General features: G+C 64.1%; 43 protein-coding genes (2 of these 43 only partly in view). 17 read left to right on the forward strand and 26 right to left on the reverse strand.

Annotated elements, in window-relative coordinates:
- The 5 genes in view from NFI08_RS04265 to rfbB are tightly spaced (at most 44 nt apart) and all read right to left on the reverse strand, a layout consistent with a single transcriptional unit that may run on beyond the window.
- Positions 1–819 carry the start of a glycosyltransferase family 2 protein gene (locus tag NFI08_RS04265; RefSeq protein WP_349587460.1) on the reverse strand. The gene continues 2,073 nt to the left of window position 1, outside the view, so 819 of the gene's 2,892 nt are visible here — the first part of the coding sequence; the start codon lies at positions 817–819; the stop codon falls past the left edge of the window.
- A 21-nt stretch (positions 820–840) separates the two neighbouring features.
- Positions 841–1,383, reverse strand: a complete 543-nt coding sequence (rfbC, locus tag NFI08_RS04270) for a dTDP-4-dehydrorhamnose 3,5-epimerase (RefSeq protein ID WP_108448713.1) — start codon at positions 1,381–1,383, stop codon at positions 841–843.
- 30 nt (positions 1,384–1,413) lie between these two features.
- Positions 1,414–2,301, reverse strand: a complete 888-nt coding sequence (gene rfbA / locus NFI08_RS04275; protein ID WP_108448613.1) for a glucose-1-phosphate thymidylyltransferase RfbA — start codon at positions 2,299–2,301, stop codon at positions 1,414–1,416.
- 44 nt (positions 2,302–2,345) lie between these two features.
- Positions 2,346–3,227: a dTDP-4-dehydrorhamnose reductase gene (gene rfbD, locus NFI08_RS04280; RefSeq protein WP_108448612.1), complete on the reverse strand. Its 882-nt coding sequence runs from the start codon at positions 3,225–3,227 to the stop codon at positions 2,346–2,348.
- Positions 3,224–4,291, reverse strand: coding sequence for a dTDP-glucose 4,6-dehydratase (gene rfbB / locus NFI08_RS04285; protein WP_108448611.1), 1,068 nt, complete (start codon positions 4,289–4,291; stop codon positions 3,224–3,226). Before rfbB ends, rfbD begins: the two co-directional genes overlap by 4 nt.
- Positions 4,292–4,376: 85 nt before the next feature.
- On the opposite strand from rfbB, the gene NFI08_RS04290 reads away from it, so the two are divergent.
- The gene (locus NFI08_RS04290; RefSeq protein ID WP_162816421.1) at positions 4,377–4,526 is read left to right on the forward strand and encodes a hypothetical protein; all 150 of its coding nucleotides are present in this window, start codon (positions 4,377–4,379) and stop codon (positions 4,524–4,526) included.
- Here NFI08_RS04290 and NFI08_RS04295 read toward each other — a convergent pair.
- The 10 genes from NFI08_RS04295 to fliE all read right to left on the reverse strand — a co-directional run bounded on the left by NFI08_RS04295 (position 4,523) and on the right by fliE (position 18,498).
- Positions 4,523–5,605, reverse strand: a complete 1,083-nt coding sequence (locus NFI08_RS04295; RefSeq protein ID WP_108448610.1) for a KpsE/RkpR family capsule polysaccharide export protein — start codon at positions 5,603–5,605, stop codon at positions 4,523–4,525. The genes NFI08_RS04290 and NFI08_RS04295 overlap by 4 nt on opposite strands.
- A 113-nt stretch (positions 5,606–5,718) precedes the next feature.
- Positions 5,719–6,759, reverse strand: a complete 1,041-nt coding sequence (locus NFI08_RS04300) for an ABC transporter ATP-binding protein (RefSeq protein ID WP_349587466.1) — start codon at positions 6,757–6,759, stop codon at positions 5,719–5,721.
- On the reverse strand, positions 6,756–7,562 hold the full coding sequence (locus NFI08_RS04305) for an ABC transporter permease (RefSeq protein ID WP_108448607.1): 807 nt from the start codon (positions 7,560–7,562) through the stop codon (positions 6,756–6,758). Before NFI08_RS04305 ends, NFI08_RS04300 begins: the two co-directional genes overlap by 4 nt.
- A gap of 11 nt (positions 7,563–7,573) precedes the next feature.
- Positions 7,574–9,304, reverse strand: coding sequence for a polysaccharide biosynthesis/export family protein (locus tag NFI08_RS04310; protein ID WP_485477668.1), 1,731 nt, complete (start codon positions 9,302–9,304; stop codon positions 7,574–7,576).
- 8 nt (positions 9,305–9,312) lie between these two features.
- Entirely contained in the window at positions 9,313–9,792 is a 480-nt protein-coding gene (locus NFI08_RS22850) for an RT0821/Lpp0805 family surface protein (RefSeq protein WP_108448605.1), read from the reverse strand.
- A 44-nt stretch (positions 9,793–9,836) separates the two neighbouring features.
- Positions 9,837–11,750: a sulfate adenylyltransferase subunit CysN gene (cysN, locus tag NFI08_RS04315; protein ID WP_108448604.1), complete on the reverse strand. Its 1,914-nt coding sequence runs from the start codon at positions 11,748–11,750 to the stop codon at positions 9,837–9,839.
- Positions 11,751–11,991: 241 nt separating this feature from the next.
- Positions 11,992–12,906, reverse strand: coding sequence for a sulfate adenylyltransferase subunit CysD (gene cysD / locus NFI08_RS04320; protein WP_108448603.1), 915 nt, complete (start codon positions 12,904–12,906; stop codon positions 11,992–11,994).
- Between the two features lie 1,421 nt (positions 12,907–14,327).
- The gene (locus NFI08_RS04325; RefSeq protein ID WP_349587472.1) at positions 14,328–16,196 is read right to left on the reverse strand and encodes a methyl-accepting chemotaxis protein; all 1,869 of its coding nucleotides are present in this window, start codon (positions 16,194–16,196) and stop codon (positions 14,328–14,330) included.
- 161 nt (positions 16,197–16,357) lie between these two features.
- The gene (locus tag NFI08_RS04330) at positions 16,358–18,037 is read right to left on the reverse strand and encodes a methyl-accepting chemotaxis protein (protein WP_349587475.1); all 1,680 of its coding nucleotides are present in this window, start codon (positions 18,035–18,037) and stop codon (positions 16,358–16,360) included.
- A 125-nt stretch (positions 18,038–18,162) separates the two neighbouring features.
- Positions 18,163–18,498, reverse strand: coding sequence for a flagellar hook-basal body complex protein FliE (gene fliE, locus NFI08_RS04335; protein WP_045992432.1), 336 nt, complete (start codon positions 18,496–18,498; stop codon positions 18,163–18,165).
- 254 nt (positions 18,499–18,752) lie between these two features.
- Here fliE and fliF point away from each other — a divergent pair, with 254 nt between their 5' ends.
- The 16 genes from fliF (at position 18,753) to NFI08_RS04415 (ending at position 34,998) form a co-directional block, all read left to right on the forward strand.
- Positions 18,753–20,477, forward strand: coding sequence for a flagellar basal-body MS-ring/collar protein FliF (gene fliF / locus NFI08_RS04340; protein WP_349587478.1), 1,725 nt, complete (start codon positions 18,753–18,755; stop codon positions 20,475–20,477).
- On the forward strand, positions 20,470–21,474 hold the full coding sequence (fliG, locus tag NFI08_RS04345) for a flagellar motor switch protein FliG (protein ID WP_108132073.1): 1,005 nt from the start codon (positions 20,470–20,472) through the stop codon (positions 21,472–21,474). Before fliF ends, fliG begins: the two co-directional genes overlap by 8 nt.
- 48 nt (positions 21,475–21,522) lie before the next feature.
- Positions 21,523–22,272 carry a flagellar assembly protein FliH gene (gene fliH, locus NFI08_RS04350; protein ID WP_045992435.1) on the forward strand — a complete coding sequence of 250 codons (750 nt, stop codon included), beginning with the start codon at positions 21,523–21,525 and terminating at the stop codon, positions 22,270–22,272.
- A complete protein-coding gene (gene fliI / locus NFI08_RS04355; RefSeq protein WP_045992436.1) occupies positions 22,269–23,666 on the forward strand; it encodes a flagellar protein export ATPase FliI in 1,398 nt (465 codons plus the stop codon). The genes fliH and fliI overlap by 4 nt, the downstream gene beginning before the upstream one ends.
- Positions 23,663–24,115: a flagellar export protein FliJ gene (gene fliJ / locus NFI08_RS04360; RefSeq protein ID WP_108132071.1), complete on the forward strand. Its 453-nt coding sequence runs from the start codon at positions 23,663–23,665 to the stop codon at positions 24,113–24,115. The genes fliI and fliJ overlap by 4 nt, the downstream gene beginning before the upstream one ends.
- Positions 24,116–24,132: 17 nt before the next feature.
- A complete protein-coding gene (locus tag NFI08_RS04365; protein ID WP_349587485.1) occupies positions 24,133–25,566 on the forward strand; it encodes a flagellar hook-length control protein FliK in 1,434 nt (477 codons plus the stop codon).
- 237 nt (positions 25,567–25,803) lie between these two features.
- A complete protein-coding gene (fliL, locus tag NFI08_RS04370) occupies positions 25,804–26,292 on the forward strand; it encodes a flagellar basal body-associated protein FliL (RefSeq protein WP_045992438.1) in 489 nt (162 codons plus the stop codon).
- A 9-nt stretch (positions 26,293–26,301) separates the two neighbouring features.
- The gene (gene fliM / locus NFI08_RS04375) at positions 26,302–27,348 is read left to right on the forward strand and encodes a flagellar motor switch protein FliM (protein WP_045992439.1); all 1,047 of its coding nucleotides are present in this window, start codon (positions 26,302–26,304) and stop codon (positions 27,346–27,348) included.
- Entirely contained in the window at positions 27,341–27,853 is a 513-nt protein-coding gene (gene fliN / locus NFI08_RS04380; protein WP_045992440.1) for a flagellar motor switch protein FliN, read from the forward strand. The genes fliM and fliN overlap by 8 nt, the downstream gene beginning before the upstream one ends.
- Positions 27,850–28,263, forward strand: coding sequence for a flagellar biosynthetic protein FliO (gene fliO, locus NFI08_RS04385; protein ID WP_045992441.1), 414 nt, complete (start codon positions 27,850–27,852; stop codon positions 28,261–28,263). The genes fliN and fliO overlap by 4 nt, the downstream gene beginning before the upstream one ends.
- On the forward strand, positions 28,263–29,057 hold the full coding sequence (gene fliP, locus NFI08_RS04390; RefSeq protein ID WP_240184212.1) for a flagellar type III secretion system pore protein FliP: 795 nt from the start codon (positions 28,263–28,265) through the stop codon (positions 29,055–29,057). The genes fliO and fliP overlap by 1 nt, the downstream gene beginning before the upstream one ends.
- A 70-nt stretch (positions 29,058–29,127) precedes the next feature.
- Positions 29,128–29,397, forward strand: a complete 270-nt coding sequence (fliQ, locus tag NFI08_RS04395; RefSeq protein WP_045992443.1) for a flagellar biosynthesis protein FliQ — start codon at positions 29,128–29,130, stop codon at positions 29,395–29,397.
- A 55-nt stretch (positions 29,398–29,452) separates the two neighbouring features.
- On the forward strand, positions 29,453–30,247 hold the full coding sequence (fliR, locus tag NFI08_RS04400; RefSeq protein WP_045992444.1) for a flagellar biosynthetic protein FliR: 795 nt from the start codon (positions 29,453–29,455) through the stop codon (positions 30,245–30,247).
- A 163-nt stretch (positions 30,248–30,410) separates the two neighbouring features.
- Complete coding sequence (locus NFI08_RS04405; protein ID WP_349587492.1) at positions 30,411–32,558, forward strand: capsule polysaccharide biogenesis protein; 2,148 nt, start codon at positions 30,411–30,413, stop codon at positions 32,556–32,558.
- 57 nt (positions 32,559–32,615) lie between these two features.
- On the forward strand, positions 32,616–33,383 hold the full coding sequence (locus NFI08_RS04410; RefSeq protein ID WP_349587495.1) for an SDR family NAD(P)-dependent oxidoreductase: 768 nt from the start codon (positions 32,616–32,618) through the stop codon (positions 33,381–33,383).
- 307 nt (positions 33,384–33,690) lie between these two features.
- Positions 33,691–34,998, forward strand: coding sequence for an autotransporter outer membrane beta-barrel domain-containing protein (locus NFI08_RS04415; protein ID WP_349587498.1), 1,308 nt, complete (start codon positions 33,691–33,693; stop codon positions 34,996–34,998).
- Positions 34,999–35,058: 60 nt separating this feature from the next.
- Here NFI08_RS04415 and NFI08_RS04420 read toward each other — a convergent pair whose 3' ends face one another.
- The 11 genes from NFI08_RS04420 to NFI08_RS04470 form a co-directional block, all read right to left on the reverse strand.
- The gene (locus NFI08_RS04420) at positions 35,059–36,120 is read right to left on the reverse strand and encodes a family 8 glycosyl hydrolase (protein ID WP_349587501.1); all 1,062 of its coding nucleotides are present in this window, start codon (positions 36,118–36,120) and stop codon (positions 35,059–35,061) included.
- Positions 36,092–36,589, reverse strand: a complete 498-nt coding sequence (gene bcsD, locus NFI08_RS04425; RefSeq protein WP_349587504.1) for a cellulose biosynthesis protein BcsD — start codon at positions 36,587–36,589, stop codon at positions 36,092–36,094. Before bcsD ends, NFI08_RS04420 begins: the two co-directional genes overlap by 29 nt.
- Positions 36,582–40,496 carry a cellulose biosynthesis protein BcsC gene (locus NFI08_RS04430; protein ID WP_349587507.1) on the reverse strand — a complete coding sequence of 1,305 codons (3,915 nt, stop codon included), beginning with the start codon at positions 40,494–40,496 and terminating at the stop codon, positions 36,582–36,584. The genes bcsD and NFI08_RS04430 overlap by 8 nt, the downstream gene beginning before the upstream one ends.
- The gene (gene bcsA, locus NFI08_RS04435; protein ID WP_349587510.1) at positions 40,493–45,103 is read right to left on the reverse strand and encodes a UDP-forming cellulose synthase catalytic subunit; all 4,611 of its coding nucleotides are present in this window, start codon (positions 45,101–45,103) and stop codon (positions 40,493–40,495) included. Before bcsA ends, NFI08_RS04430 begins: the two co-directional genes overlap by 4 nt.
- Before the next feature lie 7 nt (positions 45,104–45,110).
- Positions 45,111–45,887: a cellulose biosynthesis protein BcsQ gene (gene bcsQ, locus NFI08_RS04440; RefSeq protein ID WP_349587513.1), complete on the reverse strand. Its 777-nt coding sequence runs from the start codon at positions 45,885–45,887 to the stop codon at positions 45,111–45,113.
- Positions 45,884–46,426 carry a cellulose biosynthesis protein BcsO gene (gene bcsO, locus NFI08_RS04445; protein WP_349587516.1) on the reverse strand — a complete coding sequence of 181 codons (543 nt, stop codon included), beginning with the start codon at positions 46,424–46,426 and terminating at the stop codon, positions 45,884–45,886. Before bcsO ends, bcsQ begins: the two co-directional genes overlap by 4 nt.
- A gap of 439 nt (positions 46,427–46,865) precedes the next feature.
- Positions 46,866–47,693, reverse strand: coding sequence for a 3'(2'),5'-bisphosphate nucleotidase CysQ (gene cysQ, locus NFI08_RS04450; RefSeq protein WP_349587519.1), 828 nt, complete (start codon positions 47,691–47,693; stop codon positions 46,866–46,868).
- Between the two features lie 264 nt (positions 47,694–47,957).
- Complete coding sequence (locus NFI08_RS04455; RefSeq protein ID WP_108448594.1) at positions 47,958–49,142, reverse strand: HlyD family type I secretion periplasmic adaptor subunit; 1,185 nt, start codon at positions 49,140–49,142, stop codon at positions 47,958–47,960.
- Between the two features lies 1 nt (position 49,143).
- Positions 49,144–51,282, reverse strand: coding sequence for a type I secretion system permease/ATPase (locus NFI08_RS04460; protein ID WP_108448593.1), 2,139 nt, complete (start codon positions 51,280–51,282; stop codon positions 49,144–49,146).
- Between the two features lie 3 nt (positions 51,283–51,285).
- Positions 51,286–52,509, reverse strand: coding sequence for a TolC family protein (locus tag NFI08_RS04465; protein ID WP_108448592.1), 1,224 nt, complete (start codon positions 52,507–52,509; stop codon positions 51,286–51,288).
- Between the two features lie 89 nt (positions 52,510–52,598).
- Positions 52,599–57,671, reverse strand: partial view of an Ig-like domain-containing protein gene (locus NFI08_RS04470; protein ID WP_349587523.1) — the end only. Its footprint extends 8,529 nt past the window's final position; only the last 5,073 of its 13,602 coding nucleotides appear in the window; its start codon lies beyond the right edge, outside the window — the gene reads right to left on this strand; the stop codon is at positions 52,599–52,601.

Here is a 57,671-nt window from a genome sequence, read left to right on the forward strand (position 1 = left end):
GGCGTGAGTTTCACTGAATCCTTCACCGTGATCGATGTAGAGCTTGGCAACCTGATGCTGATACTCGCCACTCAGAACAAACTCGATACGACACCAGCCAGGCTCGATGACGCGACCACGGCGATGGCGAACGACGAAGGCAGGATCGGTACCATGGGATCGCCAATGGAACTCTCCTTCCAGACGGCGCTCGAGCTGCTGGGCAGCGGAAAGCGTAAATTCACAGCCTTCACAGCACTTCAGATACCCGTCCAGCCCCGACCAAGGGTGAGGAATCTGTGGCGTCTCGATCTTCTTCAGCACCGGATCCTCCAACCGGAACTCTCCAGGTCGAGTCATCGGATCTAGTCGCAACGCCTGTGTTCCCATCGGCAAGTAGATGACCAGGCTCTGGTGGCCGCTCTTTTCCACATGTCGTGTCCACACGACATCTGCCTGGAAACCGTCGCCATAATCAATATAGAGACACTGATCTACTGGCTGATTCGCCGAAAAGTCGTATTCGAGACTGAACCATCCACCTTGGCGAAGCACGGCGGGGTTGATCGGGGTGAGCAGAAATTGTGGATCACCACCGCGAGACACCCAGACCACCTTGTTGTTGCGGGTCATCAGTTCCAGTTCATGGATCGGCAGCAAGTCGAGGCGCGAGCACTTCTTTATGTACTTGTGATATAACCCACCCAGATCACGCAGTGGTTTGGTCGCTCGCCAACTGAAGGAAGTCTGCATTCGCCTCAGGCGTGCCGACAACGCCAGCGTAGCCAACTGTGGAGATTGCGAAGAGGGAGGGCCGCTTCTTGGTTCATGTTCTACCACGTCTACTTCCTCAGGCAATTACTAGTAGCCAGGAGCCTCGACAAACGACATCCCCCGAGCATCCTTATCGGAAACTCGGGGCTCCATATTGTCCAATGGCCAGTCGATCGACAGGATAGTATCTGCCCAATGCACCGACATTTCGTCTGAAGGTGCGTAATAGTCAGTACACTTGTATACAAACTCAGCGTCATCACTGGTGACATAGAAACCATGTGCAAAACCGGGTGGAACCCAGAGCATCTGCCGGTTGTCCTCGTTGAGGAAGACGCCTACCCACTTGCCATAGGTAGCGCTGGAAGTACGCATATCGACGGCCACGTCGAACACCTCTCCTCTGACCACTCTCACCAGCTTTCCCTGGGGATTCTTCAGCTGATAATGCAGCCCCCTGAGTATCGATCGACTTGACCTACTGTGGTTATCCTGAACAAACTTGTGTTCGCCACAAACCTCATCAAATGTTTCCTGACGAAACGTTTCCATAAAGAAACCTCTTTCGTCACCGAATACTTTCGGCGTAAACAGCACGACATCAGGAATAGCCAGCCTTTCAACTTTCATGTACGTCCCCTCCACCATCAGGTAGCCTTGTTACTGACCGACAGCCTTCGCGGCCAGAAGCTGTAGCAGGTATGCCCCGTACCCCGTCTTGGAAAGGCCATTTGCCTGGGAAAGCAGAAACTCGTCGCTGATCCAGCCTTGAGTCCAGGCAATCTCTTCCAGACAGGCAATTTTCAAGCCCTGGCGGTGCTCGACTGTCTGCACGTACTGCGCTGCCTCAAGCAAGCTGTCATGGGTGCCTGTGTCCAGCCAGGCGAATCCTCGTCCAAGCCGCTCCACATGGAGATCACCGCGGCGTAGATATTCATTGTTGATCGAGGTGATTTCCAACTCCCCCCGATCCGATGGCTTGACGTTCTTGGCGACGTCTACCACCGAGTTATCATAAAAATACAACCCCGTCACCGCATAGGATGACTTTGGTTTCTTGGGCTTTTCCTCGATAGATACTGCACGTCCTTTCTCATCAAACTCGACAACACCAAAGCGTTCCGGGTCTTTGACAAAGTAGCCGAATACCGTGGCACCTCGAGCCTGGTCGGACGCTCTCAGAAGTTGCTCGGAAAAGTGTTGGCCGTGGAAGATATTGTCGCCAAGAACGAGACAGACAGGAGAATCACCAATAAACTTCTCCCCGATAATAAAGGCCTGTGCCAGACCTTCGGGCCTGGGCTGTACCGCGTAGGACAAGGAAACACCAAATTGGTCACCGGTACCTAGCAACTGGCGGTAGACAGGTAGATCATCCGGTGTAGATATCACCAATATTTCTCTTATTCCCGCCAACATCAGTACCGAGAGCGGATAGTAGATCATTGGCTTGTCATAGACAGGGAGAAGCTGTTTTGAGACCCCATGGGTTATGGGGTGAAGTCTCGTACCGGAGCCTCCGGCAAGGATGATTCCTTTCCGATTCATGGCGGTAACCTCTAGTTTTCGGACAACGCCTTGCGGCGGCAGGCCTACCTTAGGTAGTCCTTCATGGTGAGAGACAACTGTCCCCTCCAGTCAGGGAGCGAGATGTCGAAGGCGTTCTCAAGACGAGAGACCGACAGCCGGGAGTTGGATGGACGCTTTGCTGGTGTGGGATAGTCCTTCGTCGCCAGGCGAGACAGCTGGTCGTCGCAGAGCATGAGAGGAAGTCCGTGCAGACGAGCGAGGCGAAAAATCTCTCGAGCAAAGTCATACCAGGAGACGAAGCCCCGGGGCGCCAGATGGTAGAGCCCGGTCAGTTCGGGACGAGAGCGGTAGACTTGCCACGCATGCAAGGTGACGTCAGCAATCAGGCGTGCGGGTGTCGGTGCCCCCACCTGGTCGTCGACGATTGCCAGGGACGACCGCTCCCGTCCCAGACGCAGCATGGTCTTCATGAAGTTGCCGCCTCTGGCGCTATAGACCCAACTGGTCCGGAAGATTTGTGCCGCGCATCTGCTCTCAAGCACCGCCTCGTCGCCTGCAAGCTTGGACTGGCCGTAGCAAGACAGGGGATCGGTTGGGCTATCTTCCGTCCAGGGCCGAATGCCATCACCCGGATAGACGTAGTCGCTGGAGTAGTGGGTCAACAGTGCACCGTGATCGGCACAATAGCGTGCGAGGCAGCCGGGCAGCTCCGCATTGAGTCGAAATGCTGTCGCCGTATCGGTCTCTGCCTGGTCCACCGCGGTGTAGGCAGCGGCATTGATCACCCATTGGGGACGATAGTGGTCCAGACAGCGTTTCACTGCATCAAGGTCAGTCAGATCCAAGATCCCGCGGTCTGGTGCATGAAGATCCAGATGAATGGCTAGCGCCTTGCGAAGCTCATGGCCCACCTGGCCCGAGGCTCCCAACAAGAGACCACTCATGACAATACCCCCAGGCGCTCGGCCCGGTAGCTACCGTCCTGCACCGCTTTCCACCATGACTCGTTGGCCAGATACCAGGCCACTGTCTTGCGAAGGCCTGACTCGAAGGTCTCTCGTGGTTCCCAGGCCAACGTGTGCTGAATGTAGGATGCATCGATGGCATAGCGACGGTCGTGGCCTGGCCTGTCGGTGACGTAGGTGATCAAATCACGATATTCACTCTTGTCCGGAGCCATTTCCGTCAACAGGTCACAGATGGTGTGTACCACTTCGAGGTTGGTTTTCTCGTTATGGCCACCAATGTTGTAGGTATCTCCAACCTTTCCCTCGCTGGCAACCAGCACAAGGGCGCGCGCATGGTCCTCGACATAGAGCCAGTCTCGTACCTGCCCACCATCACCGTAGACAGGAAGAGCCTCTCCATGCAGCGCATTGAGGATCATCAGAGGAATCAGTTTTTCAGGAAAGTGAAACGGACCATAGTTGTTTGAACAATTGGTCACCAGGCAAGGCAAGCCATAGGTGCGCGTCCACGCCCGTACCAGGTGATCCGACCCTGCCTTGCTGGCAGAGTAGGGCGAACTAGGCGCGTAGGGTGTCTGTTCGGTGAACAGGCTGCCATCGTTCTCGAGGTCTCCGTAGACTTCGTCGGTGGAGATGTGGTGGAACCGAAAGCCATCGGCCTTGTCGCTGTCCTGTTGCCTTATTCCTTCCCAGTACCCGCGTACCGCCTCGAGCAATACCAGAGTGCCCACCACATTGGTCTGGATAAAGGCGCGAGGCCCGTCGATGGAGCGATCAACGTGGCTTTCTGCGGCCAGATGCATCACTACATCGGGACGGTACTTTTCCAGGATTCTGGTCATTGCCGCGCCGTCACAGATGTCCGCTCTCTCGAAGACATAACGAGGGTCGGAGGCGACAGACGCTACCGATGCCAGATTGCCTGCATAGGTCAGCTTGTCCACATTGACGACGCGATGAGGGGTGTGGGTAATCAACTCCCTCACCACGGCCGAACCGATAAAACCGGCGCCACCGGTCACGAGAAACGTCTTGATCATGAAAGAACCCCGAGAGGACTGGAAATTCTGCCCGCCCCGCCAGGGGGGACGCTAGAAATGGCATACGGACGGGAAGGAGGAAAAGATGACAGGAAGCGAGAGCCTTGAGCTCTTCAACATGAAGGGCTTTATTGAGGCCGCCGTCTCGACGACAGCTGCCGGTAGTGCTATCAGGAAGAGCGTCAGGCCTTGTCCGAAGATCGACGAGCGCAAGCACTTTTCGGACAAACTCTAGTCTCGGTGGTCCTGGACGATCAGCCACAGCATGCTGGCAATGAAGGCAAGGAACAGAGTGACGATCACAAAGATGGTCAGGTTATAGAGACGCTCTGGGCGCGTGGCATACTCGGGTAGTAAAGGGCTCTGCAAGATACTGATCTGCTTAAGCTTGCGAGCCGCCTCGATGCGCGTGCCCTCCAACGCCCCGAGAGCGCTGGCATAGGTCTCCTGGGCAAAGCGAGCCCGCAGCTCAAGGCGCTGATACTCGGAGGACAGGCGGTTGAGAGAGTCCCCTGTGGCCTTTGCCAGTCGCTCACGTTCCTGATCGATCTGACGGCGCAACGCAGCGATCTCACTCTCGACTCTCACCATGTCCGATGAACGCTGGCTGGAAAAGCTGGCCAAGGCACTACGCCGGGCTTCCAGTCTTGCCAGTTCACCTTCAAGACTCGCCACAACCTGGTTGAGGCTGTCCACCGTCGAGGTAGGAGACACCAGGCCATGCTCGTTCTGATAGTCCAGCAGATCCGTGCGTGTCTGATCCAACCGATCGGACAGGCGCTCTACCTGAACCTCGAGGAATCGTACCTGATCCTGAGCCAGACGCTGTCCCATGGCATTCATGTGAGCTTCACCTTCCGCCAGCAACAGCGAGGTCAATTGCTGAGCAAACTCGGGAGAGAAGCCCTGGACCTCCAGCTTCAGCACCCCTGCATAGTCATCAAGCGTCACCTGTACACGGCTAAGGTAATACTCGTGAAGGTCCTCGATGGGAGCCTCGGCGTCCCACAGACGAGCAGGAAAGTCACCGTTCTCACTGTAGTGAGACCTCAGGTCGAGCCGTTCATCAGCCTTCTTGAGCATATCCACAGAAAGCAGATACTCCCGCAGAAGCAACATATCGCTGTCGACGCTGGCACCGGACAGCAGGCTCGAGAAGTCGAAGGTTGGGGCAGCGATCTGTGGGCTTTCCAGCACCACGACGGCCTCGGATACGTATCGATCCTCAGCCCAGACTAGCCAGTAGAAGGACATGGCCAATATCGACAGGCAGGCCAATGCCCAATGGGGCTGCCGAGCAATCCATCGCAACATTATCTTGGCTTCCTTGCTGGAGCGACGTCGCGGGGCATCCGGACGCCTCTGAATGCGAGCACCGACGGCAGGATCTAGGGCTCAGGGAGCGACGCCTAGCCATCACCTGATGGCTACCGGTCTTTCTTCTCGGAACCCTTCTCCGAATCCTTCCCAGAATCGTCCTTGCCACTGGCGGGTGTGGCCCGCTTTTTCGTCTGTACCGCGCGACGAACCTCATGCAAACGCTGCTTCGCCAGATGAAGGCGAGCGATGAGCTCCTGGCGGCCCCTTGGGTCGACCAGTTCGTCGGCGTTCTCACGCCCCATCTCCAGAGCATCGAGGCGCTTCTGGATACGCTCCAACTGCTGTCTTCGCTTGCCCAGCAATGCCTTGAGCGTATCCAGCGTCATTGTATCGATGCCCGGTGTCGGCGCAGGTGATTGATACCGGGGGGGTTGCGGCTCGCTATCGTGACGCGACCCAGTGCCGGGGCCGCCGGTGGCCTTGGCCTTGCTGTCACTGTCCTGATGGTAAGCGCGAATGGCGTCCTTGATATCGTCAAACCAGTACGCCTCACCGTGCTTCAGGTAGATACCTGCCTGGCATAGTTCGCGCAAAATCCCTTCGCTGTGGGAGACCATGACCAGGCTTGCGCGGTCGACCCTCTCCTTGAACGCACGGGTCGCCTTGGCCTTGAATACCCGGTCACCCACCGAGGTCGCCTCGTCAGACAGATAGACATCAAAATCAAACGCCAGCGACAGACCAAAATTGAGTCGCGCACGCATTCCGGAGGAGTAAGTACGAATCGGGTCGTCGAAGGCTGGACCAAGCTCTGCAAATTCCTGAACCTTGTCGATGATGGCTCCGACGTCACGACCACCACCGTGGACACGGGCAACAAACTTGACGTTCTGACGGCCACTCAAGGCCCCCTGAAAACCTCCGGCCAGTCCCATCGGCCAGGAGACCCGAGCATCGCGCCGGATAGAGCCCCTTTCCGCCGTGTCCATGCCGGCAATCAATCGCAGCAGAGTCGACTTTCCCGCGCCATTTCTCCCCAACACTCCAACGCTCACGCCGTGAGGGATAGTCAGGTTGATATCCTTCAGCACCCAGTCCCTGACCTTGTGATGGTGATAGCGCTTGTAGAGGTGTTCTATCTGGATCATTGCGCCATCAGCCGATGTCGAAACCGAAGGTGCAGCATCAATCCTAGTGACAGCAGCGCCAGCGTCACCATCCAGTAATAGGCGGCACTAGTACCAGGGACCTGCCAATACCCTTCGAAGAAGCCGCCACGTAGCCGCTCCAGACCATGAACAACCGGGTTGAGCAACAGGTACTCACGCATCCAGTGGGGCATGTGATGAATCGGGAAGATGACACCAGAAAGGATCAACAATGGCATGATCATCATCCGCAGCACGATCGCCACCTCGGCGATGAGCGTGGCGAGCACGGAGACGATCAGCCCGAGCGCCAGGCCCAGCAGCCAGAGCGAGAGCCACCACGCCAGTGCCAACAGGGCGTCGTCAGGTGCCAGCGCCTCGACCTTGAGCAGCAAGCCGCCGAAGATGAACAAGAGAAACACCAGTGATCGCAGAAGCCCCTCCAGGGCGTTGCGCACCAACACCGGATCCACGGGCCTGACCTGCCGATAGGCGAACAACGCCTGGTTGGCCTTGACGGCTCCCAGCCCTCTCATCATCCCTTCGCGAACCAGGAAAAAGCCCATCAGTCCGACCACCATCCATGGGATGAAAGGTGCCCCGACGATAAGGGCGTCTCCTCGGATGAAGCTGCGGATGGCCACCATGATCAGTGTGAAGAACACAGGTTCGGCGACCATCCAGAACCAGCCCAGGCGATCCGACATGGTGCGTGCCACAGCCTCACGCAGAAACATGGCGTACCAGACGCTACGCGTCACCGCCCAGGGGTGGCGTTGCACGGAGTTGCCAATCATCGACATGCTGGCCCCCTCTAGAGATCGATCGCCACCTTGGTGGCCACCGCAATCTGATAAAGGATCTGGGTCAGGCTGGTTGCCAACTGAAGATTCTTGGTGGGAACAGCCGGCATTACCAGGATCTCGTCTCCAGCACGCAGGTCGACATCGTCGGCACTACGCACCGCGCCGTTCTGGCGAACCACCAGGATGTTGTCCTCATCGCCACGCTGGGTAAGACCACCAGCGGCATCAAGATAGTGGTCGAGACCTGAACCCGGCTGATAAACCACCGCCTGTGGCACGACCACCTCTCCGCTGATGAGCACCGAATCCATGGCCTCCGGCAATGTGATGACGTCACCGTCCTGCAACCGAATGTCGGCAACCCCTTGATCACTGGCGACCACCAGCCGACCGCTGGGTTCGAGCTGTCGCGCCCGCGCCACAAACATCTGAATCAGCTCGGCCTCGCGAATCCTGATTCTCGCCTCCTCATCGGTGGATGACGATGTTCCCAGATAGGTCGTCTCCAGACGGCGGAGACTATCCTCGAGCGCCTCTTTCTGCTGCCGTGCTACGCTTTCTCGGCGAATCGACACATTGTGGCTGGCCGACATGTCGGACAAGATGGCGACGGCGTCCAGCAACTCTCCGAGCCGGGCATCCCGCGGCAGGGCAAACCTCGACGGCCCCAGAAAACTCCCCTCCAGGGCAACCACGATGGTGCCTTCCTGATGATCTGCATTGAAGATCACCTCATCACCAGGCTGGACCTGTCGCGCGAGAAATTCGTCGAGCGTCAGGTAGGTGGCAACCGGGCCGGTTGCCCGCTCTCCACGCAGCAATACGTGAGACACGCCACTCTTCAGGCGGGCCAGGCTCACCAGATCGCTGCCACTCAACTGGCCAGACTGCAGTTCGTATCGGTAGGCGCGTTCCACATCACCGGTCACCGCAATGGAGGGGCCTCGTTCTCCCACCACGATAGTATCGCCATCACGCAACTGAGGCCGAGCGATACTGCCGTCCAGCAAAAAGTCGTAGAGATCGAAGCTGGCCAGGCGTTGCCCCTGACGCATCAAGCTGATGCTGCGATAGCTGCCAAGGGCGTTGTCGATCCCCCCGGCCTGATCGAGAAAGTACAGAATCGAATCCGAGGGGGTGCCCGCGTAACGACCAGGGCTGTGGACATAGCCGGTGACATAGATACCGACGGGCTGTACGCCCTGCAGGTTCGTGTACACCTGCACGTTCTCGGGATAGATGCTCTGGATCGCTTCTCGAACACGAGCGTCCAACTGGCCATGGCTCATTCCCTGCACGGCGAGGGGGCCGATCGACGGAAGAAAGATATTGCCCTGGGCATCCACGGGCACCACTCGATCGAACTCCACCGCCCCCCATGCTCTCAGGGTGACCTGATCGCCAGGTTTGATGCGATAGTCACGGTTGAGCCCGTCTGCCATGGTGCCTCGAAACCCACCGGTAAAGAGGTTTGCGCCAAAGGGAGGAAGCAGTTCCACATCGATCGGTGACGGTATCGAGGGCGGCCCATAGCGATCGTTGTTCCAGTTGGCGCGAGGCGAGTCATTGATCGTCCCCTCATCCGTCTGCTCCCGAGCCTGAGGCAAGATATCGTCCGGCAGGGCAATACCCTGCGCAGCGACCGAGTTCGCCATCGACCAGCTCAGCATCAGCAACAACACCGGCAACGACAGCCTTCTTGCCAGACGCAGCACCGCCCTGCCGAGCCGTTCGTCCATGATTGTCATCACCAGGTCTCCGCTCCGTTGTACAGCGCCGTTACCAGGCGACTGGTAAACCAGGCGCCTTCTCCCGACTTGCAGGCGACGGCCGCCAGTCGATCCCCGTTGCTCCGGCGAGTCACTGTCAAGTGACGGCATATGCGCCTGCTGGCGGAGAAGTAGGGGGAGTCAGCCACCACCTCCACATTCGCTCCCCAGGGGCTACTCGATAGTGTGGTGGCACTCCCGGCGGGGGTTTGGGCAAGAAACTGCGACAAGTCACCGGAGGCAGGGATGCCGGCAGGCTCGCTCATGATCCCCTGGGCGCTGTTCGGCTGGGTAAGCGGACGCTGAACACAGCCAGTGATCAGCACCGTAGCAAGGAGAAGCGTAACCGTGGCACCCCGGAGAAAGACGCTTTTCCTCGGAACACCCGAGGCCCTTACAGACGTCCGCCTCTCGACGACAACCGGCTCTGAAAACGTGCAATATCGAAGCATAATCATAGCGAAATTCCCAACGTCGTCATGCGAAAAACGACGAATAACTGTTACAGATTTTTTAGCAATTTCGCAATAATATCTTGCTCGCTCATTATCTCGGTATTGACAGAAACCTCTGGGTTCACAGGCGCCTCATAAGGGCTATTGATGCCAGTAAAATCAAGGATCTTGCCTTCTCTTGCCTTCTGATACAGCCCCTTAGGGTCTCTCTCTTCACAGACATCCAGGGGCGTATCGACAAACACCTCGATAAAATCATCGCTAAGAAACAGCGCCCTGGCCGCCTCTCTATCTGCTCGGAACGGCGAAATAAATGCGGTAATAACGATCACCCCAGCCTCTGCGAACAGCCGAGCAACCTCACCGACTCGTCGAATATTTTCCGCCCTGTCCTGCTCCCCCATGCCAAGGTCCTTGCAGAGCCCATGCCGGACATTGTCGCCATCCAGCAGCATGGTGTGATACCCGCGTCGATTGAGCTCCACCTCCAGAGCATTGGCCAGGGTCGACTTGCCGGAGCCCGATAACCCGGTAAACCAGACGCAGCAGCCACGGTGGCCATTGATCCTCTCTCGCATGGTCTGGGTTACTGTGGTGCGGTTCCACACCACGCTGGCCTTGCTGTCGTGTTTGCGGAATTCGTAGGGCAGCTCCGCATCCGACGGACTGTGGATCATCCCGGCACCGACGGTAAGATTGGTCAATCGATCGATCAGAATGAAGCAGCCCGTGCCAGGGTGGGTACGATAGTCGTCGACAGGTATCGCGGTGGTGAGCTCGACACGGCAACGCGCGATAGCATTGAGATCCAGCTGCTCCCCGTGCCGTTGCTCCAGGGTGTTGACGTCCACCAGGTAGTCGATGGCGACAACCTTTCCCGCAAGGTCCCGAGTGGCCAGCTTGATGTCATACAATTTTCCGGGTTCCAACGGGGACTCGTGCATCCACACAATATCGGCCTCGAATTCCGACCGAAGCGGCACCTGATCATCGACCCCGACGATCCAGTCTCCGCGCGATGCATCGATCTCGTCGCTCAAGGTGATGGTCACCGCTTGTCCGGGAAACGCCGCATCGAGATCGCCATCCATGGTAACGATGCGCTTCACCTGACTGGTGGTACCGCTCGGCAACACCTTGACCGCCAGTCCGGGAGTCAAGACACCGGAGCTGAGGGTGCCCGCGTATCCCCGGAAATCCAGATTGGGCCGGTTGACGAACTGAACCGGCAAGCGCACATCTCGCAAATTCTGGTCGTGCCTGATCTCGACCTCTTCCAGCAGCGTGAGCAGGCTGGGACCGTCGTACCAAGGCATCTCGCTGCTGGGCTCGACCACGTTGTCGCCTTTCAGCGCAGACAGCGGGACAAAATGTATATCCCGGGCCTCGAGTCGATCCATGACGTGCCGATACTCGTCGACGATCTGCAGATAACGATCTTCGTCATACGCCACGAGATCCATCTTGTTGACCGCTACCACAAGGTGCTCTATGCCCAGCAGGTCGCAGATGAAGCTATGACGACGCGTCTGGGTCTGCACACCGTGTCGAGCATCAATCAGGATGATCGCAAGACTGGCCGTGGAAGCGCCGGTCGCCATGTTGCGGGTGTACTGCTCATGCCCCGGCGTGTCGGCAATGATGAACTTGCGTCTCTCGGTGGAGAAGAATCGATAGGCCACATCGATGGTGATTCCCTGCTCACGCTCTGATTGCAGGCCATCCACCAGCAGCGCGAGATCCACCTCGTCACCGGTGGTGCCGCTAGTGCGAGACGCCTGGGTGATGGCGGCCAGCTGATCCTCGTAGATCATCTTGGAATCATGCAGCAGGCGCCCGATCAGAGTGGACTTGCCATCATCGACACTGCCGCAGGTAATGAAGCGCAGCAGGTCCTTGTTCTCGTGTTCCTTCAGGTAGCGTTCGATGTCGCTGGCGATCAGCTCGGATTGATGGGACATGACGAATTCCTGGTAGAGGCGCAAGCCACAGCACCCGGACAAGGATGCCGAGGAGACTAGGGCTGAACCGAAGTGCAATCTGGAGATTGGAAGAGCGGAGCGTGGAGAAATGCGGCGAGCACGTAGTCGCGGTCTTTGCCGTCTGGTGGAATGATGGGTGTCGCCACCTTCAGGGGAGCACCCCCACCGTCAATTCGCGAGTTCAGTACAAGACGGCAGGAGAACAGCTGTTCCGGCTAGTCTAGAAATAACCCTCGCGCTTCTTCTTTTCCATCGACCCCGCCTGATCGTGATCGATGGCTCGACCGCTGCGCTCGCTGGTCCGCGTCAGCAGCATTTCCTGGATGATTTCGGGGAGGGTCGCGGCTCGAGATTCCACCGCACCGGTCAGGGGATAGCAGCCGAGGGTACGGAATCTTACCCAACGCTCCTGGGGCGTCTCGCCCTCCCGCAGCGGTAGCCGGTCGTCGTCGACCATGATCGTCATGCCATCTCGCTCCACCACGGGCCGTGGTGCGGCGTAGTACAACGGCACAATGGGGATTCCCTCGAGATAGATGTATTGCCAGATATCCAGTTCCGTCCAGTTGGAGAGAGGAAAGACGCGAATCGACTCCCCCTTGTTCACCTTGGCGTTATACAGGCTCCACAACTCGGGGCGCTGGCTCTTCGGCTCCCACCGATGATGCCTGTCACGGAAGGAGAAGATGCGCTCCTTGGCACGACTCGCCTCCTCATCCCTGCGGGCACCCCCAAAGGCTGCGTCGAATCCGTGGTGGTCAAGTGCCTGCTTGAGAGCGGCGGTCTTCATCACGTCGGTATACTTGGCGCTACCGTGATCAAAGGGATTGATATCGGCCGCGACACCCTCCTGATTGATATGCTCGATCAGCTCCATGCCGGACTGCTTCGCCATGAGATCGCGAAAGGCGATCATCTCGCGGAACTTCCAGGTGGTGTTCACGTGCATCAACGGAAAGGGGGGCGTGCCGGGAAAGAATGCCTTGCGCGCCAGATGCAGCATTACCGATGAATCTTTGCCGATCGAGTACATCATGACCGGAGAACGGAACTCGGCTGCGACTTCTCTGATGATATGGATCGATTCGGCCTCCAGCTGTCGGAGGTGTGTCTGGCGATCGGGTAGTAGTTCCATGACGGATCGAAGTCCTCGGAAAGGGAAACACTCGCCGGCGGGATGTGTGGAGCTCGGCCGACTCGACCCGCGTGACGTAGCCGCAGCCGTTGGCCCGAATAGCCCACAGCAGCACCAAGGCTTCAAGCGCCGGTGAGTGGGCGCGGCATGTGATCCGCGAGTTGGTGCAGAAGAGGGTCACTGGGACTGGTGGCGATGAAGCACGCTACCGCCCCGGGATGTCACGGACGCCTTCCCCTGCCCTGCTTCAACGAATTTTGCCCTCGACCGTGGTAGCAAACAGACGAGTAACATTGATAACGGTTCATTAACACTTGATCACAATCATCGATACTAATGTTTTTGTACTTCTCCATCCAGACACGGGCGAGGTTATTGGCGGGCAATAAACGGTTACTGCATAGAGAGTAATCCGCCTCCCTTTAACTATGCTGCAATACAAAAAACATATAAAAAGCAACAAGCACGCCGCTTCACATAAAAATCCAAAAACTCTACAAAAAGCAACAACATATGTAATTATAGTGGATAAAAAAAGGCATTCTAACTGCGTATTTTTCGTTACAGCACAAAAACAATCTTCGCGCCTAATCCTTAGGTACAATAAAAGGAATATGCCTTGGCGAATTTAGGTTAGATATAGGCAGATAACTGCACAGAATTTTATCAATCAACTTCGACGGTATTGTTTTTCAATTAAAGTTCACCATCTTGGCGAAAAACATTTCTGGATCGTCAGAAGTGCCAACATCCGATAAATGTAAGCTTCTAGCGTCTCCCCTCGTAGCCAAGGCCATGAGGGGGCGCCCAGAGAGCCGCTTTCGTGAGGAAATCGCCATTGAGCAGGGCAACTAACTGTGCCGAACTTTAGCTCCCAGGCCGCTCCAGGCGCGTGCTTCCTCCAGTCTGATCCGTCTCAAGGAGGTCCTCCTGGTCCCCCAGGGCCACCATGTCGGTCGACGGTCCGCCGTCACCGGGCACGTGATGACAGGCGCCCTGCAGGGCGCGGAGGAACACAAGAATCAGGAGGCAGAGAGGCAGAGAGGCAGAGAGGCAGAGAGGGACAGAGGGGCAGAGGGACAGAGGGGCAGAGGGACAGAGGGACAGAGGGACAGAGGGACAGAGGGACAGAGGGACAGAGGGACAGAGAAAGGTAGAGGCAGAGAGAGGTAGAAAGTAGATAGCGTGGGGCCGGTCATGGGAGAGGGAGCACCACGGCACACCGCGCGCCCAGGCATCCCACGTCGAGAAGTCCCAAGATGAAGAGGCGTGCTGGCGTGGGGTGACAAGCAGAGCAGGGAACAGCTCAGGCTCTGCGCCGCCAGGGGGCAGAGCCTGAGCCTGAGCTTGAACGGGAAGGTTGAAGTGGAAGGTTGAAGCGGGGGCCTGAAAGACCCGGCCCCCGGCCCACTAACAGGGCATCAAGCGGGGGTTGGCGCGGAAACCCGCTCGGGGTGATTGGCCTGCGCTGAGGCAGAGCTGGCAGACTCGCTCAGGGTAAATCCTGCCACCATCCGCCCCAGTCGATCGGCCTGTTCCAGCAGGTGCTCGGTGGCAGCGGAGGACTCTTCGACCAGACTCGCGTTCTGCTGCGACATGCGGTCCAGCTCCGCCACCGCGATATTGACCTGTGCGATACCTTCGCTCTGCTCTTCCGCCGCCACGCTGATCTCGTCCAGACTCAACGTGACGCGCCCGACCTGTTGAACGATCTCGCCCATGGTCTCGCCCGCACGGCGCACCAGCTCGGTACCGCTGGCCACGCGCTCGCCGGAGGTCTCGATCAAGCTACGAATTTCACGGGACGCCTCGGCGGATCGGGTGGCCAGTTGGCGTACCTCACTGGCCACTACGGCGAAGCCCCGGCCATGCTCCCCGGCCCGGGCCGCCTCCACCGAAGCATTGAGCGCCAGCAGGTTGGTCTGGAAGGCGATACCATCCATCACCTTGACGATGGCGCCGATCTGCACTGAGGACTCGGTGATCGACTCCATGGTGTCCACCACCTGGTCCACCACCTCACCGCCTCGCTCGGCGACGTCGGTGGCCTCCCCCGACTGCCGCCTGGCATCGCGCGAGGCGGCCGCCGTATGCGCCACGGTGCTGGTGATCTCCTCGATCGATGCCGAGGTCTGCTGCAGGCTCGATGCGGTCGTTTCGCTGCGTCGCGACAGGTCCTGCCCTCCCAGTGCGATCTCGCCAGCGGCAACCCGCACCGACTCGCTGCTGTCCCGGATGGTGATCATCACCGCCTCCATGCGCGACACGAAGCGATTGAACGCGCTCGCGATCTGGGCCACCTCATCCTTGCCGTCCTCCGGCAGGCGGCGGGTCAGGTCTCCGTTGCCACTGGCGACGTCGGCCATGGCATCCCGCGCAATCGACAGTCGCTTGAGCGCGAGGGTCAGCAGCACGCTCAGCAGCAGCAGTGCCACCAGACCGACAATCACCAGGGTCCAGAGCGCTGCCTGTGTCACCTGCTGAAGGCTGGCACCGGCCTCCCGGCTGTCCAGGGCAATCACCAGTCGCCAGTCGGTACCGCTGATGGGCGTGGCGAGAAGCTCGCGCTGCCGTCCGCCGATGTCTACGGTGACAGGGCGTGCCTGGTCACCCAGCTGCGTCAGGAAATCCGGCGTCAGACGCTCAGACAGCTCGGTCGCCGGCGCCAGACTCAGCGTGGCATCAGGATGCGCCACCAGGGCTCCCTCCCCATCGACAAGGAAGGCAAAACTGCTCGGCGTCGGCGCGATGTCGGCCACCACATCGATCACACCGTCGATGGTGATATCGCCACCCGCCACCGCCTCGAGCCTGCCCTCATTAAAGAAGGGCGTAGCGAAGGTCACCACCAGCCCCCCCGTGTTGGCATCCTTGTAGGGAGGGGTCACCACGGTCGCTTCAGCCTCAACGGCCTGCTGATACCAGGGGCGCTGACGCGGATCATACTCTGCGGGGGCGTCCCAGCCGTCGGAGAAGATCACATCTCCGCTCGCGGCCTCGGCCAGATAGGTGGTAAGAAAGCCGCCACCGGCCTGCAACTGCAGCAGCGCCGCCAGGGGATCGGCATCGGACACGGCCGGCGCCAGTGCCTCGAGCTGGCGTGCGTGGCTCGACACCCACTCATCGATGGCCACCCGATTGCCTTCGGCGACCGAGGCCAGCTGCTGCGCATCCTGGCGCTCCTGATGGTGATGCAGAATGCTGAGGTTGACCGCTCCATTGATGGCCAGGGCCACCACTATGACGGCCACGGTGGTCAGCAGGAGCCGAAATCTCAAGGAATGAATCATGTCGCTCTCTGTCAAGGGTTACGCCTTGCGGCTGCAAGGTCGACACAAGCGACTATCGGCCATCGAGAATGCCTCTTTAGCCCAAGTTCGACGATTACCCCCTTTGCCTCCCGAATGGCTCCCGAACGGCTCATCGACGATAGGGAAATGGGCCGCGCCCGTCAGGCGCTGACACCCTGCGCGAATCGTCTGGCCTGCCGGCGCTCGCGCCAGGCCTGAAGCCCCCGCCACCACGAGCGCCGCGTTTTTAGCGTCATCTCGCCGATGCAGGTGTCGTCGTCTTCGTCGGACAGCTGCATGTGCGCGCTGGATTGCCCCAGCGCCAGGGCGGTGCCGGTCAGACGTTCGGCTTCCTCCCGTGAGCGCTCGACCATCTGGGCGTTGCGCTGGGTAACAGCATCGATCTCGGCCATCGCCCGATGAATCTGATCGAGGCCCTGATGCTGCTCTCCGGCGGCCTGTTCCAGTTCTGCGATTCGGCCCCCCAACTGCCCGACTGCCGCCGCTATCCCCTGGATCGACAGATCGGCGGCGCGGGACTGCCTCGCGCCATCGGCCACGCTCTTGCTGGAAGCACCGGTCAGGCTGCGAATCTCGCCGGCCGCTTCGGCGCTGCGCGCCGCCAGGCCGCGCACCTCCGCCGCTACCACCGCGAAGCCTCTGCCGTGCTCGCCGGCACGGGCAGCCTCCACCGAGGCATTGAGGGCCAGCAGGTTGGTCTGAAAGGCAATATCGTCGATCAGCTTGACCATCGCCTGCACCTGGTCGGCGTGGCGCTGGATCTCGTCCATGGCCGCCGCCACCGCTGCGACGCCCTCGCTGCCCTTGCTGGCACGCTTGCCCACATCGCCCGCCAGGCGGTTGGCGTCCCCCAGATGCTGCACCGTCTGGGCCACCGTCGCCGTCAATTGCTCGAGGCTGGCGACCGTCTGCTCCAGGGCCGATGCCTGGCGCTGGGTACGGGTGGCCAGTTCGCGACCATCATCGAGCATGCGTTCGGCATTGTGACGCAGGTCATCGCTGGTCTCGCGAATCCCGCGAATGTTCTTCACCAACGCCCGTCGCAGTGACTCCACGCCCCGATACAGCTGGCCCACTTCGCTGCTGCCCATATCGGGCAGGCGACGCTCGAGTCGGCCCTGGGCCATCGCCTCGAAGTGTTCCAGCAGCTGCTTCAACGGGACCAGCAGGTAGCGTCGAACCGTCAGAGCCATTGCCATGGCCAGCACCAGAGCCAGGGTGAGCGCCGCCGCCAGGGCGAGGTTCATGCTGTCTGCCAGGTGCCTGAAGCCGGCAGCCAGTCCCTCTTCCTGCTCCAGCGCCAGGGTGGAAAAGGCCTCCACGCTATCGACAAAGGCCTGGCTCATGCTGGTCAGTCGAGCCTGGCCCGAATCATAGGCGCCAAGGTCTTCCTCCTTGAGCAACATCAGCTGCAGTTCCAGGCCGGTGGATACCAGCGAGCGGAAGTGGCGCTCGAGCGTCGCCTTGTTGTCTGCCTGAGCCTCGCCGACATCGATTGCCATGAAGGCCTCGAAGGCCTCCCTGGCCTCGCTCAGCAGCGTCTCGGCAGAAGCGATCACCGGACCCGGTCGATCGAAGGACGGCACCCGCGTCAGCCTGGCCGCCCGATCCATCTCGGCGCGTGAACGAAAGACCCTGGTCTGGGCAAGATTGAGCAGACGGAACTGACCGACGTGTTCGTCGCGCATTACATCGAAAGCCTCTCGTCCCTGCTGGTTGGCATAAAGGCCCAGTCCACCCAGTCCGACCATCAATATCAGGAAGAGAGACAACGCCAGCAGCCCGCTGGCACGTATGGAGAGCGTTCGAAAAGACGTCATGGAGCGAATATCCCTGGTTGCCCCGCTTCTCGGGCGAGCGGGTGCCGAAGGAATATCAGCAAAACATTACATAAAGATGTCGGCAGACGATGGGGGATCGCCGAGGGGGTAGCCGAGCGCGGCACCTACACCTGCATGTTCATCACATCCCTGTAGGCCGATACCAGGCGATTGCGCACCTGCTGGCCCATCTGAAAGGCCACGCTGGCCTTCTGCATGTCGACCATGACGTCGTTGAGCTCGACCCCCGGCACCCCGGCCTGGAAGGCCTTGGCCTGCGAATCGGCGGTGGCCTTGAGCTCGTTGATGCGCTGGATCGACGACTTCAAGGCGTCGGCGAAGCCTGCGTCGGCCTGGGCCGCCTCGGTGTTGCCCCCCAGTGTCGGGGACGACACCTGGCTGGCCTCGCGGGCCATGGTGGTCATCTGGGCAAGGGCCGATTGCATCGCGGGAGTCGACATGACGGGTCCTGTGTCTCGTTGGCCGGTGACGGAGGCGCATCGCCTCCACGACAGCAAGCCTAACAAGAGCGAGCGCACCGTCATCGAAGCAAATGGCCGCCAAAACATGGGCTATTTCGATCATTGGCTGGCCACAGCCCCGGGATAATGGGCATCAACACAGAACCGGGCACCGCCCGCGGCCACCCGACCCACGGACCACCGGTCATGCCAATGAACAGCCCCCATTTGCCGTCCCCCGACGGGAGTCGTCCATGAGCTCAGCGGCCTCCGCCTCAAGCTCCGGCCCCCTGTCCGGGCTAACGTCCCGTTTACGCGGCAACCCCCTGATTCCCTTGATGATCGGGGGCGCCGCCGCGATTGCTCTGATCATCGCCCTGGTGATGTGGGCCTCGCGCCCACAGTACCGAGTCCTGTTCAGCAATCTCAGCGAAGCCGACGGCGGCGCCATCATCACCGAACTCGATAGCCGCGGGGTGCCTTATCGCTTTTCCGCCGGCGGCCACGCCTTGATGGTGCCGGACGACCAGCTGCACACCCTGCGCCTGCAGCTTGCCGAACAGGGCCTGCCCCACGGCGGCAACGTCGGCCTCGAACTGATGCAGGATCAGGCCTTCGGTATCAGTCAGTTCGCCGAGCAGATCAACTACCAGCGCGGCCTGGAAGGCGAGCTGGCCAGATCCATCGCCTCGTTGGGCCCGGTGGCCAACGCCCGTGTCCATCTGGCCCTGGCCAAGGACTCGGTGTTTGTACGCGAGCGTCAGCCGGCCAAGGCTTCGGTGGTGCTGACACTCGAGCCTGGCCGACGTGTCGGCGAGGGTCAGGTGGCCGCCATGGTCCACCTGGTCTCTTCCAGCGTGCCCGACCTGGCCGGTGAAGACGTCACCGTGATCGACCAGAACGGGCGCCTGCTGTCATCTGCCGACGCTGGCGGCCTGGGGCTGGACGGCTCGCAGCTGGACTACGTCGCCGAAATCGAGCGTTCCTACCAGCGGCGCATCGAGGACATCCTGGCGCCGCTGGTCGGCCATGCCAACGTGCGTGCCCAGGTCACCGCCCAGATCGACTTCTCCCAGCGTGAAGAGACCCAGGAGCGCTACACCCCGAACCAGCCGCCCGCACAGGCGGCGGTCCGCAGTCGCCAGACCAGCCTGGACATCAATGGCCAGGGTGACCTGGCCAGCGGCATTCCCGGCGCCCTGAGTAACACCGCGCCAGGTACCTCCGCGTCACCCATCGACAACGGTGATGACGCGCAGCAGGAGAACGACGAGGCCGCCGCCGATACCGCCGAACAGGAAGAGGCGTCACCGCAACGCCTGCGGCGCGATGACGTCACCAACTACGAGCTGGATCGACAGGTATCGCATGTGCAGTACCAGAAGGGAGGCATCGAACGCCTGTCCGCCGCGGTGGTGGTGAACTACCAGGACGGCGTCGATGAGGAAGGCGAAGCCACTCTCACCCCCCTGTCAGCGGAACAACTCGCCGAGATCGAGGCACTGGTGCGTCAGGCCATGGGCTTCTCGGAAAGCCGCGGCGACGCCCTGTCGGTGGTCAACAGTGCATTCGCCCAGGCACCCGAGGTCGCAGCCCCCACCTGGTGGCAGGACCCGATGGTCCATCAACTGGCCAAGGAACTCGGTCGCTATCTGCTGATCATCCTGGCCGTCGCTCTGCTCTACCTGCTCGTGCTGCGTCCGCTGATCCGTCGTTATACCGAGGCTCCGGTGGCCCCGGCCCCCATGCCCAGCGCCTTCTCGGCACGGGTCGGCGACGACGAGAGCGACGACGAAGAGGCGTCCGAGGGTGACAGCGAGACGACCGACGGTGAGGACGCCACCTACGGCCGCGACAACCGCCGCCGGCGCAAGGCCAGCGCCTACGAACAGAACCTCAACGACCTGCGCGAGCTGGCCCAGGAAGATCCCCGCATGGTCGCCATGATCGTACGCAGCTGGATGAACGCCAATGACTAACATCGAAGCCTCGAGCGGCATCCGCCGCAGCGCCGTACTGCTGCTGGCCCTGGACGAGGACAGCGCGGCGGAAGTGTTCAAGTTTCTCAACGCCAAGGAAATCCAGCAGCTATCGAGGGAGATGACCCAGCTCGGGCAGATCTCCCACGAAGAGATGCGCCGCGTGCTGCAAGACTTCCACACCGAGACCGAGGAATTCATCGGTCTCAACATGAACTCCAGCGAGCACATCCGCTCGGTGTTGACCAAGGCGCTCGGCACCGAACGTGCCTCCAGCCTGATCGAGGACGTCCTCGAAACCGCCGGCACCAGCAGCGGCATCGATGCCCTCAACCTGATGGAGCCGTCCATGGTGGCGGAGCTGATCCGTGACGAGCATCCACAGATCATCGCCACCGTGCTTGTGCACCTCGAGCGCCACCAGGCGGCCGACGTGCTCGAGTTGTTCGACGACAAGCAGCGCAACGACGTGGTACTGCGCATCGCCACCTTCAGCGGCGTCCAGCCGGCGGCACTGCAGGAACTCACCGAAGTGCTCACCAGCATGCTCGACGGCCAAAACCTCAAGCGCAGCAAGATGGGCGGTGTACGTACCGCGGCGGAGATCCTCAACCTGATGAACACCACCCAGGAAGAGGCCGCCATCGACACCGTGCGCGCCCACAGCGAGGACCTGGCTCAGAAGATCATCGACGAGATGTTCCTGTTCGAGAACATCGGCGACCTGGACGACCGCAGCATCCAGCTGTTGCTCAAGGAGATCGAGACCAACAGCCTGGTCATTGCGCTCAAGGGAGCCCCGGAAACGCTCAAGGCCAAGTTCCTGGTCAACATGTCCCAGCGCGCCGCCGACCTGCTGCAGGAAGACATGGACGCCAGAGGGCCCATTCGTATCTCCCAGGTGGAGACCGAGCAGAAGGCCATCCTGCAGGTGGTGCGTCGCCTGGCCGACAACGGCGAAATCGTGCTCAGCGGAGGCGACGAAGCCTATGTCTAGGACACCTCGATTCAGTGAACCTGGCACGCCGGCGAGGAGGGTCTCGGCATGAGCCAATGGCGCCGCTGGAACATGGGCGAGCTGCCCGAGGAAGGCGACGACGGCACCACCGAGGCCGCAGCGACCCCGCGCCCGCCCACTCGCCAGGAACTCGACGACGAGCGCCGCCGGGCCCGCGAGACGGGCCACCGCGAGGGCCATGCCCAGGGCCACCAGAAGGGCTACGACGAGGGCTACCAGAAAGGACTGGCCCAGGGCCTCGAGCAGGGCCTGGCCGAGGGCCGCGCCCGCGCCGAGCAGGAGATCGCCGACGCCCTGAACAGACGCTGTGAAGAGGCCCTGGCACCGCTTGGCCGACTCGTCGACGAGTTCCGCACGGCACTGTCCGAGCTGGACGATGCGGTGGCCGAGGATCTGACCGATCTGGCCCTGGCCACCGGCCGGCAGCTGGCGGATGACGCCCTCAAGGCCCGGCCACGCCAGGTGGTGGAGCTGGTCCAACGGCTTTTGCACACCGATCCGCCACTGGTGGGACGCCAGCGCCTGTGGCTGCACCCGCTCGATCTGCGCCTGGTGGAGCGCCACCTGGGCGAGCAGCTCGAGGCCGCCGGCTGGACCCTGCGCGCCGACGAGCGTCTGCACCGTGGAGGCTGCCGGGTCAGCGGCGAACAGGGCGATATCGACGCCACCTGGGAGCGTCGCTGGCAGGCGGTGAATCGCCAGGTGCGCAGAAGGGCCCCGCGCCACACCCCCGAACCAGAGGATCATGGCGTCGCCCACGAGGACGATGCGCCATGAACGGCCCCCAGATCCACCAGCAGCGCTGGCAGCACGCCCTCAAGGCCGTCGCCCATCGCGTCGAGCCCCTGCCCATGACCAGGGCCACAGGCCGCGTCGTGCGCGCCACCGGCATGGTCATCGAAGCCGTCGGCCTGCAGGTGGCGCTGGGTGACAGCTGTCGCATCGAGCTCCCCGGCACGGCAGATCATACCGCTGCCGGCTCAGCGCACGACTACGCCGAGGCCGAGGTCGTCGGCTTCGCCGGCGATCGCCTGTTCCTGATGCCGCTTGGCGAGATCAGTGGACTGATGCCCGGCGCCCGGGTGCTGCCCCTGGGCGACGGTAGCGTCAATGCCTCGCGGCGCTTTCCGCTGGGCGAGAGCCTGCTGGGCAGGGTCGTTGACGGCACCGGGGCTCCGCTGGACGGTCTCGGTGAGCTGGATGACGCCCCCCGGGCGCCATTGGCCACACCGCCGCTCAACCCCCTGTCTCGTGCTCCCATCGAGGAACAGATCGACGTCGGCATCCGCGCCATCAACGCCCTGCTCAGCGTCGGCCGCGGCCAGCGCATGGGCCTGTTCGCCGGCTCCGGCGTCGGCAAGTCGGTGCTGCTCGGCATGATGGCGCGCTACACCCGAGCCGACGTCATCGTGGTCGGACTGATCGGCGAACGTGGCCGCGAGGTCCAGGACTTCATCGACAACATCCTCGGGCCCGAGGGCCGGCGACGTGCCGTGGTAGTGGCGGCCCCCGCCGACACCTCGCCACTGCAACGACTCAAGGGCGCCGCCTATGCCACCCGCCTGGCCGAAGGCTTTCGCGACGACGGCAAGAACGTGCTGCTGATCATGGACTCGCTGACCCGCTACGCCATGGCCCAGCGCGAGATCGCCCTGGCCATCGGCGAACCTCCGGCGACCAAGGGCTATCCGCCCTCGGTGTTCGCCAAACTGCCGGGGCTGGTGGAGCGCGCCGGCAACGCCGAGCCCGGTGGGGGATCGATTACCGCCTTCTATACCGTGCTGACCGAAGGCGACGACCAGCAGGACCCCATCGCTGACTCCGCCCGCGCCATCCTCGATGGCCACGTGGTGCTGTCGCGCAGCCTGGCGGAATCCGGCCACTACCCCGCCATCGACATCGAAGCCTCGATCAGCCGGGCCATGAACGCCATCGTCGACGACGGCCAGCGCCGCCAGGCCCAGGGATTCAAGGCCATGTTCTCGCGCTACCAGCGCAACCGTGACCTGATCAGCGTGGGCGCCTACCAGCCCGGCCACGACCCTCGCCTGGACGAAGCCGTGCGCCGCTATCCGGATCTGGAAGCCTTTCTGCAACAGCGAATCGACGAATGCGCCACCCTCGAGGCCTCGCGTCAGGCGCTCTCGTCCACCCTGGGAGGAACCCCATGAGAACCCCTCTGGACACCTTGACAGAGCTGGCCCGGGACGCCCGCGACCAGGCGATGCAGCACCTTGCCAGCGCCCGCCGAGACGAGCGTCAGGTCGCCGATCAGCTGTCGTCGCTGGAACACTACCGACAGGAATACGCCGAGCGTCTGCACCAGAACATGCGCAGTGGCATCGATCCGGCCACCCTGCACAATACTCAGCGCTTCCTGCTGTCGCTTGACGATGCCCTGGCCACCGCACGACGAGCGCTCCAGCAACAGCGCCAGAAGGTCAGCGACAGCCAGCGCGAGTGGCAACACGAACAGCAGCGCCTCAGCGCCTACGACACCCTGGCCGAACGCCGTGCCCAGGAAGGCCTGCGCCTGCAGGCCCGCCAGGAACAGCGCTCCAGCGACGACCTGATCAACAGCCGACTGCAGCGCGGCAGCGCCATGCCCGGCGGCTACTGACCTTAAAGGAACTCACCATGGACCTCACCCTGTTGGGCCTGGCAGGCCCCGTTTCTTCCCAGGCCAGTGGCAGCAAGGGCGCCGCCGCACCGGTCGGTGGCGACTTCGCCCAGCGCCTGGCCGCACTCGGCGGCCAGGCGGCCCCCCTCGACAATACCGGGCGTCCCGCCAATGGCCAGGCCAGCGACAAGGCGTTCAGTGATCAGGACCATAGCGAGCCCCAGGACTGGACACTGGCACTGCTGGCCGTTGCCTCATCGGCCCCGGGCCCCCACGGGCAGCCCGCTGCTGGCGCAGACCAGCTGGCGTCATCAGGACTCGGCGCACCAGGCTTGAACGGCGCACCGCGGGACGCTACAGGCGCAGCGCTTGCCGGGCAGCTGCCCGGCGGGGCGCATGCACTGCTGACACAAGGCGGCGCCGCAAGTCAGCAGGCACTGCCGCTGGACGTCGCAGCCCAGGCCACACCGGCGCTCTCGACGTCTCCGCTATCAGGGCCGTCGGCGCAGTCTCAGCTTTCGCCCCAGGTTCGGGCCCAGGTCCAGGTCCAGAATCAGGCCCCAGCACTGCAGAGCGCCGCCCTCGACGCCACCGCCGCCACGGAAAATGCGCCCGCCCAGTCACGCCTGGCACAGGACGCGCTCCCGGCGCTGCATCGACTCCCCAGGGCCAAGCATCCGGTGGATCGCGCTCCCTCGGCGGCGCAGCAGGCAGCCATGGCCGCCGGCAGCAATGCGCAGGGTAATTTACAAGGACAGGCACCCGTTGCCCCGGCGGGCCTCGCACCCGGCGCCCTGGCTCCAGACACGGCCGGCTGGATGGCCCAGGGCACAGGGTCAGGCGCTGCGGAACTGCGTCCCGGCGAGATCCTTGCTGGCGCTGCCCGGGGCGAGGCCGATGCCTCGCTGGATGCCGTGCTCTCGCCCACCGCCTCACAGGCACGGGGCGCGTCGCCCTTTGGCTCCTCCCTGGCCGCCGCCATGCCCCCGGGTACCAATGCCTCACTGTCATTCAACCAGGCCGCCTGGCCGCAGCAGCTCGGCCAGACCCTGGCAAGACTGTCCAGCCAGGGCGGTGCGGGCGAACAGCAGGTCGAGTTACGCCTGCACCCTGCCGAACTCGGCTCGCTGGGGGTGACCCTCAAGCTGGGCGAGCACGGTGCCCAGGCCCAGTTCTTCTCGGCCCACGCCCAGGTGCGCCAGGCCCTTGAGCAGGCCATTCCCCAGCTTCGCGAAGCCCTGGCCGAACAGGGCATCCAGCTCGGTGACGCCTCGGTGAGCGACCAGGGCGCACAGTTTGGCGGCCAGCAACCCTCGGACTCTCGCGGCCAGACATCGCTGGCAGCCTCCGGCCAGGGCAAGGGCGAGTCGATGGAGCCGGCCACCACGGCAAGCTCTGCCCCTGACCAGCGCCACGACTCAGACGATGGCCGCGTGGACATCTACGCCTGACGCATAGGGCTGGGTACGCGCCTGGCCTGCGCCTGACCCACGCCCTTCCAGGCACCCCCTGCCGCTACACAGCGTGAGCGGCGGGGCTCTCCCTCACAAATACCCAAGATAGGCACGAACTCGGTGCCTGTTCTCGCCATCGATCGCCGATGCCTGACGGCATACTAAAGATGTGGCACGCCCGCACGCTAGTACATTACCGCCCCTCGAGGGGCCACAGGCTCAGGACTTCAGGACATGGCGAAATCTCGACGGCTCATCTGGTGTCTGGTGATCCTGGTCATCCTCGCATCCTTCGGTGCCGCGGCCGGGTTCTACCTGCTGTACCAGGAAAAGGCGCACGCAGAATCAGCAGACACCTTCGGCGAGCATATGGCCCAGGCCAGCACCGGCGCGGTCGAAGATACGGCGCCCATCTACCTGAAGCTGGAGCCCTTCACCGTCAACCTGGCCGAAGACAACGCCGGACCGCGCCTGTTGTACGCCGGCCTGACCCTCAAGCTCAGCGATGACGCTAGCCTCGAGACGCTGGAACAGCACCGTCCCCAGGTGCGTAACCAGCTGTTGTTGCTGCTGTCGGACCGCGAGGCCGAGACACTGGTCAGCGCATCGGGCAAGAAGGCCCTGGCCGAGGATATCGTCGCCACCCTGGAAGACGTGCTCGGCCCCGAGCGTCCGCGCATCCATATCGATGATGTGCTGTTCACCGAGTTCATCGTCCAATAGGTCGCCCCCATGTCTCAAGACGATCTCCTGTCCCAGGAAGAAATCGACGCACTGCTCAAGGGCGTCAGCGGCGACGACGATGCCGAGGGCGAAGACAACGCAGCTCGAGGGCGCTTGCGCCCCTTCGATCCGGCCAATCAGCAGCGCATCATCCGCGAGCGTCTGCAGGCTCTGGACATCATCAACGAGCGCTTCGCCCGCCACTTCCGCACCGGCATGTTCAACCTGCTGCGGCGCAGCGCCGACATCAGCGTCGACGCCGTGCGCTACCTCAGCTACAGCGAGTTCTCGCGCAACGTGCCGGTGCCCACCAACATCAACATCATCGCCATGAAACCGCTCAAGGGCTCGGCCCTGATCGTGTTTCCCCCGAGCCTGGTGTTCATGGTGGTGGACAACCTGTTCGGCGGTGACGGCCGCTTCGTCACCAAGTCCGAAGGGCGCGAGTTCACCAATACCGAACAGCGCATCATCCAGCGCGTGCTGAACATGGCCATCGATGGCTACAGCGAGGCCTGGAAGTCCGTCTACCCGCTGGACATCAGTTACCTGCGCTCGGAGATGCAGTCCAAGTTCGCCAACATCACCAACTCGCCCAACGAGATCGTGGTCAGTACCAGCTTCCATCTGGAGGTCGGCAACCTCTCGTCCAGCTTCCAGATCTGCATGCCCTACAGCATGATCGAACCGCTCAAGGACCTGCTGACCAACCCGTTGAGCGAGAACAGTCGCGACAAGGACGGCGCCTTCCACCGGCGTATGGCCGGCGAGCTGCGTCATCCAGAGGTAGAGCTGGTGGCCAACTTCGCCACCATCGACTCGCGCATCGCCGAGGTGATGGCGCTGAAGGTCGGTGACATCCTGCCGCTCGAACTGCCCGATACCGTCACCGCCCAGGTCGACGAAGTGCCGGTGATGGAATGCGAATACGGCAGCCAGCGCGACCAGCGCGCCCTCCGAGTCCTGCGGATGTTCGACCACGCCGCCGGTCACCAGCCCAGCAACGCCTTCGTCAAAGGCTCTCGGCCTCCTTCCAAGGAATCGCACCATGACTGACCCCAATAAACCCGACTCCCCTGTCGGCGACGACGACTGGGCCGCCGCCATGTCCGAACAAAAGGACGATGCCACCAGCGATGGCGCTGGCGAGGACGACCCCTGGGCCGATGCCATGGCCGAACAGCAGGCCGCCGAGGAAAACCCGGGCGAGCAGGCCCCAGAAGATACCCCTGCCGCAGCGCGCGCCGCAGGAGACAGCGTGTTCCGCCCGCTCGGTGAAAGCACCTCCTCCAGCGCTGCCCGCGAGCTCGACATGATCATGGATATCCCGGTCAAGCTGACCGTGGAGCTTGGTCGCACCCGCCTGACCATCAAGCAGTTGCTGGAACTGGCCCAGGGCTCGGTGGTGGAACTGGAGGGGCTGGCCGGCGAGCCGATGGACATCCTGATCAACGGCTACCTGATCGCCCAGGGCGAAGTCGTGGTGGTCGAAGACCGCTACGGCATCCGTATCACCGAGATCATCACCCCCTCCGAGCGGGTGCAGAAGCTCAACCGATGAACGAAACCACCTCCAGCGCCGCCGTCGACGGACTGGCCCAGGGAGGCGACAGCCTGCTGGGACTGGCCATGCTGGGCAAGACCGCCGCCGCCCTGGCACTGATCATCGCCATCTTGCTGGGCCTTTCCGCCTGGCTGAAGCGGCGGGGCGGCGGCTTTCACGGCCAGCAGTCCCGGCTCAAGGTGGTCGGCTCCACCGCCGTCGGTCAGCGCGAGCGCGTGGTGGTGGTCCAGGTCCAGGATCGCTGGCTGGTGCTCGGCGTCGGCGGCGGTCAGGTCAATCGGCTGGACAGCCTGCCCGCTCCGACCGACGAGGCGACGCCCGCCCAGCCGGACGCGCCACAGGGTGACAGCTTTGGCGAGCGCCTGGGCCAGGCTCTCAAGGCCAACCTTGGTCGGCGAGAGCGGTGATGCAACAGTTGATGCTTCTTCAGCGCTGTCTCTCCTCCCGTCCCTGGACGCCACTTGTGGCCAGCCTCGGACTGGTCCTGGTTGTCTGTCTGCTGGCTGCCGGTCCGGCCCAGGCCCAGCAGATCCCGGGCCTGATCAGTGAACCCATGGCCGACGGCGGGCAGAAATGGTCGCTGTCGCTGCAGACCCTGCTGCTGCTCAGCGCCATGGCCTTTCTGCCCACGGCGCTGCTGATGATGACCAGCTTTACCCGCATCATCATCGTGCTGAGCCTGCTGCGTACCGCCATGGGCACCGCCTCGACGCCGCCCAACCAAGTGCTGCTGGGCCTGGCGCTGTTTCTGACCGCCTTCATCATGTCGCCGGTGCTCAGCGACGTTTACCAGGACGCCTGGCTGCCGCTGTCCACCGACGCCATCGATTTTGGCCAGTTCATCGAGCTCGCCCAGCAGCCCTTTCGCGAGTTCATGCTGGGCCAGACCCGAGAGCCGGACCTCGCCATGTTCGCCCGACTGTCCGAGGTCGGCCCCCTGGCCGGTCCCGAGGACGTGCCGTTGCAGGTGCTGGTACCGGCGTTCGTCACCAGCGAGCTGAAGACCGCCTTCCAGATCGGCTTCACCATCTTCATCCCCTTTCTGATCATCGACCTGGTGGTCGCCAGCGTGCTGATGTCACTGGGCATGATGATGGTCCCGCCGGTGACCATTTCGATGCCGTTCAAGCTGATGCTGTTCGTGCTGGTGGACGGCTGGCAGCTGATCATCGGCTCGATGGCGGAAAGCTTCTATTTATAGGCCCCCGACGACAGGGCCCCGGCACAGGCCTACGGGCCCAGACAAGGCGACGCCAGCAAGGAGACTCGTCATGCATCCCGAAACCGTCATGAGTTTGGCCTACCAGGGCATGCGCGTGACCCTGCTGCTGGGTGCGCCGCTGCTGCTTACCGCGCTGTTCACCGGCCTGCTGGTCAGCCTGTTCCAGGCCGCTACCCAGATCAACGAGATGACGCTGTCGTTCATTCCCAAGATCCTGGCCGTGTTTGCCGTGCTGGTGCTGGCCGGTCCCTGGCTGCTGCAGCTGATCATCACCTTCACCCGGGAGCTGTTTACCAGTATCCCGGCGCTGGTGTCCTGAGCCGGGCCACCTGCGCTGAAGCCACCGGCCCTATCCCCGAGGCGCCCGCGTCCTGATGGTCGAGATCACCTTCACCCAGCTGCATGCCTGGCTCAGCCTGTTCCTGTGGCCGTTCATGCGCATCACCGCGCTGATGTTGAGCGCCCCCCTGTGGGGCCACAGCGCGGTGCCTACCCAGGCCAAGATCGGGCTGGCCGGTGCCATCAGCGTGGTCATCTCGCCGATGCTGCCACCGCTGCCCGATGTCCCGGTGGCCTCTTGGGCGGGCTTCGGCCTGGTGGTCGAACAGCTGATCATCGGCGTGGCCATGGGCCTGTGCGTGCGGATCATCCTGGTGGTGGTACAGGCCACCGGTGAATTTATCGGGCTGCAGATGGGCCTGGCCTTCGCCACCTTCTTCGATCCTTCCAGCGGCACCAACATGGTCGTGATCTCGCGCTTCCTGTACATGATCACGCTACTGATGTTCCTGGCGGTGAATGGCCACCTGATCGTGCTGGAACTGTTGATCACCAGCTTCGAGACCCTGCCCATCGGCATCCAGCGCTTCAACCCTGAAGCCTTCATCCTGCTGGCCCGCTACGGCGGCACCATCTTTGCCACCGGCTTGCTGCTGGCGCTGCCACTGGTCGCCCCGCTGCTGACCATCAACCTGGCACTCGGCATCCTCAATCGCGCAGCACCCCAGCTGACCGTATTCAATATCGGCTTCCCCACTTCTCTCAGCGTCGGCCTGGCACTGCTGATGGTTCTGATGACCGACCTCGGTCGCTTTCTGCAGCGCCACTTCCACCAGGGTCTGGATTTCCTGCAGTCGCTGCTCGACACCCTGGCGCCCCTGGCGAGCTGAAGCGACGGGAAGCGACCTGCAGCCAGGCGCGATATCAGACTCGAGAACGCCCCCGATCAAGCCGTGACCCATCGGGCTGCAGGCAGCGGCACACCCGAGACCAGGGCGGCTAGCGCCACGCTGATACGATAGATACCCGATCATCGGCGAGATGCAGGCACGCATGGGCGCTTCACCACACACGGACGAGCAGGACAGGCAGCCCACCGCCCTGACGGCGAATGCTCCGACAGACAACCAGGCCTCGACAGACAACCAGGCCCTGACAGACAACCAGGCCCCCACAGACAACCAGGCCCTGACGGCGACCGATGCGCTGGCCCGGCTGCCGATACTCGCCCCCTGCCTGCCGGAATTTTCCCGCATTCGGCCCTGGCGTCAGCGCCACCGTTGCCGCCCCGCCGCGGTGCTCGGCTGGGGCAACCGGGGGACCACCCGTCGCGCCAGGCGCCTGGCGACGGACAAGGGCCTGCCCTTCGTCGCCCTGGAAGACGGTTTCCTGCGCTCCTGGGGGCCCGCCGACGAAGGCTTCGCCAGCCTCTCCCTGGTGGTGGATCATAGCGGCATCCACTACGACGCCTCCCGGCCCTCCGATCTCGAGACCCTGATCAACCACGCCGACATCGACGCCACCGAGGAGGCACGGGCCAACGCCTTGATGGCGCGCCTGCGGCTCGCCCGTCTGTCCAAGTACAACCACGCCCCTGACATTCGACTGGAAGATTCGTCCCGCTCCCGGGTACTGGTGGTGGACCAGACCCGAGACGACGCCTCCATTGTCGGCGGCCGGGCCTCGGAGGCCACCTTTGTTCACATGCTTGAGCAGGCTCTGGACAGCCATCCCGAGGCCGAAATCCTGATCAAGGTCCATCCCGAGGTGATCGCCGGGCGACGCCAGGGCCACCTGCTGGGGGCCGCCGGCCGTCCCCGCTGCCGCCTGATCACCGACGACATCAATCCCTGGGCCCTGTTCGACGTGGTCGAGGCGGTCCATGTGGTCACCAGTCAACTCGGCTTCGAGGCGCTGCTGGCGGGCCTGCCGGTCACCTGTCACGGCCAGCCGTTCTATGCCGGCTGGGGCCTAACCCAGGACCGACAACGCTGTGCGCGGCGTCAGCGACCGGCATCCCTGGCCCGGGTATTCGCCGCCGCCTACCTGCGCTACACACGCTACGCCAACCCCTATACCGGCGAGCCAGCGACGCTGGATGACACCCTGGACCTGCTGGAGGATCAGCGCCGTCAGATACAGCGCGGCGCCGGGCACTGGCGATGCTACGGTCTGTCGCGCTGGAAGCGCGGCTTCGTGACGGACTTCCTCGGCCCCCTGTCCCGGGTCGAACAGCTGCCACTGAGCTCGCTGAAATCGACCGATTCATCGTCTGAAACGGCATCCGACCCAGCACCCACGCCAGTGAATCATCTGGTGTGGGGCAGCCAATATCCCCGAAGAGACGATGTCCATCGCATGGAAGACGGTTTCCTGCGCTCGGTGGGCCTCGGCATCGATCTCACTCGGCCGCTGTCGCTGGTCATCGACGGGGCCGGCATCCACTACGACCCCACCCGTCCCAGCGAGCTCGAGGAACTGATCGAAAATGGCGAGTTCAGCCCGCGGGACCACCTGCGCGCACGCAGGCTGATCTCGCGGCTGGTACAACGGGGTCTATCCAAGTACAACGACGGCCACGACGCCTCGCCCAAGCCCGGTTTGCCAGCGCTGCCCACCGATCGTCCCCGGCTGCTGGTGATCGGCCAGGTGGAAAGTGACGCTTCGGTACGTCACGGTGCCTGCGAGATCCGCACCAATCGCGCCCTGCTTGCAGAGGTGCGCCGCCGCCACCCCAACGCCTTCCTGCTCTATCGTCCCCATCCGGACGTGGTCGCCGGCGTACGCCAGGGCGAGCAGGTTCCCGCCGAGGCCTACGATGTGCTGGCAGCAGAGGGCAACATCACTGCCCTGATCGATCAGGTCGACGAGGTTCATACCCTGACCTCCCTGGCGGGCTTCGAGGCGCTACTCCGCAATCGCCCGGTGATTACCTATGGCCTGCCGTTCTACGCCGGCTGGGGACTGACCCGGGATGAGGCAGCGACGCCCCCTCGGCGATGTCGGCGCGCCACCCTGGAAGAACTGGTCGCAGCGGCACTGATCCACTATCCCGGCTACGTGGACCCCGTTACCCGCCAGCCGATCAACGTCGAGACCGCGATCACCTTGCTCGAACGCCAACGCCAGCAAGGGCCAAGGCTGAGGCTGTGGCAACGCCTCTACCGACACGTCCGGCGCTATCTGTACGGGCGCTATTGAGACGGAGCGCCAGTCCTTGCCCCTTTGCCCCTTTGCCACCACAGGAGGACTCGACAGATGACGGCCCCCCAGCGCCTGATCCTGATTACCGGTGCCACCGGCGCCATCGGCGGCGCCCTGGCGCGCCACTACGCCAGGCCAGGGCATCATCTGGTGCTTCATGGGCGTCGCCAGGACACGCTGGCAGAGATAGGGCAGCGCTGTCGCGACCAAGGCGCCGAGGTCAGCCTGGCGAGCGGCCCCCTGGAAGACAACGACGCCCGACAGGCCTGGCTTGCGGGACTGTCACGGACGCCGGATATCGTGATCATGTGCGCCGGCATCAACACCGGCGTGGTCGATCGCCGCGACGGCGAATCGCTTCAGGCAGGACGTCAGCTGATGGAAATCAATCTACGCGTGCCAATGGAAATGGCACGCCAGCTGGCCCCTGCCATGCAGCTCCGAGGCCGCGGCCAGCTGGTCTTCATCAGCTCGCTGGCCGCCTGGCATGGGCTGCCGGTCACCCCCAGCTACAGCGCCAGCAAGGCTGGTATCAAGGCCTACGCCGAGGCTCTGCGCGGAGGACTCGCCAGCGATGGCGTCGGCGTCACCCTGGTGATGCCAGGCTACGTGGATTCGGCCATGGCCCGGGCGATGCCCGGCCCCAAGCCATTCATGTGTTCCCCCGAAAGGGCGGCCCGGCGCATCGCCAGGGCCATCGACGCCAATCGTCCGAGGGTCAGCTTCCCGCTGCCACTGTGCCTCGCCACCCAGGGACTGACCCTGTTGCCGCCGAGGCTGGCACAGGCCTTGATGCGATGGTTCGGCTACGGCGTGCCCTGATGTCGTCGGCACTAGGCACCAGGGAAGCAGTGGCCACATAAGCCCCTGCTGCTGATGCCTGAATTTCATCTATTACGTCGGTTTTGACAGCATCTTTGCCGATAAAACGCCAACTCTCCCTCGCACAGGCATTATCTGCACAGGATTCCGCACCCCACGCTCCTTGATGCTTAACAATGGCCGTCACTCATGCCAACTCCTGAAGTCGACGTCATCGACCACTGATCATCACGATCGCCCCGCCGGTGTCAGGCGCTACGCCAGACATCCTGGCAGGAAGCCGACTTCACCCATCAAGGCAGGTCCCATGAACGAGCCAGAGTTCTTCCCGATGCCCCGTGCCTCACGCCACTGCTCCTCCCCCTTGTGTGCCTGGAGATACCTTCCCCTCGCCCTGATCCTTGGCAGCGCCTCGTCGAGTGCCCTTGCACTTGACGTCGACCTCGCGCCACTCGACCAGAGCGCCACCACCTTCGTCGGCACCCTGGAAGATCGCCCCCTGACCCTGGAGTTGCTCGGTCAGGAGGCGGTGACCGGAGGAAGCCGCGTGTTCGTGCGCATCAATGACAGACCCGTCACCCTGAGGCTGCCTGCGGGCATCACCCTGGCAGAGGTCGATGGTCAGACCCCGGTGGTGCTCACCGACGGCGAAGGCAGGGTGCTGCTCGCCGGGCGCCTCGATGCGCTTGGCCGCGATCGCACCCTCGCCCTGGCCGATGCACTGGGCCTGCTGGAACTCGACCAGACCCTGTATGGCGCCCAGAAACAGGCTATGGCCCAGAACTTTCGGCCGGTCACCCAGCGCATCGACGCCACCATGGCGCCACTCGGCGACGGTCCCTATCAGCGTCCGCCGGGGATAAGTGTCTGGAGCACCGCCGAGATCGGCGATCTCGACGGCGACACCCGAAGTTCGGACTACTCCGGCGATGGCAAGGTCGCCCTGCTGGGCATCGACTACCGCTACCGCAACCTGCTGGTCGGCGTGGCCGCCGGCAAGAGCGAGATGTACCTGGATGGAAAAAGTGGTGGCCACACCGACCTGGGCGGCGAGATGGTCGCGCCCTACGCCGCCATCGCCCTGCTGAACGACCGCCTGGTGCTGGACGCTACCTTGCTGTTTCAGGACCTGGACGGCAGCGCACGACGCGACTATCTGGTCGAGGGCATCGATCTCGACGGCGATCGCTGGGGAGCGCGCGGCGCCGCCACCTACCATCTGCCGAGCTATCAGCTGACGAGCCAGCACCGGATCGACTCAAGCCTGACCCTGGGTGGGACCTATCTGGATGACGATGTGGATGGCGACTACCTGCAGGCGGAAACCGACTACGGCGAAGAAACCGGCGAAGTCTTTGCCGGCGTTCGACTGGGTGCCGACGTCTTCACCGGCCGCCTGTTCGGTGGCCTGCTCTACCACTACGACGTGTCCAGCGACGTGGATGACGACGCCGACTTTCTCGAAGGGAGCGATGACGATCGTACCGTGCTGGAGCTCGGTGCCACCCAGCGACTCGGCCGCGGCGTGGACGTTACCCTCGCGGGCCAGACGACACTGGGCAGCAGCGCTACCGAATACGACGTGATCAGCGCCTCGCTGTCCTACGACTTCTAGGCCTTCCAGGACCGCCTGAGGGAACAGGCTTGTGCTCGAGCATTGGTCCCGCAACGAAGACTAGTCCGGTGCAGGGGCGGACTCGCGCTGGGCCAGTCGCGCCAGCAGCAGCAGCGAGGCCGAATAGTAGTCGTCGCCGGGTGCCAGGCCCGCAGGCATCGCCCGGAGGTCGCGACCGGCCAGCGCGCGAATCGCCAGCACCCCGCGGGAGGCGTCGTACTCCGCCCGGGCCTCGCTGTAGACGTCGATCCAGGCCGGCGGTGGCTGGCGAGCGGGATCGTTCCACAAGGCCAGGATCGGCGAGACACCGGGACGATCGAGCTGGTCTGCCCAGGCCAGGTAGAGCGGGATACGCACCGCATCAAAGCCGAAGCGGGGCGGCCAGCCCGGCGCCGGAGCCAGGCTGCCGTCGGCGTCAAGCCGCAGCCAGTCGGTGGGCAACCGATAGCGACCGAAGCGGCCTTGCTCGAGCAACCTCAGGCCGTCTTCCACCAGCGTTTCCCAGCCGGCATCCGGCTCCGCCTGCGCAAAGTCGAGCAACGCCGGCATCACCCAGTAGGACAGGTTGAGATCGACGTAACCCTCGCCACGAAACCCCTGCACCCCCGGCAGCAGCACCCGGTAGCCGCCGCGCTGCACCACCAGATACTCGGCGATGGCCTCGCGGATCATCGCGGCCGCCTGGGCGTAGCGGGGTTCCTGCCAACGGCTGGCGGCGCGCTGCAGCGCCCAGGCGATCAGGATGTCGCCATCACTGGCATTGTTGGGGTCCGCCACCGGTGGCACGTTGGTGGGGTCGTAGCGCCAGGAAAACAGCGCCACATCGGTCCGCGCCAGATGCAGTCGGGTCCACTGCCACAGCCGATCGAAGGCCTCGCGATCCCCCTGGGCCTCCGCCAGCAGCATGCCGAAGCCCTGCCCCTCCGAGTGGCTAACGTCGCCGTTGCCGCTGTCGAGAATGCGACCGTCGGCGCTCATGAAGCGGCTCTTGTAACGCTCCCAGCTCTCGTCGGCCGGCGCCGCGAGGGCAAAGGTCAAGGAGGTCACGGCGACCAGCAACATCGCCGTCAATCGGCGCCAACACAGGCCGGCATCAGTGGCCGGCAACTTCTTCCCTTGCATAGACGAACTCCAGAGGTTTTCCCGCCTCTGCCGTCACCACCCGAAGGGGCACCGAGCTATCGCCCCCCTGGCGTTCCAGCCATTCACTATAGGCCCCGGCCAGTAGCGCACTGGCGGCACGGGCGCCGCGGGCTCGCTCGGCCTCGCTGTGACCGGCAACGGGGTAGGCACCATGCTCGATGGTCAGCCGAGTTTCCCCGGCGGTCAATGACACCCAGCCCCAATCGCGCGCACGCCAAAGCTCGTTGAGGGTGCGCTCGAGCCCCTCCAGGGTCTGCTGGTCGGGCAGCGTCAGTTCACTGGCCATTCTGGCCCCGATATGGCGCAGAAAAGCGCCTGCGTCCTGCTCGCCGCCGGAGGCATACAGCTCTTCCAGCAGGAAGCGCAGCACATCGTTCCACTGTGACGCACAGTGGGTGCTGTCGAAGTACGCAAGCGAACGGCGCCGGGCCGCGTCAAGGTCACTCATCTGCTCCCCCAAGGGTGTAGTCCAGGTACAGCCATGCCGAGGTCTCGTCGTAGTCGCCGAAGGTGTCGTAGCCCAGGCGGCCACCCACCCTCATGTCATTGGTCAGCTGGTATGAGGCGTCGCCTCCCAGGGTCAGGCCAAAGCCGCTTTCGCTGGAGGCGCTGTAGCGCGACTCCACCGCCGCGTCGGCATCGGCCAGGTCATCGAGCAACGCCTGGGATTCGCCGTCGGTGGGGAAGAAGTCCTCCGCCGCCTCGGAGTAGCTCTGGAAGCCCGGCGACACCCTGGCGGAGTAGGACCAACGCCCACGCTGTTCGCTGAAGCTGACCGGGAAGGCCACGCTGATATGGTCCTGCGGGCTGAAGTAGCCCCCGTGCCCGAACGAGTAGCGACTCAGGTTGCGATCGAAGTCGAGGTAGTTGACGTGCACCCCGGCCTTGAGCTCGCGGTCACGCTCGTTGATCGGCCGCAGGTAAGCCCCCATGCCCGCCTCCAGCGAGTCGTTATCGGCCACGTTGTCACCGGTGTAGCGATAGCCGCCCAGACTGGCGTAGGCACCACTGTCGCCATTGTCGAAGCTGTAGCCCAGCGCCCCACCGGTCTTGACCACGCCGCCCCAGTGCTCGCCGCTGACCGGATCACGGGTGCCGGCGTAGGACAACAGGCTATCCTTCACCGCGCGGCGTTCCGCTGTCAGGGTGAACTCCCCGTAATCGCCTACCTTCGGATGCAGGCGCAGGCCCCCGACCAGCTGGGACTGGTCGAAGCCCAGTGGCGTGGTACCGACGTCCACGTCCAGCAGATCGCTGCGAAAGCCCAGCGACAGCCCCACCCCGGCGTCGCTCTGGGAATCCGCCGACACGTCCAGGCCGTCGCCCCCCACCTGCCCCAGCCGGGACAGGTAGTCGCTGGTGACCGCGGCACTGACATCGTCATCGCTTGCCAGCTCACCGATGGCCTCGACGATCGCCATGCGACCGAAGCGGCGCTCGGCGTCACCGGAGGGCGTGCCGGCGGACCCGTAGGCCGGGGTCACCGTCAGCTCGGCGCGGGAGCGACCAAAGACCGAGGAAAAATCGCCGGAGGTGAAGGTGGTGGGCGTTTCCACCCGATCGAACTGGCTCAGGCCTTCCTCGCCACTGCGCACCACCAGGGCAAGCCCGCCCTGTGCCTTGGGCGATACCGCGCGGCGCACCTCGGCCATCATCCGCTCGACCTCATCGATCAGCGGCGAAGCCTGAGGAGCTGCCTCATCGGCCGAGGCCCCAGCCCCTGATCCAGCTCCTGATCCCGTCCCTGAGCCAGCGCCCGCGGACAACGAGCCGCCAGGCAGCCAGGCGGGCCGTCCGCCACCAGCGCCACCACTGGCGTTCTCGAAGGGGTTGTCGCCGGTGGCCGAGGCCAGCGCCAGCGACTGCTGAGGATCGGCGCGCAGCTCGCTGCGCGCCTCACGCAATAGCGCCAGGGCCTGGCGGTCCTGTCCCTGGGCCCGGGCCAGCCCCGCCCGCGACAGCAGCCAGCGAGGTCGATCCTGAGCGTTGGCCGGCGGCGCCACCAAAAGCCGCGACGCTCGCACGCTATCGCCCTGGGCCAGGGCCGCATCCGCGGCCCCCAGGCGGGCGTCATCGCTCTCGGGAAAACGGCTCAGCGTGTAGTCGTAGAGCTGCCCAGCCTGACGCTGGCGCCCCCCGTCCTGATACAACCGCGCCATCGCCAGCAGCAGCGCCTGATCCTCGGGGCGTTCGCGCAGGGCGCTGGCCAGCACATCATAGGCGCTGGCCAGCTGGCCCTGCTGGCGCAGCCGGTCCGCCTGGGCGACCCGGGCGCCGATCATCGCTTCGTCCAGCGCCGCACGCGCCGCCAGGCCAAAGTCGTCGCGCGCCTCGAGTCGCTGCACCAGCGCCTTGGCCTGTTGGTCACGGCCGGCGCTCGCCAGCACCGCCACGTAGCCGGTGTAGGCTTCCACCGGCGCGTCCAGCTCGCCGGCGGTATCGGCCTCGACCAGCTCGAGGGCCCGGCTGGTCAGCCCCATCTGCTGATAGCGCTGGGCCACCTGGGCGCGGACTCCCGGATCGCTGGTGCTGGTCAGTACCTCATCGAGACGCTCCAGCGCCGAGGCGCGATCCCCCCGGTCCCAGGCCGCTTCGGCGGCCGCCAACGCCGACTGAGCCTCGGCCTGATCGGCCAGTCGCTGGATGTCCTCGTCGCGTAGTGCCAGCGGGATCACCGCCAGATAGCGTCGGGTCTGGTCCCAGTCGCCCTGTTCACTGGCATACAGCGCCGCGGCCTGAAGCTGGGGCGCGCTGGCCTCGCTCAGGTTGAGCGGGCGAACCAGGTGGCCTGCCTCTTCGACGCGCCCCTGGCGGTCCAGCAGCCGGGCCAGATCCAGACGCACCCAGGGATCCGCGGGCGCCAGTGCCAACGCTTCACGAAGGGTCGCTTCCGCCTCGCTGGCGCTCTGGCCGGCGGCCTGCTGCCGCAGCGCCTGGGCCCGGGCGGCGCCCAGGTCGCCAAGCTGGGCACGAGCGCTGGCCGGCAGACTGGCGGCCAGCGCCTCGGCCTCGGACCAGCGCTGCTGGCGTCGATAGACGTCGACCAGACCGAGCCGTGCCGAGGTGTCATTGCCCAGGCTGAGGTAACGTTGTTCGGCCTGATCGAGACGTCCCTGGCGCTTGAACAGATCGGCCTGCAGCAAGGTCGCCGCCCGCGCCCCGTCGCCGCCACCGCGGGTCAGCGGCGTCACCAGTTCGAGCGCACGATCCAGTCGTCCCGCCCTGGCCTGGGCCCGCGCCTCCCCCAGTCGAGCATAGAAGGCCGCGCTTTCGTAGGCGGCCTGCCATTCGTCGCGTCGCTCGGGTGCCAGCCGGATCGCCTGCTCCAGCGCGTCTCGCGCCTCGGCGAAACGTTGCTGGCGCAGCAGGGTCAGCCCCAGTCCGCCCTGGGCGTCGGCGTCGTCCGGGGTCTGCTCGAGCACCTGCTGAAACTGCGCCTCGGCCTGGTCCAGCCGCTGCTGCTCCAGGCTGTCGTACCCCTGAGCCCTGGCCTGGGCCGCCTCACGTTCCGGCGGCAGGGTCATCTTGTCGGCGAACAGCTCGGCGATCTGGCTATCCTCGGGGTGCGCCTGCTGATAGGCGGCATACAGATGTTCGTCTGCGGGGGTCGCCTCGAGCCACTCCAGCGCCTGACGCCAGGCGCGATCGGCGGCCGCATCGCCGGTCGCAGCGCGCTCGGCCAGGCGCTCGATACCCTGGCGACGCGTGGCTTCACGATAGCTCAGCACCTGGCCCAGCGCGGTGGCCAACGCCGGCTCGTCGGGATGTTCACGCGCCATCGCCGCCAGGCGCTCGCGAGCCTCGCTCCAGCCATTATCGGTGCCGGCCAGGGTCAGGTAGACCTCCGGCGCCAGCCGCGGCGGAACCGCGTCGCCCTCGAGCACCGCCCGATAGCTGGCCATGGCCTCGGCGTAGTCGCCCGCCGCCGCCTGGGAGCGGGCCTCGGCCAGCCGCTGGCCGTCGGCACGCCGCAGTTTCTGTTCCTGCGCCAGCGCCTCGACCCGGTCATCCTCCGGAGCCACCTCGGCCAACCGTGCCTGCCAGCGGCTGGCCTTTTCCATATCGCCATCGGTCAGCGCATATTCCGCCAGCAGGTAGAGGGCACGCCGGTTGCCCGGGTCGGCATCGAGCACCCGCTCGAGGGACTGCTCGGCCAGATCGGCGCGCTGCCGATCCCGCCAGAAGCGAGCCTGCTCGAACAGCGGCGCCAGGGCCTGATCGGTCCCCTGGGCCTGGGCCGGACTCTGGTCCTGCGCCAGCACCGGAAGGGAAGACAGCGTCAATGACAGCAGGGAGCACGACAGCAGTCCTGTCGCACCGGCGCTGCGAACCTTGAACAAACGCATGTGTTTCATCGGCGTGGCGCTCCCCTGGTGTTGTCACTCTGCCCCTTGCCGTCGGCCACCGGGGTGTCGACGCGGCCTCCAGGAGCGTCGGCCTGGGCTTCAGGAGCGTCGGCCTGGCCCCCCTGCAGGCGCCGTGCAGCACGGCGAGCCAGTCCTCGGTGGCAGACCAGCCCCAGCAGTGTCACCACCACCAGCAGCAGAACCGCCATGGCCACCAGGTTCTGGCCCAGCATCCAGCGCAACCTCATGTGCCAGGGCATCTCGCCGACGCCCTGACGCGGCCCTGCGCGAAAACTTTCGGCACTGCCCTCGACAGGAATAAGCGCCAGATCACCATACACCGAGCGACTTACCTCATCGTCGCCCAGTCGCGCCACCAGCGACGGCAGCGCCTCGGCGTCGTCGGCGACCGCCGCGACCACGAAGCGCGAACGGTTCAAGGGTGACGGCAGGCTGACCAGCCCCTGGGACACCTCGCTGTCCTGCAGCGCCTGGGCGGCCTCTCGCCACAGCGGCCGCCAGTCACCCAACAGCCAGTAGCGCCAGCGTTCCATCCAGGGCACCTCGGCCACCGCCAGACGCCCCTCGTCGGCCCGGTAAACGCCGGCGTCGAACAGCGACGTCTGCGCCAGACTGTCGAGGTCGGCGACCACCAGCAGATCCTTGTCGACCAGATCGCCGGTGAGGGAAAGCCCTCGACGCACCTCGATGCCAAGGGCGGGATAACCGGTAGCGCCGGCGATACGGCCCACGCTGGTCAACAGCGCCGATAACTCGCTCTCGTCGGGGGCCTCGGGCACCAGCGCCACGCTGGCACCAAGATCCGCCTGACGCGAGAACGGAAACCCCGCGCTGACGAAGGACGACAGCGACGGCATGACGCTGAAGTGCTCTGCCCGCCGCAGGTCCAGCGTGGTGGTGGGCAGGATTCGGCTGATAGCGTCCTCACCCAGCCCAGGCGCGCAGTCGACCCCGTCTGCCACCGCCAGGTGAAAGTAGAACTGCAGGCGATTGTTGCCGTAGAGCAGGTCCCTGGGCAGCAGGACCTCGGCGCTCTGCTCCCGGCCCGCGCCTACCAGGCGTTGCCACAGCCGCTCCAGCGCCTTGCCCGACTCCACCGGCAAGGCCGCGAGATATTCGCCGTTGAGGCTGACATCGAGGCTCGAGGCGATGGGATCGAGCCAGGGCTCGTCGGGAAAACGATAGTCGACTCTCAGCCGATAGTTCTGACCGGGCCACAGGAACAGATCCGGCGGCACCCTCAGGCTCAGGGCGTGCTCCCGGGCGGACAGCCCGCGTGCCACGAAGCCCTCGGGTTCGCCCAATGAGGCCAGGCTGGCCGGGGTTTCGACATCGACCCAGCGCGGCGCGTCATAGGGCTCGCGAGGGGCTGGCGGGCTCAGTCGTTCGTCATCCAGGCGCAGCCGTTCGCCGCTCAACGTCACCGGCGCTGCGCTATCGAGACTCTCCCCGAGTCCCGACAGCGCCAGGCCGCGTGCGGCCCGGGCCACCTCGACGTCACTGTTGCCCACCACCAGCAGCAGCTTGAACAGCGGGTTGCGCGGATTGGGACGCATCAACAGGGTCGGCCCCTCGACCTGCGGCAGGGTCAATCCCGCCAGACGTTGCCCCGAGCGCCCGATCACCACCGCGTTGTCCAGCGGCAGGCGATCGTAAAGTGCATCGACCTGTAGCTGCCCGGCCTCGGCGTAGCGTCCGAAGTGCGAGGCAATGATGGCCGCCCCGCGCAACTGGGCCTCAGACGCATCGCGGGCCATCACCATCGCCACCCGACTGACATCCGCCGTCGCGGCATCGATAAAGGGCCTCGGCAGGCGGGCCAGCTCGTCGGGGGTCGGCAGCCGCTGCAGGGTCAAGGCCAGCCTGGATTCGGGGGCGATCTCCACCCTGCCGACGGCCTGGTCATCACCGTGGCACTGCTGGGTCGCCTGCCCCAGCAGGCGAAACTCCAGGCGATTGAAGGGCAGGATCAGGGCCGAAGGGATATCCAGGCGCTGGGTCATGCCGCCGGCGTTGAACTGGTCAAGGTCGATGGTCTGAAGCGTCTCGCCGTTGAGCAGCACCCCGAGTTGGCTGTCGGCCGGCAGGTCACTGTGTGACAACGACAGCGACAGCGACGCAGCCACCGCCACCTCATCATCGCGCAGCGAGAATGCAGTACCCGAAAGCCGGGTGTTCGGGGTCAGGCGCAAGGTCTCGTCAGCGGCCAGCAGCGGGATCGACAACTCGCGCCGGGTCGGTTGCAACGGCTGGCTGACGCTGTCCAGATCCAGCCGACCGTCCTCGCCGAAACGCAGCGGAGGCAACGTCTCGCCCGGTACCGAGGTGTCACCCGGCACGTCACCAAAACCGCCGGCCTCGTGCGTCACGCCGATCGTCGGCGCCGGGACCTGGGCCCAGACCCGGTGCGAGACCATCAATACCCCGAGCACGATGGTGGCCACCAGCATCACCGGCGCCAGCCAACCTCGACTAAAGCGCCCCTGGGTCAGCCCCCGCACCGGGCTACGGAAGTGCAGCCCCTTCTGCTGCCACTGGTGGAAGAACAGTCCCACCACCGAGCGCACCACATGCCACAGTGACGCCAATGGCCGGTCCTGGGGATGCGGTGCCTCGGGAATCCAGGCGTCGGCACGCCCCATGACCACCCGCACCAGTTCTCTGCGCTGGCGCAGCGGCAACTCATCGAAACGAAAGCGCAGTGAGTCATCGGCACCGGAAGCATTGACCGAACACACGGGAAACATCAGCCCCCGTCGATTGAAGGTGATCTCCAGGCACTCCACCTCGCTGCCCAGGGCCGAGCGCTTGCCCTCCACCAGGGCGCCCCCCATGGACAGGTTGGCGGTCCAGCTCTGCACCGCATGGCCACTGGCCAGATGCAACACCACCGGAAGACGCGCCTCGACCCGCACCGAGCGCCGCAGCTGGCGCGTTTCCCGTGCCACCGCGATGGCCGCCAGCAGCACCAGAATGCTGACGGAGGCCCACATCACGTTGAACAGCATGACGCTGGTCTGGACATCGAACAGATCATTCCAGAAGACCCGCACCAACCCCCACACCACCGCCGCCACCAACAGGCCAAGCACGAACAGATGGGGACGCACCGCCTCACCGTCGAAGTAGCCCTCCTCCAGCAGTCCACCCTTCTCGGTGACATTGAACTTGCCCCGACGCGGGCTGAGCAGAGTCACCAGGGTCGGCTTGAGCAAGTGAAAGGCCAGCACGCTTTCGTAGATCTCGCCCCAGAAGGAGTAGCGGAAGCGCCCCACCAGCCGCGAGTTGGTGTAGATCGCGTGAAACAGATGCGGCAAAGCGTAGACGGCGATCATCTGCGGCGACGAGGCAATGACGTGCAGATCAAACAACAGGTAGGCCAGGGGTGCGGTCAGGAACACCAGGCGAGGCATGGCGAACTGGAAGTGCAGCATGGCGTTGAGGTAGCAAAGCCGCTGCGGCAGGCGCAGGCCACGCCCCCACAACGGATTGTCCAGCCGGAAGATCTGGGTCATGCCCCTGGCCCAGCGGGCCCGCTGGCCGATGTGCAGAGACAGTCGCTCGGTGGCTAGGCCAGCGGCCAGGCGCACCCCCAGGAAGGCCGTGTTCCAGCCACGCCGCTGCAGCTTGAGGGCGGTATGGGCATCCTCGGTCACGGTTTCCACCGCGAAGCCGCCGATCTCTTCCAGCGCGCTTCGCCGCATCAGTGCACAGGAACCGCAGAAGAAGGCCGCATTCCAGTAGTCGTTGCCCTTCTGCACCGGCCCGTAGAACAGCTCCCCTTCGTTGGGGATGTCCGCCCCGGCGACGAGGTTGCGCTCGAACGGGTCCGGGGAATAGAAGTGGTGAGGCGTCTGCAGCAGTGCCAACCGCTCGTCGGCGACAAACTCCCCCACCGTGGCCTGCAGAAAGGCCCGGGTCGCCACATGGTCGCAGTCGAATACGCAGATCAGCTCGCCGTCGGTCAGCCCCATGGCGTGATTGAGGTTGCCCGCCTTGGCGTGGCTGTTGTCTTCCCGGGTGATGTAGCCGACCCCCACCGCCGCGGCGAAGGCGCCGAACTCGGGTCGCTTGCCATCGTCCAGCACATAGATACGCATGCGATCCGCCGGGTAATCGATGTTCTGGGCGGCCAGCACCGTGTCCCGCACCACCTCGAGACTCTCGTTATAGGTGGGGATATAGATGTCCACCGTCGGCCAGCGCGTCGCATCCGGCGGCATCGGCCGGATCGCCCGCTCCAGCGGCCAGGCGATCTGGAAGTACCCCAGCACCAGGATCACCCAGGCGTAGCACTCGGCGGCCAGCAGACCGTAGCCGAACACCGCCTCGACCTGGGTATCGAACACCAGCGTCTCGCTCAGACGCCAATACAGGTAGCGGGTAGAGACCAGCACCGACAGCAGCATCATCGCCTGGCGTACCCAGCCACCACGAAGGCGAGCCAGCACCAGCAACGCCAGCATGCCGACACCGGCGAACACCAGCTGGCGCTCCAGGGTCAACGGCGTGGTGACAAGCAGAGCAGCCAGGGGCGCCCCCAGGATCAGCGCCAGCAGACGCGCGCCCAGTGACGCAGAGGAAGAGACGTTCATGGGCATCCTATAGCGCCGGGGCGACCACCCCATGGGACTGGAGTGAGGGGAGCAGACGACTGACGCTGCGGGCCAGGGTGTCGATATCGTGGGCCGCCGCCGAGGCTGGCGCGTAGTCGAAGATCGACTGCTCACAGGCCAGCGCCTCGGGAATCGCCTCGTCACGATGCACGTTGCCGAGCAACGGACTGCCCAGACGATCCTGCAGGAAGTCGGCCACGTCGCTGGAAAGCCTGCGGCGTCGATCCACCTGATTGATGATGTAGTAGGGCCTGACACCAGGCCCCATGAAGTCGCCGCCTTCGATACGCGGCAACACCGACAGCGAGGCACTGTCGGCCAGCAGCACCGCCACCTGGATGGCATCGGCAGCGCCCATGGCGGCAAGGCTCGGCGACGGCCCAGGCGGTAGATCCGCCAGCACCACACAGCGTGGCTCGTTCAGCAGAGGCCCCAGACGCTGGGCCACCGCTTCGGGGTGCGCGCCGAGCCAGGACTCGAACGCCAGGCGCTGGGCGTCGCTGACCTCGCCATAGGGCAACAGCTCGATACCGCTGGCACTGGGCACCAGCAGGCGTCGCCAGTCATCGATCTCCACGGCCTGGGCGACAAAACCTCGCCCCTCGCCGAATCCCAGCCCGAAGTGCAGTCGCAGAGCGTTCTGCACGTCGAAGTCGATGACCACCACCCGGTGCCCGAGACGCTTGAGGGCGTGAGCCAGATTGGCGGTCAGCGTTGTCTTGCCGACGCCGCCCTTGGGCGACGACAGGGAAACCAGATTCATTGAGAGATTCGTTTGAGCAGAGGTTTCAGCGGCGTTTCCTTGCCGATAGCGGCCTCGGACGACGCCTTGTCCGGGGCACTGCGAAACAGATGGCCAAAGCGCCCGGCAGGCGGCACACGAGCCTCCCCCGGAGGCGAGGCCTCGCCCACGCTCAAGGCGTTGGTGGCAGGCGCCTGGTGCTCGACCCGCCGCCCAGCGGGGGGCTCGCTGCGCTCAGCGACGGCCGAGGGGGCGGGCCGGGCGGCAGGACCAGAGGCAGGCTCAGGTGCCGGGGCTGCGGGAAGCTTTTCCAGCGTCGCCCAGGCCTTCCCCTTGCGCGCAGGGGCCACCTCGGCTGCCGTTTGCAAGGGCTCTGGGCGAGCACCTGGCTCGGCGCGTGACGGCCTGTCACCAGGATCGACGTCGTGGCCCGAGAGCTGGCCAAGCAGCCCCCAGCGTGGCTGCCCCGACTCCTCATTGGTGCGACCAAACGCCTGGTAGCCTGCGGTATCGGAACCGGTTTTGCGCAGGAAATCCTGGATATCGTCCGAGGCACTCATCTTCCGTCTCCAACGGGCCAAGGCACACGACTCCCCTGCCTCGTCCGTCAAGGAACCGGCGAGAGCGTACGCGGAAAAGACGCTTCGACCAAAGAAGCACATATCGACCAAAGAGGCATATTACTACCACTTTTGTGCCGCTACCGCAGCAAGCGATCTCTCAACGCGCCTTGCGACAATTGCCTGATTCCTCGCCACTTCTCAAGCACAGCCACGCCAGAGCCTGCCTTCAGGCGGACCAACGGGCGCGCCTCCAGCAAGCAAAAACTCAGAAAAATGAGTGAGAAACCTATGGGGCCAGGACAGCCAGGGATAGGGCGCCGCCAAGGGCCACAGCCCTCGGGACACCTGAAACCGCAGAAAGAAAACGATCGATGTGGCAAAAAAAGGCCGATTCGAGCCACGGCCCGAATCGGCATAAATTTCTAGAATTCAAGCGCTACTGTGCCAAGGCGGCAGCCAATGCCTGCTCCCAGCGCGCGTCGCGCTGGCCACACACGACAAAGAACGGATTGAGCAGCGACTCGCCACGATTGCAGCGCAGCGGCTCAAGGGTCTCTGCGTCCAGCACCTGTCCACCGGCGGCGGTAACCACCGCCTGGGCGGCGGCGGTGTCCCATTCACAGGTCGGTGCCAGGCGCGGGTAGAGATCGGCCTTGCCCTCCGCCACCAGGCACAGCTTCAGCGAGCTACCCATCGAAGTGCACTCGGTGGCCGGCAAGCGTGCACAGAAAGCCTCGAAGGCCTCGGCACCGTGGCGGCGGCTACCCACCACCACCCAGGGGGCCTCGGCGGGGTCCGGCAGTTCACGCGCATGGATCGGCTGGCGCGACTCGCCCTCGGATCGCCAGGCGCCATTGTCCTGTTCACCGAACCAGGTCACCCCCAGCACCGGCGCATGGACCACCCCGAGCACCGGGACGCCATGCTCGATCAGCGCCACATTGAGGGTGAATTCACCGTTGCGATTGACGAACTCCTTGGTGCCATCCAGCGGGTCCACCAGCCAATAGCACGACCAGCCTAGACGTGTCTCGGTGGCGATCTCCCCGGATTCCTCGGACAGTACCGGCACCTCCGGCGTCAGTCGTCCCAGCAGCGCCACCAGGGCGTGGTGGGCGGCCAGATCGGCCTCGGTCAAGGGGCTATTGTCGTCCTTGTGCTCGACCTCGAAGTCGCGCTGATAGATCTCGAGCACCAGTCGACCGGCCTCTTCCACGCCGGCGACCAGGGCATCCTTGTGTTCACTGCTCAGAGAAACGGGCACGCAAGACTCCTTGATATTAAGGCCCGATCGGAGTCGGCACGACGGGCCGATACAAAGTACCGGGAAGGCCAGGCCTTCCCGGAAATCGATGGTGCCAAGCTTAGCGTGAGTGGCGTATCGAGCGCAGCGCTGCAAGCGGATCGGCACGGGTCCGACGCCGCGCGCTCAGGACGAGATCAGCGGCAGCCACTTCCCCCCCCTTCTACAACGCTCCAGCCAACCCGATGACCGGTGAGGAACGACGCCCTCGGCGGCGATGGCTTCTCAATAGAGCCTTGCCTTGATGATCGGCTTGAGCAGATAGCTCAGCAGCGATCGCTCACCGGTCTGGATGTCGACCTCGGCCACCATGCCGGGCCGAATGGCGAGACGCTCGCCGTGGCGCTCCAGGTGGGCTTCATCGGTGCGCACCAGCACCTCGTAGTAGGACACCTTGCCGCGCGGCGTTTCCTCTTCGATCGTGTCCTCGCTGATCTGCTCGACCGTGCCTTCCAGGTCGCCGTAGATGGTGTAGTCGTAGGCCGTGATCTTGACGCTGGCCGGCATGCCCGGCGCCACAAAGGCAACGTCCTCCGGCCGAATCCGCGCTTCGATCAATAGCTGGTCTTCCAGCGGCGTGATTTCCAGGATCGGCTCGCCAGGCTGGATGACCCCACCGGTGGTGGTGACCATGATGTCGTTCACCCGCCCGTGCACCGGCGACACGATCTCGGTGCGCTCGAGCTGGTCGCGACGCTGCAGCAGGGTCTGCTCCAGCGTCGACAGCTCCGCCTGCTTGGTGGAAAGCTCGGCATAGGCGTCCTGGACATAGGTGTTGCGCATCTCGGCCAGCTTGCCGGCCAGCGAGGCCACCGTCTGCTGCAGCTTCAGGACCTCCATCTCGCTGACGGAGCGTCGCTCGACCAGCGGTTCCAGCAGCCTCAACTGGCGCCTGGCGATGGCCATCTCGTCCTCGATGGAGGCCTCCGCCTGCAGCAGGCGATTGCGCCGGGCCTCGAACAGCGCGCGTTCGGAGCGCGCCAGCTCGCCCCGTTCATCGATATCGTCGGGAAAACGGATGCTCTCCTGCTCCAGCACCTCCGCTTCCAGGCGCGCGATAGACGCTCTGAGGACCTCGACCTGACTCATCGTTTCCAGGTAGGCGCTGCGAAAACGCGTATCGTCCAGCCGCAGCAGGGGCTGCCCTGCGGCGACCCGCTCGCCCCGCTGCACCAGCAGGCGCTCGAGGATGCCGCCCTCCAGGCTCTGTATCGTCTGCATGCGTGACAAGGGCACCACTTTGCCGTCGCCGCGCGTGACCTCGTCGATGGTGGCCCAGGACGCCCAGGCGATAAAGATCGCGATGGTGGCGACGCAGGCCCACAGGATGGCGTGGGTTCCCTGGGGCAGCGAGCTTCCTCCCTGCAGCTGTTCCAGCACCCGTCGCTGGCGTGATGTCGCGCTGGCCATGTCATTGTCCTCCTGCGGCGCGGGCGGCGGTGGTCCTGACCTGATTGCCCGAGACCACCTTGTCGACGGGGCCATCCATGACCCGCCGGCCATCCTTGAGCACCACCGCCCGGCGCACCAACGACAACAGCGACTTCTTGTGGGTCGAAATCACCACCGTCCGTCCCTCCAGCCAGCGTGAAAGGAAGGCGATGACCTGCTGTTCGTTGGACTGGTCGTAGGCAGCCGTAGGCTCATCCATCAGCACGATACGCGGGTCCTGCAGGATCAGTCGGGCCAGGCCGACCGCCTGGCGCTGACCACCGGAAAGGCTGGCATTGCCCTGAAGGGGCATATCCAGCCCCAGGGCGTGTCGGCGGACGAAGCGACCGAGGCCGACATGGTCGAGCGCCTCCATCAGCTCCTCGTCGTGATAGGCGCCGCCGTCCAGCATCAGGTTGTCACGCAGGGTGCCGTGAAACAGCGCGATGTCCTGGGGCACATAGCCGATGGCCCGGCGACGATCCCCTGGCTCGATCTGGCTCAGGTTCACCTCGTCGAGCTGGACCGTCCCGCTCGCCGGATCGATCAATCCCGCCAGCAGCCGCAGCAGGGTCGACTTGCCCGCGCCATTGCCTCCCAGCAGGGCGATGCGCTCGCCCGCGGCAATAGACAGCGAGTCGAGCGCCAGGGCCGGCGGCGCATCCTGTTGATAGGCGAGCCCGACCTCGCGCAGTTCGTAACGCCCCTGGACCCGTTCCTTGCGCACAAACTGGCGTCCAGCTGGGCGTTCTGTCGGGGCGTCCATCAGGCCATCCAGCCCCTCCATGGCGACCTTGACGTGCTGCCAGCGCGCCAGAATACCGGCCACCTGGGCCATCGGCGCCACCACCCGTGAGGTCAGGATGGTACAGGCGATCAGGCCACCCACGGTCAGCTCGCCGGCGGAGATGACATAGACACCGGCGATGACCACACCGACATACACCAGCTGCTGAACCATGGAAGCGCCGTAGGTCAGCTTGGATGACAGCCGCCGATGGCGGGTGGAGGCATCGGCGAGCTCTTCTGACAGGCTGTCCCACAGCCGCAGGTGGCGGCCCTCGGCACGACTGGCCTTGACCGATTCCAGATGGTCGATGGTCTCTAGCAGTACCCCCTGGCGCACCGCCCCTTCACGCAGGTTCTGGCGCGACAGCCGCGCCAGCTTGCGCTGGGCCAGCAGGCCGGGCAGCACCATCATCACGATGCCTGCCACCGGCACCCACACCATGTCGCCACCGATAAAGTAGATGACACCGAGAAACAGCACGACGAAGGGCAGGTCGCTGATCGCACCGATGGTGGAAGACGTCAGGAACTCGCGAACGCTCTCGAACTCTCGAACCTGGCTGGAAAAGGCCCCCACCGACCCGGGCTTGGCCACCAGGCGCAGGTTCATCACCTGCGAAAAGAGCCGCGACGACAGCTGTTGATCGAGCTGCTTGCCGGTATTGTCGAGCAGGCTCGCCCGCAGTACCCGCAGGCCAAATTCGAGCAGGATCGCCAGACCGACACCGCTGGCCAGGATCCACAGGGTGGAGAACGCCTCATTGGGCACCACCCGGTCATACACCTGCATGGCAAACAGCGCCGTACCGATGGCCAGCAGGTTGGCCATCAAGGCCGCCACGCCGACCTCCACCCAGGTTCCCCAGCAGCGACTCAGAGGGCCTTTCAGCCAGTGCTCCTGCGGCTCCTCGGCGAAGCCTCCGGCCCGATCATCCGGCTGAAGATCCGGCCTGGCGACGATCGTCACGCCGGTGTGCCTGGCGCAAAGCTCTCGGGGGCTCCAGGTTTGGGTGCCACCACCGCTTTCACTCAGCAGTACCTTGATCGCGCCCTCTTCACGGGCCACCACCGTCACCCAGCGCTCGTCGTCCAGCTCGATCAGCACCGGCAGCAGGTCATCGGCCAGCTTGTCCAGCGGAACGTCGAGGCAGCGTGCCTTCATCTGTACCCGCCTCAGCGCGCGTGGCACCTCGGACACGGGTAGCCGCCCCTGCTCCAGCGGCAGGCCATCGCCGAGTTCGGCGGTGGTGCAATGCCGGTCCCACTGCTCGCACAGCACGACCAGCCCCTCTCGCAATGCGTCTCCAGTCACGCCTTGTGACGACTCCATCGCTCAGCCTCCCTGCGCGATATCCTGTTCCTCGAGCCTCGGCACGACGGCGGCCAGCGTTCCCAACTGCGAAGCGGCCCGGTACTGCAGGCGCAGTTGCTGGATCTCCACGTCGATACGCTGTCTGGCCGCCTCGAACCGCTCGCTCTCGATACTGAGCAGATCGGCGATATCCCTGAGACCGACGCTGAACTGGTCTTCGTAGGTCGTCAGGACCTCGCCGGCCCGATTGATCTGTTCCTCGAGCCCTTCCAGACGCCACTGGGTCACCTGGTACTGCTCCTTCAAGCCGGCGATGGTGCGCTGAAGGTCACGCCGTGCGGCCCGCCGCGAGAATTGCGAGGACTCCACCCGCTGGGCGGCAGCGTCGGTCCTGCGCCAGTTGGACAGCCCCTGAATGGGCTCCATGCGCACACGCAGGGCGATCACCTGATCCTCTTCCATCACCCCGCCGACCTCACGCCTGAGCAGCGAGCCCTCGAGGTTGAGCTGCGGCATCAAGGCCGCCTCGGACTCCTCCAGCTCAGCCTTCGCCACAGACACGTCGGCCTCGCTCTGTTCGAGCACCGGGGCGTCCTCGATCGCAAGGTCCACCTGCGCCGGTGCGGCCAGGCTTGCCAGATAGTCCTCGGGGTCGGGCATCTGGGTGGCCAGGATGTCCCGTTGCAGCAACACCCGCAGTTCCTGCTGGGCCTCACGTAGGCCACCCCGCTCCATCGCCAGTTGCTCACGGGCACGGGCGATGTCCAGACGGCTGCGCTCGCTTTCGCTGCGATCGCTGTAGCCACCAAGATCACGCTGGTCGGTCATCGCCGCCAGCGTCTCGAGCCGGTCCAGGTAGCCCTCCACCTCGACGACACGGCGTTGAGCCGCCACCACGTCGAGGTAAAGCTCGATGATATCCAGTGCCACTTCGTCGCTGGTTACCTTGAGCGAGGCCAGCCGATGCCGGTACTCAGCCGATGCGGACGCCACCTGTGATGCGATGCGACCCCAGTCATACAGCACCTGGGTCGCCGTGACGTCGTAGCCGAGCTCTCCCATCAGCGAGTTCTCGGGACCCGCCGACACCTCCACCGAGGGCCAGTAGCTATCGCGCGCGATATCCACCTCGGTGGCGGCCACCCGGACGTCGGATTCCGCCGCCCGTACCTCGGGATTGACGGCCAGCCCCTGGACCACCGCTTCCGACAGGCTCAGCGCCTGGGCCTGAAGGGCGCAGACCATCAGCGCCCCGCCAGCAAGCCACGAACGGCGCCTTGGCCTGCGTGGTCGACCTGACCTTGCTTGCACTGCGCCAGGCGCTACCCCCACCCTCAATTGACCTCCACGTTGACGGTGTCTTCCACCAGCAGCGTGGTGCTGCCCAGGCTGTACTCGACATAGGTGGTGTCGCCGCTGGTCTGCTCGTTGCCCGTGGCCACGGCGCCGCTAGCACTGAGCGTATCGCCGTCATCACCCTCCACCTTCAGGATGTTGTCATCATCGGTCAGGGCGATGGCCTCGTCCTCGTCGAGGGACAGGCGGGTTGCGCCGTCGTCGTCTCCCAGGTCGATACGCTCAATATTGCCGACCGTGCCGACGTCAGCATCGGTCAGATCGAGATCGATGCCGCCATCGAGCAGCAGCACATCCTCGCCGGTACCGCCGTCGATGGCATCGAAGCCCGTCCCGGAAAGACGAATCTCATCGTTGCCGGCGCCACCATTGAAGGTATCGCTGCCCTGACCATCGATCAGCAGGTCGTCGCCACCGCCACCGTCGAGGATGTCGTCGCCTGCTCCGCCTCTCAGCAGATCATTGCCGCCCCCGGCGTCGATGGTGTCGTTGCCGGCGTAGCCATAGAAGCGTTCGTTGCCGAGGCCACCATCCAGGTCGTTATTGCCTCCATCGCCTTCTTCGATGTAGGTGCTGCCACCGAAGAGCTGGTCCAACGCTTCGGCTTGCACCAGATTGCCGACCAGTTCGCTGTCCTCGAGTCCTTCGGTGTCCGTGGCGCTGATGCGAAGCGCGTTCAACACACTGAGCTGCAGGTCAGTGCCAAGACCGAGCAGACCGCCGTCGCCATCGGTAAACTTCACGCTGCCAAGCAACTCATTGACCGCCAGATTGTCGATGGGACCGCCATCCAGCGCGGTGATGGTCAGCGAGGCCCGCGGCGCCACGAGCCCAAGGACGCCGCTGGAACTCTCGGTCGAGATGCTCAGACCGAGCTCCTGAGCCATGGCCTGAGATGCCGTCAGTTCGACCGAGTCGGTCAGATTGATATCGAGCAAGGGACGGAAGTCGATCGTGACCGACGCAAGATTGTTCTCGGCATCGGCAGCCACCAACGCCTGGCTGTTGAGATCGAGGATGCCCAGCGCCGAGACATCCAGCAGCCCCAGCAGGCCGCTGTCGGCCTGCACGATCGGCGCGGTATTGTCTGGATCCGGGTCGCTGGGGACCGTCGGTTCGTCCAGTGTTCCGGTCTCATCGACCGCCACACTGGTGGACGTGCTGTCGCCATCCCCGTCGGTCAGGGTCGCGTCGATCTCGGTGGACGACTTGAAGCCGCCGACCGCCGTCTCTCCCGCCTGAACGGTGGTGTCCACGGAGAGATGGCCACCCTCGAGAAGTTGCTGAATGATCTGCCAGTCGGACGCCGCATCTGCCCCCTGGCCGACCAGATCGACACCTTCGAGCAGGATGACCTGGTCCGTGGTGCTAGCGTCGTAGCCACCCAGGTAGCCGCCGCTGGAGCTGATCTCGAGGCGGGTATCGCCACCCGCGGTGCGCACGAAGTGCAGGAAGCTGGTCAGATTGCCGGGATCAGTACCGATCCTGACCTCGTTTTGCAAAAGGCCCTGAAGGTCCAGAATATCGCCATCGCCGAGCGAGAAGTCAGTGATGGTGTCGACGACAGGGCTACCGGCGACCCCTGCGTTTCCGGCTTCAAAGCGGAACACATCCTGGCCGGATCCGCCGGTCAGGGTATCGGCACCGCCACCGCCGATCAGCAGGTCGTTACCGTCCTCGCCGGACAAGCTGTCATCGCCGGCCCCACCCCGCAGGATGTCATTGCCGGCGCCGGCGTTCAGGGTATCGTTGCCGCCGTAGCCATAGAGGCGATCGCTGTTGGCACCTCCGGTGAGGGTTTCACCAGAAGACGTCCCCTCGTCCACGTTACTGGCGGGATTTTGCAGCAGGTCCTCGGCAACGCCGATATCCAATAGATCTGATACTGCTGCAGAGTCGGTATTACCCTGTGAGTCAGTGACCGTGATACTGGTTCCACTGAGTATATCGAGGTTCACAAGACCTGAAGAAAGGTAGATCGTACCCAGCAACTCATTCAGCGCCTGCGCATCGACAGAATCCCCATTATTCGCTGTCAACGTCAATGTTGCGCTTGTCGTTACGGCGCCAAGAAGAATGGTGGTTTTTTCATAGGCCACCTCTATTCCCAGCGCATCTGCCAGCTCTTCAGACCAATTCCAATCTCTGCCCCCCAGCAGGCTGACATCGACGGCCGGGTCGTAAACCAATTCCACGCTGGCGATATCATTGTCCGCATCGGCCACGCTGAACGCCTGCTGATCGGAAAAATCGATAAGACCAAGCGCGTTGACACCGACCAGATCAAGCAACGAACTATCTGACGTCGAGGCAATTGGCGCATTATTACCAGGCAAAAACGCCAGATTGCTATCGTCGAAAGCATAGCTGTAGCGACCACTTTCGAGATTGACGTCAAAGGTCTCGCCTTTCACGGTGGTAACCGTCAACTGGCTGGACGTATCGTCGTATTGGTAGCCGGCAATCAGGTCGGACTGTCCCTGCTGCGCCACGCTATCGCTGTCCTGGTTGTAGCTGAAGGTCACCCCATCAATCACGATGGAACTGACCACACCACCATCGGCACCAAAGTCATCGACCAGCGTGCCCTCCACCGGCTGAGTCATCCCGCTGGTATCGATAAGCACAGGCGCCGCGGCGTCGGGCACGGCGTCGGTGAGCTGGATCTCCAGGCTGCCCTCGGCGCTGTTGCCGGCGGCGTCCACGGTCGAGACCTGGAAGCCGAGCTCCTGAATGTCCGCACCAAGGGCCGGGTGATCCAGCGCCGCCAACTGGGTAAAGGTGTAAGCACCCGTTGCCCCGTTGATGACCAGCGTCGCGACGTCACTGCCTGCCGCCGTCGCCGTCATGGTGTAGCTCTGTTGCTGGGCATCGTAACTGCCCGCCCAGGTGACATCGCTGCCACCGGCGGTAAGCCCCTCCGGTGGGGTGACCTCAATCTGCGCCAGGTCTCCCCAGTCATTTCCGGCCAGGTTGCCCGAAACCGTGGCATCCACCGCTTCGTTCAGCGCCCCGCTGCTGTCGGCGATCAAGGCACCAGTGGTGTCCAGGGTCGTGGTATCTGTCACGGTCCCGCTATTACCGGCGGCATCCTCAAGCGTCATGGTGACCGTCAATTCGCCATCGGTAAGCGTGCTGAGGTCGAGGCCCGTGACGCTCACCGTGCCATCGACAGCCACGGTAATAGCGCTGGGGTCGACGGTGATATCGGCGGTACCACTATGGCCGTCACTGATCACGATGCTGGACTGGGTGCTGTCAGCATCGATCTGCCCGCTAAGGGAAATATCCGTCGCTTCCGCATCGCCGATCAGCTCATCATCGAAGGCAATCGCGTTGTTCGGACCGCCAGGCGCGGTCGTATCCACGTTGAAGTCGAGCGCAGCAGACGGCTCGGAGCTATTGCCGGCGGCGTCGGTAATCACCGCATCAACGCTGTAGCTGCCGTCTTCCAGGGCATCGCTCGGAATCACCAGCGTGGCGTTGCCATTGGTGACGTCGTCCGCGGTGACCGTGTAGACAACCTCGGAGGTCACATCATCGGCATCGGTGACACTAAGCGTAACGGTGTCACCGGTCTGGGTACCGATGGTCAGACTGACAGCAACCTGCACGCCATCGGCCAGCTCGTCGGCATTGATGCCATCCGCAGCCTCGGCGATCGCCAGGCTCGGGGCGTCTGTTCCACCAGAACCACCGGGGCTGGTGGTGTCGACGTTCAGCTCGAAGCCGTCGCTCGGCTCCGAGGTATTGCCAGCGGCATCGGTGGCAGTCACCGTAAGGCTGTAATCACCTTCGGCCAGCGGGTCCGTCGGGGTGAAGGTCCAGTTGCCGCTGCCATCGGCTTCGGTGGTACCCAGTACGGTGTCACCATCGAGGATGGTCACCGTGCTGTCCGCCTCGGCGGTGCCGGTCAGCGTCGGGGTAGCGTCATCGGTGCTGTCACCGCTGGAAAGCGGCCCGGATACATTACCCACGTTGTCCGAGGCCGTGGTGATGGCCGGCACCACCGGGGCGCTGGTGTCGACGCTCAGGTCGAAGGCCGTGCTCGGATCGGAAGTATTACCGGCAGCATCGGTGGCGGTAGCGGTGAAGCTGTGGCTACCTTCGCCGAGGTCTGTGGCCGGGGTATAGCTCCAATCGCCGCTGTCATCCGCAACGGCGGTGCCCAGCACCGTGTCACCATCGAGGATGGTCACCGTGCTGCCCGCCACTGCGGTACCAGACAGCGTCGGGGTGGCGTCGTCGGTGCTGTCACCGCTGGCAAGCGGATCGGTCACATCGCCCACGTTGTCAGATGCCGTCGTGATGCTCGGTACCGCAGGCGCGGCCGTGTCCACGCGGAATTCGACAGCGGGGGAAGAGGCCGCTGAGCTATTGCCCGCGGCATCAGCAATCACCGCCGTAACGCTGTAGTTGCCGTCTGCCAGGGCATCGCTCGGAATCACCACCGTGGCGCTGCCATTGGTGACATCGTCCGCCGTGACCGTATAGGGAACCTCGGAGGTCACATCATCGGCATCGGTGACGCTCAGCGTGATGGTGTCACCGGCCTGGGTGCCGGCGGTCAGGCCGACACTGGCCTGAACGCCATCGGCCAGTTCACTGGCATTGATGCCATCCGCGGCCTCGGCAATCGCCAGGGTCGGGGCGTCCGTGCCGGCGTCGCCGCCAGGGCTGGTCGCATCGACATTGAAGCCGACGCTGTTGGACGGTGCAGAATTGTTGCCCGCGATATCAGATATCACCGCCTCGACGCTGTAGTCGCCGTCTGCCAGGGCATCGCTCGGGATCTCCACCGTGGCGCTACCGTCTGTGACATCGTCCGCCGTGACCGTGTAGGTAACCTCGGAGGTCACGTCATCGGCATCGGTGACGCTCAGCGTAATGGTGTCACCGGCCTGGGTGCCGGCGGTCAGGCCGACACTGGCCTCAACGCCATCGGCCAGTTCACTGGAATTGATGGCGCCATCCGCGGCCTCGGCAATCGCCAGCGTCGGGGCGTCGGTGCCGTCGACACCACCAGGGCTGGTGGTGTCGACGCTCAGCTC

The sequence above is a fragment of the Halomonas sp. EF61 genome, assembly GCF_040147045.1.
In the GTDB taxonomy this organism is placed as follows: Bacteria; Pseudomonadota; Gammaproteobacteria; order Pseudomonadales; family Halomonadaceae; genus Halomonas; species Halomonas litopenaei.

Excerpts from the sequence above, each read along its gene's own strand:
- rfbC (WP_108448713.1), bottom strand. The coding sequence starts at position 1,383 with ATGAAAGTTGAAAGGCTGGCTATTCCTGATGTCGTGCTGTTTACGCCG.
- rfbA (WP_108448613.1), bottom strand. The coding sequence starts at position 2,301 with ATGAATCGGAAAGGAATCATCCTTGCCGGAGGCTCCGGTACGAGACTT.
- rfbD (WP_108448612.1), bottom strand. The coding sequence starts at position 3,227 with ATGAGTGGTCTCTTGTTGGGAGCCTCGGGCCAGGTGGGCCATGAGCTT.
- rfbB (WP_108448611.1), bottom strand. The coding sequence starts at position 4,291 with ATGATCAAGACGTTTCTCGTGACCGGTGGCGCCGGTTTTATCGGTTCG.
- NFI08_RS04290 (WP_162816421.1), top strand. The coding sequence starts at position 4,377 with ATGACAGGAAGCGAGAGCCTTGAGCTCTTCAACATGAAGGGCTTTATT.
- NFI08_RS04295 (WP_108448610.1), bottom strand. The coding sequence starts at position 5,605 with ATGTTGCGATGGATTGCTCGGCAGCCCCATTGGGCATTGGCCTGCCTG.
- NFI08_RS04300 (WP_349587466.1), bottom strand. The coding sequence starts at position 6,759 with ATGATCCAGATAGAACACCTCTACAAGCGCTATCACCATCACAAGGTC.
- NFI08_RS04305 (WP_108448607.1), bottom strand. The coding sequence starts at position 7,562 with ATGTCGATGATTGGCAACTCCGTGCAACGCCACCCCTGGGCGGTGACG.
- NFI08_RS04310 (WP_485477668.1), bottom strand. The coding sequence starts at position 9,304 with ATGGACGAACGGCTCGGCAGGGCGGTGCTGCGTCTGGCAAGAAGGCTG.
- NFI08_RS22850 (WP_108448605.1), bottom strand. The coding sequence starts at position 9,792 with ATGATTATGCTTCGATATTGCACGTTTTCAGAGCCGGTTGTCGTCGAG.
- cysN (WP_108448604.1), bottom strand. The coding sequence starts at position 11,750 with ATGTCCCATCAATCCGAGCTGATCGCCAGCGACATCGAACGCTACCTG.
- cysD (WP_108448603.1), bottom strand. The coding sequence starts at position 12,906 with ATGGAACTACTACCCGATCGCCAGACACACCTCCGACAGCTGGAGGCC.
- NFI08_RS04325 (WP_349587472.1), bottom strand. The coding sequence starts at position 16,196 with ATGATTCATTCCTTGAGATTTCGGCTCCTGCTGACCACCGTGGCCGTC.
- NFI08_RS04330 (WP_349587475.1), bottom strand. The coding sequence starts at position 18,037 with ATGACGTCTTTTCGAACGCTCTCCATACGTGCCAGCGGGCTGCTGGCG.
- fliE (WP_045992432.1), bottom strand. The coding sequence starts at position 18,498 with ATGTCGACTCCCGCGATGCAATCGGCCCTTGCCCAGATGACCACCATG.
- fliF (WP_349587478.1), top strand. The coding sequence starts at position 18,753 with ATGAGCTCAGCGGCCTCCGCCTCAAGCTCCGGCCCCCTGTCCGGGCTA.
- fliG (WP_108132073.1), top strand. The coding sequence starts at position 20,470 with ATGACTAACATCGAAGCCTCGAGCGGCATCCGCCGCAGCGCCGTACTG.
- fliH (WP_045992435.1), top strand. The coding sequence starts at position 21,523 with ATGAGCCAATGGCGCCGCTGGAACATGGGCGAGCTGCCCGAGGAAGGC.
- fliI (WP_045992436.1), top strand. The coding sequence starts at position 22,269 with ATGAACGGCCCCCAGATCCACCAGCAGCGCTGGCAGCACGCCCTCAAG.
- fliJ (WP_108132071.1), top strand. The coding sequence starts at position 23,663 with ATGAGAACCCCTCTGGACACCTTGACAGAGCTGGCCCGGGACGCCCGC.
- NFI08_RS04365 (WP_349587485.1), top strand. The coding sequence starts at position 24,133 with ATGGACCTCACCCTGTTGGGCCTGGCAGGCCCCGTTTCTTCCCAGGCC.
- fliL (WP_045992438.1), top strand. The coding sequence starts at position 25,804 with ATGGCGAAATCTCGACGGCTCATCTGGTGTCTGGTGATCCTGGTCATC.
- fliM (WP_045992439.1), top strand. The coding sequence starts at position 26,302 with ATGTCTCAAGACGATCTCCTGTCCCAGGAAGAAATCGACGCACTGCTC.
- fliN (WP_045992440.1), top strand. The coding sequence starts at position 27,341 with ATGACTGACCCCAATAAACCCGACTCCCCTGTCGGCGACGACGACTGG.
- fliO (WP_045992441.1), top strand. The coding sequence starts at position 27,850 with ATGAACGAAACCACCTCCAGCGCCGCCGTCGACGGACTGGCCCAGGGA.
- fliP (WP_240184212.1), top strand. The coding sequence starts at position 28,263 with ATGCAACAGTTGATGCTTCTTCAGCGCTGTCTCTCCTCCCGTCCCTGG.
- fliQ (WP_045992443.1), top strand. The coding sequence starts at position 29,128 with ATGCATCCCGAAACCGTCATGAGTTTGGCCTACCAGGGCATGCGCGTG.
- fliR (WP_045992444.1), top strand. The coding sequence starts at position 29,453 with ATGGTCGAGATCACCTTCACCCAGCTGCATGCCTGGCTCAGCCTGTTC.
- NFI08_RS04405 (WP_349587492.1), top strand. The coding sequence starts at position 30,411 with ATGGGCGCTTCACCACACACGGACGAGCAGGACAGGCAGCCCACCGCC.
- NFI08_RS04410 (WP_349587495.1), top strand. The coding sequence starts at position 32,616 with ATGACGGCCCCCCAGCGCCTGATCCTGATTACCGGTGCCACCGGCGCC.
- NFI08_RS04415 (WP_349587498.1), top strand. The coding sequence starts at position 33,691 with ATGAACGAGCCAGAGTTCTTCCCGATGCCCCGTGCCTCACGCCACTGC.
- NFI08_RS04420 (WP_349587501.1), bottom strand. The coding sequence starts at position 36,120 with ATGCAAGGGAAGAAGTTGCCGGCCACTGATGCCGGCCTGTGTTGGCGC.
- bcsD (WP_349587504.1), bottom strand. The coding sequence starts at position 36,589 with ATGAGTGACCTTGACGCGGCCCGGCGCCGTTCGCTTGCGTACTTCGAC.
- NFI08_RS04430 (WP_349587507.1), bottom strand. The coding sequence starts at position 40,496 with ATGAAACACATGCGTTTGTTCAAGGTTCGCAGCGCCGGTGCGACAGGA.
- bcsA (WP_349587510.1), bottom strand. The coding sequence starts at position 45,103 with ATGAACGTCTCTTCCTCTGCGTCACTGGGCGCGCGTCTGCTGGCGCTG.
- bcsQ (WP_349587513.1), bottom strand. The coding sequence starts at position 45,887 with ATGAATCTGGTTTCCCTGTCGTCGCCCAAGGGCGGCGTCGGCAAGACA.
- bcsO (WP_349587516.1), bottom strand. The coding sequence starts at position 46,426 with ATGAGTGCCTCGGACGATATCCAGGATTTCCTGCGCAAAACCGGTTCC.
- NFI08_RS04455 (WP_108448594.1), bottom strand. The coding sequence starts at position 49,142 with ATGGCCAGCGCGACATCACGCCAGCGACGGGTGCTGGAACAGCTGCAG.
- NFI08_RS04460 (WP_108448593.1), bottom strand. The coding sequence starts at position 51,282 with ATGGAGTCGTCACAAGGCGTGACTGGAGACGCATTGCGAGAGGGGCTG.
- NFI08_RS04465 (WP_108448592.1), bottom strand. The coding sequence starts at position 52,509 with ATGGTCTGCGCCCTTCAGGCCCAGGCGCTGAGCCTGTCGGAAGCGGTG.